This is a genomic window from Methanobacterium petrolearium, assembly GCF_017873625.1.
Classification (GTDB): domain Archaea; phylum Methanobacteriota; class Methanobacteria; order Methanobacteriales; family Methanobacteriaceae; genus Methanobacterium; species Methanobacterium petrolearium.
The window spans coordinates 1-57671 of record NZ_JAGGKL010000006.1 but is presented as its reverse complement, the minus strand read 5'-3'; the positions used below and the strand labels follow the sequence as shown (position 1 = coordinate 57671).

49 protein-coding genes and 1 pseudogene (1 of these 50 running past the window's edge) are annotated in these 57671 nt (G+C 37.4%); 35 read left to right on the top strand and 15 right to left on the bottom strand.

The genetic code is table 11. The features are described from left to right. The 5 genes from J2743_RS06775 to bchH form a co-directional block, all read left to right on the top strand. Positions 1–682: the 3' portion of a magnesium chelatase subunit D family protein gene (locus tag J2743_RS06775; protein WP_209625823.1), read on the top strand. It extends 1112 nt beyond the left edge of the window; 682 of the gene's 1794 nt are visible here — the last part of the coding sequence; its start codon lies beyond the left edge, outside the window; it ends in the stop codon at positions 680–682. Between the two features lie 113 nt (positions 683–795). Continuing rightward, positions 796–1347 (top strand): MptD family putative ECF transporter S component, encoded by a 552-nt coding sequence (locus tag J2743_RS06770; protein ID WP_209625822.1) that lies wholly within the window; start codon positions 796–798, stop codon positions 1345–1347. After that, complete coding sequence (locus J2743_RS06765) at positions 1344–2117, top strand: energy-coupling factor transporter transmembrane component T family protein (RefSeq protein ID WP_209625821.1); 774 nt, start codon at positions 1344–1346, stop codon at positions 2115–2117. Before J2743_RS06770 ends, J2743_RS06765 begins: the two co-directional genes overlap by 4 nt. A 4-nt stretch (positions 2118–2121) precedes the next feature. Further along, a complete protein-coding gene (locus tag J2743_RS06760; protein WP_209625820.1) occupies positions 2122–3651 on the top strand; it encodes an ABC transporter ATP-binding protein in 1530 nt (509 codons plus the stop codon). 83 nt (positions 3652–3734) lie between these two features. After that, positions 3735–7343 (top strand): magnesium chelatase subunit H, encoded by a 3609-nt coding sequence (gene bchH / locus J2743_RS06755; RefSeq protein WP_209625819.1) that lies wholly within the window; start codon positions 3735–3737, stop codon positions 7341–7343. Positions 7344–7346: 3 nt separating this feature from the next. On the opposite strand, the gene J2743_RS06750 is transcribed toward bchH, so the two are convergent. From J2743_RS06750 to J2743_RS06720, 7 genes are all read right to left on the bottom strand, one after another. Continuing rightward, positions 7347–8318 (bottom strand): ATP-binding cassette domain-containing protein, encoded by a 972-nt coding sequence (locus tag J2743_RS06750; protein ID WP_209625818.1) that lies wholly within the window; start codon positions 8316–8318, stop codon positions 7347–7349. A gap of 85 nt (positions 8319–8403) precedes the next feature. Further along, positions 8404–9234, bottom strand: a complete 831-nt coding sequence (gene cbiQ / locus J2743_RS06745; protein WP_209625817.1) for a cobalt ECF transporter T component CbiQ — start codon at positions 9232–9234, stop codon at positions 8404–8406. Between the two features lie 89 nt (positions 9235–9323). Then, a complete protein-coding gene (locus J2743_RS06740) occupies positions 9324–9623 on the bottom strand; it encodes a PDGLE domain-containing protein (protein WP_209625816.1) in 300 nt (99 codons plus the stop codon). Next, positions 9620–10294, bottom strand: coding sequence for a cobalt transporter CbiM (gene cbiM / locus J2743_RS06735; RefSeq protein ID WP_209625815.1), 675 nt, complete (start codon positions 10292–10294; stop codon positions 9620–9622). The genes J2743_RS06740 and cbiM overlap by 4 nt, the downstream gene beginning before the upstream one ends. 338 nt (positions 10295–10632) lie before the next feature. Further along, on the bottom strand, positions 10633–11310 hold the full coding sequence (locus J2743_RS06730; protein ID WP_209625814.1) for an energy-coupling factor ABC transporter permease: 678 nt from the start codon (positions 11308–11310) through the stop codon (positions 10633–10635). Positions 11311–11479: 169 nt separating this feature from the next. Further along, positions 11480–12178 (bottom strand): class I SAM-dependent methyltransferase, encoded by a 699-nt coding sequence (locus J2743_RS06725; RefSeq protein WP_209625813.1) that lies wholly within the window; start codon positions 12176–12178, stop codon positions 11480–11482. Next, positions 12153–12716, bottom strand: coding sequence for a GNAT family N-acetyltransferase (locus tag J2743_RS06720; RefSeq protein ID WP_209625812.1), 564 nt, complete (start codon positions 12714–12716; stop codon positions 12153–12155). The genes J2743_RS06725 and J2743_RS06720 overlap by 26 nt, the downstream gene beginning before the upstream one ends. Before the next feature lie 299 nt (positions 12717–13015). On the opposite strand from J2743_RS06720, the gene J2743_RS06715 reads away from it, so the two are divergent. The 22 genes from J2743_RS06715 to J2743_RS06610 all read left to right on the top strand — a co-directional run bounded on the left by J2743_RS06715 (position 13016) and on the right by J2743_RS06610 (position 37683). After that, positions 13016–13819 carry a nicotianamine synthase family protein gene (locus J2743_RS06715; protein WP_209625811.1) on the top strand — a complete coding sequence of 268 codons (804 nt, stop codon included), beginning with the start codon at positions 13016–13018 and terminating at the stop codon, positions 13817–13819. Positions 13820–13856: 37 nt separating this feature from the next. Then, positions 13857–14858 (top strand): radical SAM protein, encoded by a 1002-nt coding sequence (locus J2743_RS06710; protein WP_209625810.1) that lies wholly within the window; start codon positions 13857–13859, stop codon positions 14856–14858. A gap of 245 nt (positions 14859–15103) precedes the next feature. Continuing rightward, on the top strand, positions 15104–15871 hold the full coding sequence (locus tag J2743_RS06705) for an ATP-binding protein (protein WP_209625809.1): 768 nt from the start codon (positions 15104–15106) through the stop codon (positions 15869–15871). A 76-nt stretch (positions 15872–15947) separates the two neighbouring features. Then, positions 15948–16565 (top strand): class I SAM-dependent methyltransferase, encoded by a 618-nt coding sequence (locus J2743_RS06700; RefSeq protein ID WP_209625808.1) that lies wholly within the window; start codon positions 15948–15950, stop codon positions 16563–16565. Continuing rightward, positions 16552–17775 (top strand): cation diffusion facilitator family transporter, encoded by a 1224-nt coding sequence (locus J2743_RS06695; protein ID WP_342451639.1) that lies wholly within the window; start codon positions 16552–16554, stop codon positions 17773–17775. Before J2743_RS06700 ends, J2743_RS06695 begins: the two co-directional genes overlap by 14 nt. A 77-nt stretch (positions 17776–17852) precedes the next feature. Beyond that, complete coding sequence (locus J2743_RS06690; RefSeq protein ID WP_209625807.1) at positions 17853–18332, top strand: metal-dependent transcriptional regulator; 480 nt, start codon at positions 17853–17855, stop codon at positions 18330–18332. 53 nt (positions 18333–18385) lie between these two features. Next, positions 18386–18931 (top strand): PadR family transcriptional regulator, encoded by a 546-nt coding sequence (locus J2743_RS06685; RefSeq protein WP_209625806.1) that lies wholly within the window; start codon positions 18386–18388, stop codon positions 18929–18931. 373 nt (positions 18932–19304) lie between these two features. Then, positions 19305–20327, top strand: coding sequence for a radical SAM/SPASM domain-containing protein (locus tag J2743_RS06680; RefSeq protein WP_209625805.1), 1023 nt, complete (start codon positions 19305–19307; stop codon positions 20325–20327). Next, on the top strand, positions 20293–21246 hold the full coding sequence (locus J2743_RS06675; RefSeq protein ID WP_209625804.1) for a radical SAM/SPASM domain-containing protein: 954 nt from the start codon (positions 20293–20295) through the stop codon (positions 21244–21246). The genes J2743_RS06680 and J2743_RS06675 overlap by 35 nt, the downstream gene beginning before the upstream one ends. Positions 21247–21254: 8 nt before the next feature. Beyond that, complete coding sequence (locus J2743_RS06670; protein ID WP_209625803.1) at positions 21255–22100, top strand: UbiA family prenyltransferase; 846 nt, start codon at positions 21255–21257, stop codon at positions 22098–22100. Between the two features lie 24 nt (positions 22101–22124). After that, the gene (locus tag J2743_RS06665; RefSeq protein ID WP_209625802.1) at positions 22125–23870 is read left to right on the top strand and encodes an ABC transporter ATP-binding protein; all 1746 of its coding nucleotides are present in this window, start codon (positions 22125–22127) and stop codon (positions 23868–23870) included. Then, positions 23863–25626, top strand: a complete 1764-nt coding sequence (locus J2743_RS06660) for an ABC transporter ATP-binding protein (RefSeq protein WP_209625801.1) — start codon at positions 23863–23865, stop codon at positions 25624–25626. The genes J2743_RS06665 and J2743_RS06660 overlap by 8 nt, the downstream gene beginning before the upstream one ends. Positions 25627–25718: 92 nt before the next feature. Beyond that, on the top strand, positions 25719–27440 hold the full coding sequence (locus tag J2743_RS06655; protein WP_209625800.1) for a prenyltransferase/squalene oxidase repeat-containing protein: 1722 nt from the start codon (positions 25719–25721) through the stop codon (positions 27438–27440). Between the two features lie 74 nt (positions 27441–27514). Then, positions 27515–28366: a UbiA prenyltransferase family protein gene (locus J2743_RS06650; protein ID WP_209625799.1), complete on the top strand. Its 852-nt coding sequence runs from the start codon at positions 27515–27517 to the stop codon at positions 28364–28366. A gap of 163 nt (positions 28367–28529) precedes the next feature. Further along, a complete protein-coding gene (locus J2743_RS06645; RefSeq protein WP_209625798.1) occupies positions 28530–29954 on the top strand; it encodes a B12-binding domain-containing radical SAM protein in 1425 nt (474 codons plus the stop codon). Between the two features lie 21 nt (positions 29955–29975). After that, positions 29976–30497: a hypothetical protein gene (locus J2743_RS06640; protein WP_209625797.1), complete on the top strand. Its 522-nt coding sequence runs from the start codon at positions 29976–29978 to the stop codon at positions 30495–30497. A 158-nt stretch (positions 30498–30655) separates the two neighbouring features. After that, positions 30656–31183: a hypothetical protein gene (locus tag J2743_RS06635; RefSeq protein WP_209625796.1), complete on the top strand. Its 528-nt coding sequence runs from the start codon at positions 30656–30658 to the stop codon at positions 31181–31183. Positions 31184–31201: 18 nt separating this feature from the next. After that, a complete protein-coding gene (locus J2743_RS06630; protein ID WP_209625795.1) occupies positions 31202–31729 on the top strand; it encodes a hypothetical protein in 528 nt (175 codons plus the stop codon). A 77-nt stretch (positions 31730–31806) separates the two neighbouring features. Continuing rightward, a complete protein-coding gene (locus J2743_RS06625) occupies positions 31807–32586 on the top strand; it encodes an energy-coupling factor transporter transmembrane component T family protein (RefSeq protein ID WP_209625794.1) in 780 nt (259 codons plus the stop codon). Positions 32587–32588: 2 nt separating this feature from the next. Continuing rightward, the gene (locus tag J2743_RS06620; protein ID WP_209625793.1) at positions 32589–34223 is read left to right on the top strand and encodes an ABC transporter ATP-binding protein; all 1635 of its coding nucleotides are present in this window, start codon (positions 32589–32591) and stop codon (positions 34221–34223) included. Position 34224: 1 nt separating this feature from the next. Continuing rightward, entirely contained in the window at positions 34225–35958 is a 1734-nt protein-coding gene (locus J2743_RS06615; RefSeq protein WP_209625792.1) for an ABC transporter ATP-binding protein, read from the top strand. Beyond that, entirely contained in the window at positions 35959–37683 is a 1725-nt protein-coding gene (locus tag J2743_RS06610) for an ABC transporter ATP-binding protein (RefSeq protein WP_209625791.1), read from the top strand. A 173-nt stretch (positions 37684–37856) separates the two neighbouring features. On the opposite strand, the pseudogene J2743_RS06605 reads toward J2743_RS06610, so the two are convergent. From J2743_RS06605 to nikR, 6 genes and pseudogenes are all read right to left on the bottom strand, one after another. Continuing rightward, positions 37857–38182 (bottom strand): annotated as a pseudogene (locus J2743_RS06605) (CbiX/SirB N-terminal domain-containing protein). A gap of 626 nt (positions 38183–38808) precedes the next feature. Continuing rightward, entirely contained in the window at positions 38809–39294 is a 486-nt protein-coding gene (locus tag J2743_RS06600; protein WP_209625790.1) for a DUF3795 domain-containing protein, read from the bottom strand. A gap of 140 nt (positions 39295–39434) precedes the next feature. Then, entirely contained in the window at positions 39435–39569 is a 135-nt protein-coding gene (locus tag J2743_RS12155; RefSeq protein WP_280904489.1) for a hypothetical protein, read from the bottom strand. 104 nt (positions 39570–39673) lie between these two features. After that, positions 39674–40090, bottom strand: coding sequence for a MarR family winged helix-turn-helix transcriptional regulator (locus J2743_RS06595; protein WP_209625789.1), 417 nt, complete (start codon positions 40088–40090; stop codon positions 39674–39676). Between the two features lie 150 nt (positions 40091–40240). Then, positions 40241–41011, bottom strand: coding sequence for a radical SAM protein (locus J2743_RS06590; protein WP_209625788.1), 771 nt, complete (start codon positions 41009–41011; stop codon positions 40241–40243). 97 nt (positions 41012–41108) lie between these two features. After that, positions 41109–41516 carry a nickel-responsive transcriptional regulator NikR gene (nikR, locus tag J2743_RS06585; RefSeq protein WP_209625787.1) on the bottom strand — a complete coding sequence of 136 codons (408 nt, stop codon included), beginning with the start codon at positions 41514–41516 and terminating at the stop codon, positions 41109–41111. 256 nt (positions 41517–41772) lie between these two features. Here nikR and J2743_RS06580 point away from each other — a divergent pair, with 256 nt between their 5' ends. After that, complete coding sequence (locus J2743_RS06580; protein WP_209625786.1) at positions 41773–42486, top strand: radical SAM protein; 714 nt, start codon at positions 41773–41775, stop codon at positions 42484–42486. Between the two features lie 111 nt (positions 42487–42597). On the opposite strand, the gene J2743_RS06575 is transcribed toward J2743_RS06580, so the two are convergent. Continuing rightward, entirely contained in the window at positions 42598–43950 is a 1353-nt protein-coding gene (locus tag J2743_RS06575; RefSeq protein WP_209625785.1) for an MFS transporter, read from the bottom strand. A gap of 259 nt (positions 43951–44209) precedes the next feature. Beyond that, entirely contained in the window at positions 44210–44485 is a 276-nt protein-coding gene (locus J2743_RS06570) for a hypothetical protein (RefSeq protein ID WP_209625784.1), read from the bottom strand. Positions 44486–45585: 1100 nt separating this feature from the next. On the opposite strand from J2743_RS06570, the gene J2743_RS06565 reads away from it, so the two are divergent. The 7 genes from J2743_RS06565 to J2743_RS06535 form a co-directional block, all read left to right on the top strand. Then, a complete protein-coding gene (locus J2743_RS06565; RefSeq protein ID WP_209625783.1) occupies positions 45586–46089 on the top strand; it encodes a hypothetical protein in 504 nt (167 codons plus the stop codon). Positions 46090–46220: 131 nt separating this feature from the next. Next, the gene (locus J2743_RS06560) at positions 46221–46844 is read left to right on the top strand and encodes an energy-coupling factor ABC transporter permease (RefSeq protein WP_209625782.1); all 624 of its coding nucleotides are present in this window, start codon (positions 46221–46223) and stop codon (positions 46842–46844) included. A 13-nt stretch (positions 46845–46857) separates the two neighbouring features. Further along, on the top strand, positions 46858–47343 hold the full coding sequence (locus J2743_RS06555) for a hypothetical protein (protein ID WP_209625781.1): 486 nt from the start codon (positions 46858–46860) through the stop codon (positions 47341–47343). Between the two features lie 449 nt (positions 47344–47792). Further along, complete coding sequence (locus J2743_RS06550) at positions 47793–50543, top strand: FmdE family protein (RefSeq protein WP_209625780.1); 2751 nt, start codon at positions 47793–47795, stop codon at positions 50541–50543. Positions 50544–50983: 440 nt separating this feature from the next. Further along, the gene (locus J2743_RS06545; protein WP_209625779.1) at positions 50984–53878 is read left to right on the top strand and encodes an FmdE family protein; all 2895 of its coding nucleotides are present in this window, start codon (positions 50984–50986) and stop codon (positions 53876–53878) included. A gap of 353 nt (positions 53879–54231) precedes the next feature. Then, positions 54232–55083, top strand: coding sequence for a signal peptide peptidase SppA (gene sppA, locus J2743_RS06540; protein ID WP_245248115.1), 852 nt, complete (start codon positions 54232–54234; stop codon positions 55081–55083). Between the two features lie 786 nt (positions 55084–55869). Further along, positions 55870–57671, top strand: a 1802-nt coding sequence (locus J2743_RS06535; RefSeq protein WP_245248113.1) for a DUF3344 domain-containing protein, incomplete at its 3' end; no start/stop codon positions are given.

The window sequence follows — 57671 nt, the reverse complement described above, 5'->3', positions numbered from 1 at the left end:
ACAGGGAAAAAATAGTTCAAAAGTCACGGGGAGTAGGGGAATGTATCTGAAAGCCAGGGATAGTAAGAAACCTGCCAGTTTGGCAGTGGATGCCACTGTGCGCAAGGCAGCACGGGAAAATAATAATGGAAAATTGGTGGTGCTGCCTGAACATGTAATGGAAAAGGTTCGTGTTAGTAAAGGGGAATCCCTCTACATCATACTCTTGGACTCATCATCTTCCATGCGAATGGATAAGAAAATAGGGTTTGCCAAAAGCCTTTCATGGCTCCTTTTAAAGGAATCTTATGAAAAAAAGAACAAAATTGCACTCCTGGCGTTCAGGGGAGACGATGCTGAGATATTGTCTTCTCCAACCAGAGATGTGAATAAGATCGAAGAATCCCTGGAGAATTTACCCACTGGGGGTAAAACACCCCTTACTCCGGCTATATATCAGGCGCTGAAAATGGCTAAACTTGAAAAAAGAGCAACACCCACTCTGGTGGTGATTTCCGATGGTCGCGGGAATGTGTTCTTGGAAGATAATCTTGAAACAGATATAAAACTCATTTCAGAAATGATTGATGGTGTTAACATGGTTTTTGTCAACGCTGAAACTAGAAATAGAAGCATCGGTGTTTTGGAAGATATCTCCATTAGTTTTACAGCACCACACTTTTACTTGGATGAAGTGGTTTAAAGACAAAGATTTGGGCTTATAGTAGAATTAAACCAATAATAGATTGCAGAAAGACCAAAAAAAATGGTAAAAACAAAGAAAAAGGACAAAAAAATTTAGTAAGGAGATAATATATGAATTTAAAAAAATTTACCACCAGAGATTTGACATTCATTGGCATGATAATAGCTTTAATGTTCATTGTACAGGCTGTTACCATTTTGGGTGTCTCTGCATTCACACCTTTCGAACCAGCTAAATCAGTGGCTTCAGCATTTTTTGTGAGCATTGTAATTGCCATTGGACTGGCTAAAGTGGGAAAAATCGGTACATTCACCATTATTGGCGTAGTAAATGGGATAATATGTGGATTTATAATGCCAGCATTTTTACCATTACTCCCCACCACAGTACTGGGAGGTTTAGCAGCAGATGCTGTTATTAAAATTAAATATGGAGAATATGGGGTTAGAAATTCTTTAATAACAGCTTGTGGAATTAACCAACTGGTGGAAACCTTTGTAATCCTCACAGTTCCCTTTTTCTTCGGGTTCTCTCAAACCATTCTCACCCCTACCCTGATACTGGTATCAGCATTGATAACCACAACCCTCGGTGTTCTGGGAGGTTTTGTTGGTTCGAAAATAGTTCAGGAACTCAAAAAGGCAGGGGCGATTGGTGAGTGATCATAGAAAGTTTTTTTTCACCATTCACCGCCCAAAACCCGGAAGAAGACTCCATGGTCCACAGGTTGGACCCTCGCACTAAAATGGGACTTCTTTTAGGTGTTACTCTCCTTTCAGTTTACCTGGATAACATTATATTCCTCCTGACTTTGGAGATGGTGTTACTTGTCTTAACCGTCATTTCCCGTACTTTTCGAAGTATGATGCGGTTCCTTTTACTTTTTTTCACCTTTGGAATCATATCAGTGGTGGTACTAGCTTTAATAACTGATAATCTGAACTATTCACTGGTATCCTTCAGTCCATTTTTTGCCCGTTTTGGAGTGATGATTACGGCGGGATTATTGTTTGCTTTCACCACTTCACCCAACAACTTGGCCCGGGCACTGGAGAAGATGCGATTCCCAGCACCCCTAAGTTTCACCCTTACCATCACTCTCCGCTATATCCCCACCCTGGCCCGGGAAGCAGGAGCTATAATGAACGCACTCAAACTCAGAGGAATCAATCTATCTTTATGGGACATCATCCGCAAACCTTCCTATTTCTATAGGGGAATGATCATTCCTCTTTTAATCCGCACACTTAAATTATCTGATGAAATTGCCATTGCCGCTGAAAGCCGCGGTTTCAATGGGGGAAAAGGAAGATCCAGTTTGAACACTCTGAAAATAGGTGTTAATGATCTGTTTTTTGCAGTTTTCATGGTTATGTCAGGGTTTATTCTTCTTTTTATGGATAAGGCATCTTTACTGAAAATAGGGGGTTAAAAGCTTGACAGAAGTTACAGTTTCTAATTTAACCTACCGTTACCCTCATACCAAAAAACCAGTTCTCAACAGGATCAATCTACAGGTAAATAAGGGCGAATTCGTCTTTATCACTGGAAAAAGTGGCTGTGGAAAATCAACTCTGGCCCGTACACTAAACGGTACCATACCTCATATATTGGAGGGTGAAATGGACGGTACAGTTATGGTGAAGGGTAAAAACACTCTTGATCATCAGGTCTCAGAAATTGCTCCTGATCTAGGCTTTATATTTCAGAATCCCGAGTCACAGTTTTTTACCCTCAGGGTGGAAGATGAGGTGGCGTTCGGCCCAGAAAATCTTGGACTAAATCAGGATGAGATACATGAAATGGTTTTCCGATCCCTGGAATATGTAAACATGTCTGATTTCAGGAAGCGTAATGTTTTCCAGCTTTCAGAAGGTCAAAAACAACGGGTTGCTATTGCAGCTAACCTGGCCCTTAATCCGGATGTTTTGGTTCTGGATGAACCCACATCTAACTTGGACCCCCAGGGTGCTGGTGAACTATTTCAAATACTGGAAAAATTGAAAAATGAGGGCAAAACCATTATACTAATTGATCATCGCACTAGGTATGCCAGAAAACTCGCCGATCGACTGATAATTATGGATGATGGAAAAATTATCCGGGAAGGAGGCCCGGAACTATTGGATGACCCAGTTATAAGGGAAAACTATGGAATCAGAAATCCAAACCTTCAATTAGTTAATAGGTCACAGTTTACTAATAAACATTCTAATAAAGACTATAATGGTCGATTGACATTATCCAATACATCTGGGATCTCTAACCCTTCAAAAAAGGATAAACAGACTACCTGTAATCATGAAAACCATAATGCTGTTTTAGAGGTGGAAAATATAAGTTTCAGTTATGGTAATGGTTTCAGTATAAATGATATGTCATTTTCAATCTTTCAAAATGAAGTGGTAGGCATTGTGGGAGGCAATGGTTCAGGGAAAACCACATTGGCCAACATAATGGCAGGACTCCTCAAACCATCCCATGGAATAATTAAGTTCTGTAATGTTTCTTCAAAGTTGCCCACTGCCAGAAAAATTGGTATGGTTCTTCAGAACCCTGATCATCAGCTTTTCATGAGCAGTGTTTACACAGAACTATCCTTTGGATTACAGGAGTTAGGTTTCACTTCCTCTGAAATTGGCAAGATGGTTAATGATGTTATAGATTCCATGAACCTTAAAAAGTTAAAAGAAAGACATCCACATTCTTTAAGTGGTGGTGAAAAGCAAAGAACACTCATATCTGCTTTAATAGCTAGAAAACCTCAGGTTTTAATTTTAGATGAACCTACTACTGGAATGGATGATTATCACATGAACCAGTTGGTATCCGAGGTTAAAAAATTAGAAAAAACAGGTATGGCAGTTATTTTAATCTCACATGATGAAGAATTCATCAAAAAGTCAGTAAACAGAATTATTTCAATTTCCAAAGGTGAAATTGTGGAAGATAAGGTTATTTCCTGATTTAAACATTGAATATCCTGTTATTTATCAAATTTAACTTTATTCGTTTCTTAAAATAATTTAAAGTTTAGGAGAAGATTGTAATGAAGAAAATATTGGCCCTCACTACCATAAACAACACATTATCCTTGAAAGATGCCATGGAGAAGATTAAAAAGGAACATGGTGATCTGGTAAAAATAAGAAAAGTTTACATGGAAGAATATGAGGATCCCACTGTATCCTTACAAGATGTTGAAGACAGTGTAGATGAATCTGATATTATATTAATAGATATCAGGGGAGATATCCGCCTGGCCAGAGAGTTACCAGCCATACTGGAAGGTAAAGATAAAACCGTGGTGGTAACGGTGTGGGGCAGTCCACAGATCCTTTCCATGGTAAAAATGGGAAAATTTCGTGGTGAGGAAGTTATTAAAATATTCCAGGAACATGATCTGGATCTGGATCATATCATAAGTTACCAGAAAAAGAAAGATTTACCAGAAAAGATGGAACAACTCTTAGAACCAGAAGTAAGGAAAGATATGGAACTATGGCTCCAAACCCTGGAATATTATGGCCAAAACGATTCTACGAATCTGAAAAACTTTATATTATTCCTTTTACAGAACTTTGCTGGAGTTGATGGTTTAGGAAATATTCCGCCAGCATTACCACAACCGCTTTATGGTCTATACCTTCCTTATCAGGGTATTTATCAGGATCTGGAGGAATATAAAAACCGGCTGGGTTATGATGAAAATCTTCCCAGCATAGGTGTGCTTTTTTATGGAGGAATGCACTTTGATGACACCCAACCCATAGCAGATGCATTTTTTGAACACCTGCGCGAGGATGCCAATGTACTGTCTGTTTTTTCCAACGTGGAAAACAACCTCCAGGCCATCAATGAATACTTAAAAGACATTGATCTTTTCATAAACTTACAGTACTTTCAGATCAATGGAGGCCCCTATGGTGGCAGCACAGAACCCACTCTCCAGTACTTCCAGGAAGTGGATGCCCCCTATTTGCTGAGCCTGCGAGGATATGAAACAGATGTGTATGACTGGCAGGCTGGGGAAGATGACCTCAGTCCCCTGGAAATCATTCTGGGGGTGACCATGCCAGAACTGGATGGAGCCATAGAACCCCTATTTACTGCAGGACTGGAAACCATCCAGGACCCAGAACTGGGACGGGTGAAACTCATCAAAGTCTTACCAGACCGTATGGAAAAACAGGCTGAAAGAATCAGAAAATGGCTCATCCTCAGAAGAAAGAAAAATGAAGATAAAAAATTAGCCATTTTAACCTATAACTATCCCCCTGGTGAAGAAAACCTGGCGGGTTCCGGATACTTGGATGTTTTTGCCAGTATGGAAATATTCCTTCAAAAACTCCAGGAGAATGGTTACCACTTAGATATTCCTTCTGAAAAACTTAAAGACTTATTCATGAAAGAAGGAGTTCTAAACAGCCCTAAATATCATCAAAAAATAGGAATACGGGTTAAAAAAGATGATTATGTGGTATGGTTCCGGCAACTGCCTGAAAACGTTCAACAGCAGGTGATATCTCGTTGGGGTGAACCACCAGGTGAGGTTATGGTGGATGGTGATGAAATCATCCTCCCCGGGCTATTTTTGAGTAATATATTCTTGGGTGTGCAGCCCAGCAGAGGGGTGCATGAAAACCCAGAAACTGCTTATCATGATAAAAAACTACCACCACATCACCAGTACCTGGCTTATTACTACTTTTTAGAGAGTGTTTATGGTGCCGATGCAGTGATTCATTTTGGAATGCATGGAACATTGGAATTCACTCCGGGAAAACAGGTAGGTCTTTCATCATCCTGTTTCCCTGACCTTTTAATTGGAACTTTACCTCATATTTACTACTATTGGGTGGGAAACACTTCAGAATCAACTATAGCCAAGCGAAGATCCTATGCCCAGTGCATATCACACGCATCTCCTCCCATGAAAAGTTCAGGGTTATACGAGGATTATCTGAATCTTGAAGAACTTTTAGACCAATACAATGAAAATTATGATGAAAAAACCCTTAAAATCATTGAAGAGAAGGCTCAAGAACTCCACTTACCCGTATATCCTGATGAAATATCAATGGAACTCTACAGGATGAAAAAAAGACTCATCCCTCACGGTCTGCACATATTAGATAGTAAACCTGCCCCTGAACAGTTGGTAGATTATCTTCTAGGAGTTCTAAGAATTGAACGTGAATATCCTCCTATTTTAAAAATATTAGATTCACAGGAAGAAAATAAAAAAACAGGGGAAGAACAACTTGGAAAAATTAAAGATAATCAACTTGAAGAAGATGCCAAAAAACTAATTAAATCCTTAATTGAGGGAAATGTCCCAGCTTATTTTCCTGAAGGATATGGGAAATATGTTAAAGAAATCATAGGTAATATAACTGATTCCAGGGAAGCTGAAGGTTTATTAAATGCTTTAAATGGCCAATATATTATGCCCTGTCGGGGTGGAGACCCTATACGTGATCCTGAGGTTTATCCTACAGGAAGAGCCATGTATGCATTTGATCCCCGTCAGATACCCACAGTAGCAGCAGAAGCCAGGGGTCAGCAAGCTGCAGAACTCTTAGTCAAATCTTATCTGGAAAAACATGGCCAGTACCCTCAGAGGGTTGGAATAGTATTATGGGGTTTTGAAACCCTTAAAACAGGTGGAGATACCATAGCCACCATTTTGGCTCTATTGGGGATGCGTATCAAGCATCAAAAGGGGGCCTGGTTCAAAAACATTGAAGTTATACCATTAAAGGAACTGGGAAGACCCAGAATCGATGTGACCATCACCATCTGTGGCATATTCCGGGATACCCTAGCTACTCATATTGATTTTATTAACCGTGCAGTTAGAAGGGTAACTAGATTGGAAGAAGATCCTGAGGATAATTATCCCCGTAAACATTACCTGGAAGATGCGGAGGAGTTAGGTGATCTGGCCATGGCCCGTGTCTTTGGTCCAGCACCCACTGAGTATGCCACCAGCATGCGCACCCGGGTGGAAACTGGTAAATGGGAAGAGGAGGAAGAACTGGTAGAAAGCTACCAGGACAGTATGAAATATGCATATCAGGAGGGTACCATCACCGAGAGCGAGGAAGCATTCAACCGGGCACTTTCCAGGGTGGATATGGTCACGCAAGAAAGGGATAACACTGAATATGAGGTTACTGACCTGGATCATTACTATGAGTTTCTGGGTGGGCTTTCCCGTACCATTGAAAATAAACGGGGTGAAAAAGCAGATGTACTGGTGGTGGACTCCACAGAAGAAGAAGTTCGGGTGGAAGGATTATCCCAAACTATCCAGCGAGCCACAAGAACCCGTCTTTTAAACCCGGCATGGATCGATGGAATGTTAAACCATGAATTCCATGGTGCTCAGAAACTTCAGGACAATTTGGAATACCTACTGGGATTTGCAGCCACCACTGGGCAGGTTGAAAACTGGTTATTTGACGAAGCAGCTGACAAACTCCTCTTTGATGAAGAAATGAGGAAAAAAATACTGGAAAATAATCCATACGCTGCTGTTAAAATGGGAGAAACACTGCTTGAAACTGAACGAAGAGGATACTGGGAAGTTGATGAGGAAAAAATAAGAGAGTTAAGGGATTTGGTGGTGAATATGGATGCGGAAGTAGAATAACATTTAATTTCTAAGGTTATGATTTTCGTGCTCTTCTTCCAGCACATGCAACATTTTATGATAGTTTTCCTCACCTAATTCATGCAGAAGCCGGTGATGTAACTGGCTTTTAACCAAGTGCAACACTTTGTGAAAAGATTCTGCTCCAATAGCATGTAATATCTCATGATATGCTTCTTCAACTGTTAACTTAACTTCACATTCCACTCCATTATTTTTAAGTAAATGCAGGAGTTCAGCTGATTTAGGTGGTCGGAGATGGGCTTTTTTAAGGGTTTCATAATTGTTGAAGATCTCCTCAGGAGTGCCTTGGCCAATGATCTCGCCATCGTGGAGTACGAATATTTTATCCGCAAACTGGGTGACCATCTCCACATCGTGGGAGGCGATGATAATGCTCATATCTTCTTGGTTTAGTTTATAAAGAATTTCCATGACTTGGTCTACACCTTTGGGATCGAGGCCCGTGGTGGGTTCATCTAATACCATGATTTCCGGGCGCATGGCTAGAATGCCGGCAATGGCAACCCGTTTTTTCTGACCACCACTCAAATGGTGTGGGGCTCTTTTTTCCAGCCCAGTCATTCCTACCATTTTTAGGGCCTCTTCTACTCTTTCATCAACTTCATCTTCAGATAGTCCCAGGTTCATGGGCCCGAAGGCCACATCTTCCACTACAGTGGGTGCAAATAGCTGATCATCAGGGTTCTGGAATACAATGCCCACTTTTTGTCGGATTTGGAGAAGTTCCTTTTTTTCATAAACTGCAGATTGACCATCAATTTTTATCAAGCCTGAAGTGGGTTGATTTATCCCGTTGAAATGTGCAAAAAGGGTTGATTTACCAGCACCATTGGAACCAACAATGGCCACCCTTTCACCCTCTTTTATTTCAATATTAATATTATGAAGGGCGGAAGTGCCGTCAGGATAAGTGAAACTCATGTTTTCGGTTTGTATTATTGTTCTGACCATTTAAATTTCCCTCATAGATTTCATTTAACATCCTCTTGTTTATTTTTTATCCAAATTATTGGAGAATAATTTTAATTCAAATTATTTAAGCAATGTTTATCCCCACGAATCCCCATTGATAAAAGAAGAACATGGCTAAAATTTGCAGACAGACTACCACTCCCAGGGTGGAGGCAATAAATACATACTCATGAGTTCCGATTTTTTTCTTTCGATCATGGTAGAGTTTGGATTTTTCTGAAAATCCCCGACTAGCCATACTTAGATAAATGGTTTCCCCCTGTTCATAGGCTCGTAAGAACATCATAGCTACAGTGTAACCCAACTGTTTCATCCTCCATTTGTAGGGGAGTTTGTTGTTAAAAGCATCAAAACATCTGGCTTTCTGAGCATGGGATATGCGGTGCAGTTCATCATAGAACATGAAGAGAAATCTGATCATGAGGCTGAGTATCATGGCAAACTCCCTGGGCATACCAAGTTTTCGGAAGGACTCCACCACTTCCTGCATGGGACTTATTGATGATAAAAGTACAATGGATGTAAGGGCCACTATGAGCCTGGACATTAAAAGAGCTGCCCACATCAAACCACCATCAGTGACTTGAATACCGAAAGCACCAGACCAGATCACATTACCGGGATGAATAAATGGTTGAAATGCTATTATGAAACCACCAAAAGGTAGAAGTAACAGAACTCGGGTTACAGTGGTTTTAAATGAAACAGTGGATATGTAAATCAACAGTAAAAGGTAACTTTCCAGGAATATCATAACTGCTATTTGAGTGGAAAATACGGCATAAACAATAATGAATATTAATAAAATTAGTTTGACTCTTCCATCCATGGAATGAAGGGGGCTTTCTTTGTCAGTTTCTTTCTCAAGCTCTCTTACTGAGCCTACTCCGTTCATAAATAGTATCTCCTTTTTGCAAAAAACATTTTGTTATATTCTCTTTTAACCTTAAAAAAAGGATTCAATAAAAAAAATAAAGAGGGAGATTATGGTGATGTTTCTGGGGGGTTTCTCCTTCTAAGTAGCATGGCAACAACATAGGCTACTATTAATGTTATAATAATGCCTATAGCTAGAGCTGCTATTTCACCAATTTTTTCTAACCCTTCTATGGAGTAATCTGGCATTGGTGATTGGAGAGCGGCTTCAGTTTCGCCCACGCCAACATTTTCGGCGGATTTCTCCAAACCATCTGGATCTGGTGAAGCTATAAAAGGTGACATAACTGCTATCACCAGACAGATAATTAAACCTCCGATAACGAAGTATTTGTCATTGGTGCTCATTTGGCAGTCACCTCACTTTCTTCAGTTTTCTGTTCACCTAATGTTTTGTTTTTATTCCAGGCAAGCAGGTCGGGTCTGAGTTTTTCCAGAGCATAAATTACTACTACGGTTAACACTGCTTCAATAATTCCTATGAAGAAGTGGTATATTCCCATAGATGCTAATCCTGCGACAAGTGGGAAAGTTCCGGCCAACCACATCTCAACAGCAGCTAATTCAGCTGCCAGGAATATGGATAACCATGCGGCGATAGCTATGGCAGGATATTTACCTATTGGTTTTCTTAGACCTTTAAAGGTGAAAAGTCCTACACAACCCCCGACAATACCCATGTTAAGTACATTGGCACCCAAAGCAGTTATTCCTCCATCTCCGAAGAACAGCGCCTGTACTAATAGTACCAGGGTGAACACAATTACTGCTGCCTCAGGAGCGCAGAATACAATGGCTACTAATGCACCACCGACCATATGGCCGCTGGTTCCAAAGGGTATGGGCATATTCATCGACATTATGGCAAAAATACCTGCAGCTAAAACTGCCATCAAGGGAACTGCTTTCTCATCGAGATTCTTCCTGGCCCATTGCAGGGAGAAGTACAGTGCCACTATGAGAATAACATAGTATATAGCGCACTGCCACAGTGGAATAAAACCATCTGGTATATGCATGTTTTTTTACCTCCATTTTTTTTAGAAATGAAAGCTTTTAAAAAGTATTACATATTGTAGTGTTTACGGGGTAATATACTCTTTAAAAGCCTTATTCCCATTAAGTTTATTGCATTGGTCCATATTATAAGCTTTTCCGTTAGTATTACTATCTGCTGATTTAAATGCTTTAAAGTAATAATCTTATTAAATTATACAAATTGAAATCAATACTACGGAGGTAGATTATGGATTTAATTTGTATATATGGCTAAAATATCAAAATAATTTTTTTATGTTCTCTTTTTAGTCATCAAATCTTAATCCAATGATTTTTTTGAAGGGATTTCTCCATTTTTTCATGAATTTTGTTTATTAACTTTTTTATTCTTAGATCTTAAAACCAGGAGGATAATACAGCCTACCATGGTTATGATACCTTCGAAAATTCCAACCACTGCGGAGTACATGCCCATGGAAATAACTCCTTCTAATAATGGAAATGTACCAGCCAGCCACATCTCCACAGAAACTGCTAAAGATGCAAAAATTAAGGATAAAAGTCCAGCAAACCACCCACCCACTATGGCTTGTGGTATTTTTCCCAGTGGTTTAGCAAACTTATAAACGTAAAACCCTGTAAAACCGGCTATAACTCCAATATTAATTATGTTGACACCGATGGTAGTTATACCACCGTCTCCAAATAGTAACCACTGTAACATGATTAGGGGAGACATAACCAGGACTGCACCCCATGGACTTCGAAGTATTATGGTTACCAGTGCAGCCCCCATCAAACTTATACCCACTCCGAAGGGTACGGGAATGCAAAATGCCTGTATAATGAACAGGAATACCCATAGAAAAATCAATAAAAATACATATGAAATTATTTTATCATTGTCAGATTTTTCTTTTTTAAGTTTATCTAAGCTTTTAATCAGCCATTTAAGTGTGAAAATCCATGCTATGAACATTAAAATTATATACAGGCCACATTGCCACAATGGAATAAAACCGTCGGGTATGTTCATTGTATCTCCTCAATCCATAAATTATAATGTCATATCTGTTCTTACAACCTTTCATTTCAAATGGTAAATTTCCAAAATTCTAAAAAGGAATAATCAAGTCACGGCAATGATTATTTATTTTAGTGAAAGATAAATCTTATTAGACTGTATCAAATAACTTAGGAATATATTAATTTGTTTTTTTAATTTTCATCATTTCATTCCCACCTTTACGGAACCTGTAATCAACTTTCACTATTTCCATCTCTGCGTCACTGGCCAGATCTTCAGTTATCCTGCCAACGAAGTGTGATTTGTTCCCATTTCCCTGGAGATTGACCAGAGGGTAGATGCGCACTTCTTCAGAAGTCACCCGTAACATTTCCCTGATGGAATTAAGGTGGAACTGGTAATCCAGACGGTCGTCGTAGAGAAATAGAAGATGGGAACATAATGTGAGTGAAAACTGGTTGTTGTTAAAGGGAAGTTCTGGTAGTTTTCCTTTTATGTATCTTATGCCTTTGAAAACTTTGTAATCGTTAATGAATTTTTTGCAGGCTTTCATTCTTTCTTCAATCATATTTTTGGAGTTTTGGAAAAATCCCCAGTCCACTTTATCCTCCATTCCAGTATGGGCTTTGATTAGGGTGTAAAAATCATCAATGGATCTTTCCTGTACTGTTTCATAGTCCATTCCGTAGAGTGGGTCTATAGCAGTAACCAGATATCCCTGGTTTCCCAGTACCGGCACAAAGGAACTTGCCCCTGCTGCACAGTCTAGTGTTCTTTGATTTTTAAGGAATCCTGGACTCAGTTTGAACATGGACATGTATTCCTGACACCCTCTTCCCAGAAACCATATTTTATCCTTGGAAAATGAGTAGACCATGGTTATCACTGATGGAAGTTATATTGCGTAGATTTTTTTCCATATGAACAGTTTTTAGATGGTTCCCGGTGTCATTTACTATCTGGTAATTGTTGGAGATCCAGAAATCAAGAGAACCATGCACTGTCTTCTGGGTATGGAGGTATATTTTATCATAACCTTTTTTTCTGCAGAAATCCTCTGCCATGTGGACTAAAGCGGAAGCTACCCCATTCCTACGCCATGGTTTGTCAACAAAAACCCTCCATAAACTGGCTGTTGTTTGAGGATTGTATAAATCTTTAAAAATAGGATAATCCCTATCATAAGCTCTAATTCCAATGGTACCAATGATTTTTTCAGTATCATGGTCAATTGCCAGGAAGAAGTTGTTTCTTTCAGGATCAAGATAATAATCTTCCATTTTTTTGATGTCTTGATGGTATTCTGGGATGAATCCAAAACCAAACTCATCCTGGATCATCTTAAAAAGGAATTTTTTAACATTGTATGGGGAAATATGTTCTTTTTGAAGCTTTTTTATTTTAAAATAGCTCATGATGAATTCTTCCGTTAAATCGTTTCCCCATTTTATTACTTTCTAGGGGATTTTAATTTGTTTAGTAATACTAACTTATCTGTTTATATTAATAAGAATGCCATTAATCTATATATAATTTCCGAATAAGTTTAAAATGGATCAAGATCAATAGGATAATGGAATACAATATTTGGTTTTTTTTTACAGTGCAGGAAGGGGAAAGGCATCAGAACCGTTTAAACCTTTTTATCACTGGAAAAATTTTTTCTCTGTTCAACAAAGGAAAAATAATTATTTAAATTTATGGAGAATTTAATATGAGTTGTTATATGTACTGGGATAGAATAAAATCCATTGCCGATTCTTTCAAAAGTTTTGATGAAGACGATCCAGATGAAGTACCCTTAGAGAAGATTATACCTCTCTTAGATTCAGTGGAAGAAATAGCCCATGATAATGTGATTGATTTTGATTCAGCCAAACACATTTTAGATGATAAAACCATGAATGAGGCTCTTAAAGTTATTAGAAAGTTTTATGTCTATTTAGGGGCCCGTCTGGAGACAGAAAATGCTCAAGAAATATTAAACTCCTCTGATCCCTGGGTTACTCTGGAATCATTCCATTTCTACCATCGTTACATTGGTCTCATAGAAAATGAGAGTAAACTGGTTAAATTTTCCCCTGAACAAAAGTTGGTGTTTGTTGGAGGAGGACCCCTTCCTTTGACTTTAATTCTACTTAACAAGCTTTATCAGGTTCCTTGTGTCAGTATAGAGATAAAACCTGAGGTGGCTGAATTGTCTCGCCAGGTATTAAAGAAGCTGGGAATGGATTCCCAGATTGAAGTTAGGGTAGGGGATGAAACAACCCTGAATGATATAGATTATTCAGTGGTGATGGTAGCGGCTCTGGCAGAACCCAAAGAGAGGGTGTTTGCCAATGTTTGGGAAACAGTGGATACTCGCACCCCAGTCCTTTACAGAACCTATACTGGTATGAGGGCTATTTTATATTCTCCAGTCACTGAAAAGGCCACCCGTGGCTTTCACAAAGAGGTGATGATCCTCCCCACAGGTAAGGTTAACAACACCTCAGTCTTAATTCGAAAAGTTGTTTAAGACAAGTTGTCTGGATTTATACGTCCAAATCATAATCATGGATAATCATGGATACTTAAAGGACTTAAAAAATTGCCAGCTTTGCCCATGGAAATGTGGTGTAAACCGTCTTGCGGGTGAAAGTGGAGTATGTCGCGTTGGTCTACCAGAAGTGGCTTACACAGGACTTACGCAGGTTTTAAAGACTTTTGCAGTCACATTATTAGGTTGTTCCTTTCGATGTATTTATTGTAATGCTTATCGCTTGTCTCAGTACCCTGATTCTGGATGGATGTATAGAGGTTATGTCCAACCAGATTCTCTTGTTCATGAAGTTTTGGATGCATTTAAAACTAATTTTGCCCAGAATATGGGTGTGGAAAAGCTCAGCTTCACAGGTGGAGAACCATCTATCCATACACCCTACTTGGAGGAAGTGACTGCCCAGATGCGAGAGCAGATCCCTGAATTGGAGGTGGGACTGGCCACCAATGGATTCTGCACTCCCCAGACCATGAAAAGACTGGTAGATATTTCTTCGTATATAAATTTTGAAATCAAAGCATTTGATCCAGAGTTACATCATGCAGTGACCGGTGCTCCAGTTGAACCCGTACTGGAAAATGCCGAATTCATTGCCTGTGAAAACCCTGAAAAAATCAGAGTATTTCGCACGGTTGTCATCCCGGGTATAAATGATTCAGAGGTTCCTAAAATAGCTAGTTTTCTCCGGGATATTGATCCTGGTTTACCGTACCGTTTAGTGGGATTTAGACCCCACTTTTTACTTTACTATCATCCCGGTCCATCTAAAAATCTTATGCAAAATCTGGTGGAAGAATGTAATGATTTGGGTCTTAAAAATGTGGATTACTCTGGTTACAGTCCGGGTGGAGTTTTAAGTTATGGATCTTCTTTTAACACCAGGTTGAAAAATATATATAATATCCTTAATCATGCTGGATGTTACAACCACCCCCGCAACTGCGGTTCATGTCCAGAAAACCAGTACTGTCCAGCCATTGTAATGGAACCCTGGACTAACTTGCCTCTAAAATAAATGACAGATTATTGTGATGTATTAATTATTTTAAATCTTCATATTGCTTTTTTTACCAATGACATGTTGTGTTAGGGTCTGATGATATTCCTAATTGGGAATTGAACTACATGGTATTATATATCATAAATGAACGGTTCGAAATCGAAATATTTATATGGGTATTATGATTAATGATGACCTGGATATGAACATTGTGAAGATTCATGTCTGAGTAAACAGTGCAACCTGGAGGTAATGATGTTATGAAACTGATGATATGTGGAAAAGGAGGAAGTGGTAAAAGCACCATTGCAGCTTTACTTGCAAGAACTTCTGTTAAAACTGGAAATTCTGTATTGGTAGTTGATACCGATGAATCCAATTTTGGCCTGCACCGGCAACTGGGATTGGAACTTCCTCCAGATTTTATAAATTATTTTGGAGGAAAAACTGTTGTACTTGAGAAAATCATGGCAGCAGCACCAGATTACGAGTCTGTATCCTTTTTTGATAAGGAGTGGCAGATTGCAGACATCCCCTCTGAATATTATTCTGAGAAAAATGGAATCAAACTCATTGCCATTGGAAAAATTCATGATGTGGGTGAAGGATGCGCATGTACCATGGGTGTCTTGGCCAAAGAATTCATTGGTAAATTAAAGTTAAACTCCAATGAATTGGTTTTGGTTGATACAGAAGCTGGTATCGAGCATTTTGGAAGAGCTGTTGAACAAGATGTGGATGCTATTCTCATGGTGGTAGATCCCTCATATGAATCCATGAAACTCAGTGAAAAAGTATTAGAATTAAGTAAAAGCATAGAAAAGCCAGTATATTATATTTTAAACAAAGTTGATAAGACTAATGAACAATTCATGCGAGAATCCATCAGTAATCCGGATATGATCATTGCAACTATCCCTACCAATGCATCTCTTTCTGTGGCAGGTCTCAAAGGGGATGAAATAACAGCGGACGGTCCAGAAATAGAAAATATGAACAATTTACTAATGGAAATCTCAGAAAATTAATTAAATTCCTAAATTCGTTATTTTTTTTTATCAATTAAAGTTTGGGCAGCCTTATGCTGTGAATAAGAGGTGAATCATGAGTAAAAGGGATCATTTAAGCAGAAATGAGTTTCACCAGTCTGAAAAGGAGGGTGTACATAAACTTCGCGGACCGAGCAGTTTCTGGATACAGGATCCAGAACTGGTTTTTGGTGAGCTGAACCTTCAAGAAGGAGATCATTTTCTAGACATAGGTTGCGGTACCGGAGATTACTCTCTGTACGCTTCTAAAATCATTGGAAATTCAGGACAAGTATGTGCCCTGGATATACAGGATAAACTGATCACTAATTTAAAAGAAAAAGCCCATCAAGAAGGATTAAAAAATATTGTGGCCTTAATCTCCGACATTGCTCATCCTTTACCAGTTGAAGATAAGAGTGTTGATGTCTGTTTTATTTCCACAGTTCTCCATTCAGTTGATCTTGCAAAATATGGGCCAATGTTATTTCGTGAAGTTCGGCGCGTTTTAAAACCGGATGGGAGGCTGGTGATCATTGAATGCAAAAAAGAGGACCTTTCCCGAGGCCCGCCACTAAATATGCGCATATCACCCGAAGAACTTGAAAATCTAGTAGAAAAACACGGTTTTTGGAAGATAAATCAGGTTGACCTGGGATTCAACTACCTGATCCAGTTTGGTGTTAAAAATTAATGAAAGAACTAAAACTGAATTGAAGATGGGGGAAACAGCAGCTAAATATTCCTGTGTGGTAAACCTCCTCCTGGCAATAATTAAGGGAGTGGTTGGATATTCATCGGGAAGTATAGCTTTAATAGCAGATTCCATCCATTCATTTTCTGACATAGCTGCATCCTTTGCTGTTTACATCGGACTAAAACTTTCCAGACGCGAACCTGATAAGAACTTCCCTTATGGATATTACAGGATGGAAACCCTGGCATCTTTAATAGTATCAGCTATGATTATCATAGTTGGTTATGAAATAGTCTTAGAGTCTTATGATGCTTTTTTAAATCCGACTATAATCGACATGCCCTTAATCAGTCTTTTTGTTGCGGTTATTTCAGTAGTAGTTTCTTTTGCACTGGCAAAATATAAAGAAAAGATAGGGAAAAAAATCGGATCACAGGCACTCATAAATGATGGAAAACACAGTTTCATTGATATATTTTCATCCATAATAGTCTTCATAGGCATATTCTGCTCATATTTGGGATTTTTAAGAGTACAAGGTATTTCAGGAATGTTAATTGCTTTTTTAATCATATATTTAGGACTAAAGTTGGCAAAAGATGATGTTCTGGTTCTTTTAGATGCCAGTATGGATCCTGAGAAGATCACAAAAATCAGAGATCTTGCTGAAGGTATTGAAGGTGTTAAAGGGGTGCATGATGTTAAAATTAGAAGGTCTGGCCCTTTTATATTAGCAGAGTTACATCTTGAAATCCAAAGGGGGTTTCCAGTTAAAAAAGCCAATGAAATTTCTATCAAGGTGGAAACTGCTATTAAGAATGAAATCAAAAATTTGGACAGTTTAACTGTGCAGATAGAGCCTTTTAAGAAGGAAACATTAAAAATTGCAGTTCCAATAGAAAATAAAAAGGGAATGAAATCTCAAATTTCCAAACATTTCGATCAAGCACCATACCTTCTCATTTCCAATGTGTCCGGTGATGGAAAAATTGATTTCACAATTATAGATAACCCCTGGGTTAAACACAAGGATAAAGGAAAAATGCTAACTTCCAAGTTTTTAAGAAGGGAAAAGGTGGATATTTTGGTAAGACCTGAAGTGGTGGAAGATCATATGCATATCCTGTCCAGCGGATTACTAGATATTATACCACCTAAGGGTGTAAATCTGGATGAAGTGATAAAAAACGCAGCTAAAAGAGGATAAAAAGCTATTAAAATGGAATAACTACTCGTATCCAAATTTAAGTCTTTAATGCATGTTAAAAAGAGTAAGGTGTTAGTATGGGTGATTTTCAGAAGCTTAGTAAGAATATGGAAGATTACATTGAGGTCATGTACAATCTGCAAACAGATAAAGGAGTTATTAGGGGAATTGATATTGCTGAAGAACTTAATGTTAAACATCCCAGTGTTGTTGAGGCCGTAAACAAGCTTTCAAAAAAGAACCTGGCTTATCATGAAAAATATGGGAAAATAAAGTTAAGTGAAAAGGGAATAAAGATTGCAAAAGACATCATATACAAGCATGTTACATTAAAAAACTTTTTAAACATTTTAGATGTGGATAATGTGACTGCTGAGAAAGAAGCATGTGCAATGGAACATGTTTTAAGTAATTCTACAGTAAATAAACTTGAAAAGTTCACAAAGTTCGTTGGAATGCATAGAGATAATGGTCACTTTACAAAATCCTTCAATTATTACCAAAAGCATAATAAACTACCTGATAAAATCAAATGTAAACATTCATACTCAAATTGAATCAGGATAAAACAAGAAAAAATAGATTTCTGTTTTTTAAAGCATGAGTTAGTATGCGAACTGACAGTTTAAACAGCATAATATTATATCATAAGTCGATTTATATAAACAATAATATGACGGGAATATGGAAATTCGTATCAATTGAGGGAAAAGAGGTCCGTTTATTAACCCTGTTTGTTCTTCACTCCCTGAATGAAAAACCCAGATCAGGTTACGATCTGTTAAAGTTAATATCTGAAAGAACTGGTGGTGGTTGGACTCCCAGCAAAGGGACATTATATCCTCTTTTGAAGCAATTAGATGAAGAAGGGTTGATAGAGGTCTCATCCATTGGGAAACGGTCCAAAATCATTTATGACGTCACACCTCAGGGAAAAAAATTGTTGTTTACCCTCAGAAAGGTGAATAAAGAGTCTGAACAGAAATTTTCCAAGTTCAGAGAACTGTTCATGGAAATGTTTGGTGAAGAAAAAACAGTCCTCCAAGATCTAACTTTTAAAATACAGGAAACAGTGGGGAAAATTCCTCCACAAAAAGAGGAAGAAACTGTCAGGATCTTAGAAGAATGCATTTCGAACTTGAAGAAGATTGAATAAAAGATTTGTACTTTTTTTATTTAAGGGAATGGAAAATTTGTTAATGTGTGTTTAATGGGAAGCACACGATTTTTTTCTTTGTTATAATTTATACATAAAATTATTAGTTTATTTAATTTAATTATTACTTTAATTTTAATTGGCATATTTTTTAATACTTTTTTATAAAAAAGTATTTATAGTAGTTAAATCATAACTATTTTTATAAAAGTAGGAGGGGATTTATATGGACTATGAAGAGTTTAAAGAAATAGGTTGCTTCCACAACCACTAGATTTCCATAAAATTTTATTTTATTTTTTTATTTTTTTCAAATGAGGATTTTAAAGAGGAATTGACAATTTAACATCAACAGTATAAAGAGGGATAGTATATGTCATATACTCCATTTCTTTTAGTACTTCATATCACTGGTAACTGTAATTTGAATTGTGTATATTGTTATGCTGATTCGTATGAAAATGAAAATATGAAGTTGGAAGATGCTAAAGATGTTTTAAATCAGGCGAAAAATTTAGGCTCAAAACATGTGATTTTTACTGGAGGAGAATCTTTTATTTATCCGAATTTTCAGGAGATAATGAAATATGCTCATGAATTGGCCTTTGATATTCATATAACCTCAAATGGCTCTTTGATTAACAAAAAATGGGCTGATAAACTGAAATCCATGGATGTAAAAGTCACTATAAGTCTTGATGGTTCTTCTTCTGGAATAAATGATCCCTTAAGAGGAGATGGAACGTTTGATATGGCTTTGAACGCGATTGAAACTCTTGTAGATTATGATATTTATACTTCTATGCGGATGACTCTAGTGAAAGATAATGTAAGTGATGTATCTAATTATTTGGAATTTGCTATAGATAATGGTGTTAATCGTTGTATTATTGAACGGATGACCTTAATGGAGAATATGCCAGAATCAAAAATATTAGAACCTTCAATTGAAGATGTTGTTGCGGTTTTTAGAGTAATGTCTGAGTATCAAAACATTGATGGTTTATTAGTTGGGTCAAATGATCCTTTATGGCTTGTTTTCAGAGAGAAAGAGATCACCGAACATTTAAATAAAAATTATTTGTGTGGGGGGTGTACTGCGGGTGTGGCTGCTATTTCTGTTAATCCCGATCTAACTGTAACTCCTTGTCCCCGTTTACCTATTAATGCAGGAAATCTAAAGAAAGATTCTATGGAAGATATATGGAATGAATCCGAAGTTTTCAATAATCTGCGCAATAGGGATCTTTTTGAAGGATGTGTATCCTGTCGTTTCAAATATGTTTGTGGAGGATGTAGAGGATCTGCCTATGCACATGGATCTTATTTGGGTAAAGACCCACACTGTTGGAGGTTAATAGATGAATTGCGTAATGATGGCCACCGAATCATGTAATATAAGTTGTAAATACTGTTATATGGATGCAAATGGAAAAAATCATGATATAGAACCAATTGGTCCACTTTTAGACATAATAGAACATTTAGAATGCATAAAAATTGATAAATTAATAATAGGGGGTGGAGAACCTTTTTTAAGAGGAGATATATTCAAAATACTGAAAAAGAGTGTAGAAAGGATGCCAACATCTATACTAACTAATGGAACTTTAATAAATCAAAAATTAGTGGAAAAACTAAAACAAATTGGGATTCAAGGTTTAGGCATTAGCTTAGATTCACCATACCCTGAAGTTCACAATCAGTATAGGGATGGTTCATTTGACCTCGCAAATGAAGCCTTGAAACTTTGTGTTAAAGAAGAAATAGATGTTGATATGGGCGTATGTGTAACCAAAAAAAATTTTAAAGACTCTATAAAGCTTATTGAAATGGCGGAAAACATGGGTTTAAAATCTATTACATTTGAAGGACTTAATCCTGTTGGAAGGGCTAAAGAATTACATTCATTGGAATTAACGGCATATGAAACAGATTTTATTTTAAACACTATTAATGGTTATCTGAAGGATGAAAAACCGGATGTTGATGTTATAATTTTTTATCCTCAGTGGGTCCGATGGAAATCGAGTGCATCTGGTTGTGAAGCTTGTAAAGATCTTTTTAGTCTTTTACCAAATGGTGATATGTTAGCCTGTAGTAATTTACCAGTTATTTTGGGTAACATTCTAGAAGACGACTTTAATGATATATGGAATAGTAAATTGGCGGACTATATTCGGAATAAAAGGTTTGGTGGATGTAATGTTTGTGAATTTAAGGAGAAATGTGGGGGATGCCGAAGTCGAGCATATGGGACAGGAAATATTTTTGGAAGTGATCCTTCCTGTACATTAGCATATAAAAATAGGTGATCAAATTGATGGGGTTTTGGCATAAGTTGAGAGAGTTGTTAATTTTACCCCGTCCCCAATTATTTGCCATTCCTGCTGCAGCGGGAGTATGTGGTTTTATGATTACTTCGGCAAGTAATGATTTTTCTGGAGTTCTATTTACAACTTTGATTACAATTTTTGGATGGTCAGGAGGGCAAGTATTTAACGATTATTTTGATGCAGAATTTGACAGCATACATCATCCAGAGTGGCCTATTCCATCTGGAATTATATCTAAAAAGCTAGCTTTCATATATGGGGCTTTATTTTATATAATTAGTCTTTCAATAGCTTTTTATGTGAATATTTATTGTTTTGGGGCAACCATCCTAGCGATGATTTTTGCTACATTATATTCTAATGACTTGAAGCGAAAAGGAATTTATGGAAATCTTTTTTTTGGTTTCTCAGTAGCATCATGTGTTCTTATAGGGGCCGCTGTAAATGAAAATTTCTCTTACCTTGTTTTAGCAGTTATGGCAATATCTACGCTTATACACACCAGTGATAATATTATAGGAACATTTGCAGATTGGGAAGCTGATGCAAAAATGGGTTTTAATACTCTGCCTATTCAACTAAACCCTAAATTATCTACAATCATAGTCTTTGGCTTGATTTCATCTGCAAGCATAATAATTATGTTTCTCTGGAAATTGGGTTTGCCAGTCTCTTACCTTCCCTTAGCAGTTATTGCCATTATATCTTTAATAGGATCATCTACAATTGTTTTAAGGAATCCCGAGAAATTTTGTAGCTTAAGTGGCTTTTGGATAGTTTATTCATTCTTTATGGGGGAAATTTTGGTTTATATGTCTTTAATTACATTTTAGCAATCAAAAATATAAGTGATGAAAATGTTTAAGAATCTAATCCAACTTGCAGGTAAACGTAAGACAAAATTAATTGCATCATGTCTTATTTTAATGTTGAGTTCTATTCTATCTATAATACCCTTTCTCTTGATATACTGGCTCCTCCTTGAGTTCTTCAGCTCGACCCTTAATCAGGAACACATGTGGCAAATAGTTCTTATTCTACCGTTCATTTATGTTATTACATCAATTCTTCTTATTTATGCCTATGATTTATCTCACAGAGCTGCCTATGAAATTCTTTTTGATGTTAGAATTGAACTTGGAGAAAGGATGGTCCAATTACCTTTGGGGTACTTCAATGATAGGAATACAGGAGAACTGGAAACTATCATGAATGAAAATGTGGAACGCTTGGAGTTCTTCCTAGCACATCATCTTCCAGAAATAGTATCTACGGTTTTTATCACTATTTTTTTAGGAGTTCTTTTATTTATATTGGACTGGAGGATGGCATTGGCTTCTATTTCTCCTGTTCTTGTGGCTGTGGGGGTTATAGGTATTAGCAGTCGTAAATGGCCAGATATGGTGGAGAGTTTTTTGACTGCACAGTCGCAGGTTAACAGTACCATAGTGGAATATACACAGGGAATCAAGTTAATCAAGGCATTTAATCAGACAGCTAGATCTTTTCATAAATATCAGGAAAATATGGTAAAGTGGCGTGATAAGATGATTAGTTGGTCTACAGACACAGCCATTTCGTTTACTATATTTTATGCCCTTATCACATCCACTTTAGTGGTAATAGTTCCAGTTGGTTTATGGCTTTACCAGGAGAATGCAATCTCCCTGGAAATGTTTTTACTTTTCTTATTCATAGGTCCATTGTTCGGTGCATTTTTCACACGCATATATCAGTTCCTGCGATACTGGCTTGAAGAAACAGAGTGTATGAATAGAGTGAATGAATTACGCTACGCACCGGTTATCAGTGAAGGTGAAAAAGACAACATTCCTTCTAATTTTGACATTAATTTTAAAGATGTGAGTTTTTCTTATCAAGCGGATGAAGAAACTGTTTTGGATAAAATCAGTTTTCAAGTACAGAAGGGCACAACATGTGCGCTGGTGGGACCTTCAGGATCCGGTAAAACCACTATTGCTAGATTAATTCCTCGATTCTGGGATGTAAATGAAGGTGAAATTAAAATAGGGGAGTGGAATGTTAAAGATTTGCCATCGGAGAAGCTTTTATCCTATATTTCCCTTGTTTTTCAGGAGGTCTTTTTGTTCAATGATACTATCCTGGAAAATATTAAAATGGGAAATCCAAATGCAACGAAAGATGAATTAAAGGCTGCTGCAACCGCTGCTAGATGCGATGAGTTTGTGGATCAGTTGCCTGAAGGATATAATACAGTGATTGGTGAAAAAGGAGCTAGATTGAGCGGTGGAGAAAAACAACGCATATCCATTGCCCGCGCAATATTAAAAGACGCACCTATTATTATTCTTGATGAGGCTACTGCTTTTGTTGATCCTGAAAACGAAAACATCATCCAGGAAGCCATTAACCATTTAACCAGAAGTAAAACCGTCTTAGTGATTGCGCACCGCCTTTCCACCATCACCCATGTAGATCAAACCATTGTAATAGAAAACGGGAAGATTACGGAACAAGGAACCCATGAAGAACTGATGAAAAAAGAAGGACTCTATAAGAGAATGTGGAAAGCACACAACACAGCCCTAGGATGGGGAATCAGAAGGATGGAACATGTTTAGGGAAGCATTCTTCCTGGCAAAGGATAATGAAAAAAGATTGAAGTTAATCTTCTCTTTGATGACTTTAAGGGGTATAATCAAGATTATTCCTTATTTGATTCTTTACCTAATCATTCTCGAGATTCTTAGTCCCGGCATTGATATAGGTAAAGCTTTGGGCAGCATATCTAATATGAGTATAAATAGTATCCTAATATTGACAGCTTGCCTTGCCATAGTTTTCATTCTAATCAACGTCTGGGATCATTATTTAGGTCTTTTCGCCATGAAATCTGGCCATAAAATATGTTACGATATTAGAATGGATCTGGGTGATAAATTAAGAAAGTTGTCCCTGGGGTTTTTCACTGCCAAGTCTACTGGTGAACTCAACACAATATTAAGTGAATATGTATCAAGGATTGAGATGTTCATCTCCATTTCAGCACCGTATATCCTCTCAGCCATAGCATCTGCTTTCACAATGATGATCTTTTTTCTCTTTTTAGATTGGAGAATGGCTTTTGCCGCTGGATTTGCGATTCCTTTGGCTATAATAGCCTTTACCTACGCAGATAGGGTTGCTGTGAGGGTAACCAAAAAAAGAGAAGAATCTCTCCGTAAGACTAATTCTGTAATTGTGGAGTTTATTGAAGGAATGCCAGTTATCAAAATATTTAACCAAGTAGCACACAGATTTCGCAAATTTGAGGATACAATGAATGATTTCAGAGATAAAAATGTCCGGGCGGTTGTATCTATAACTGTTCCCAGCATAATTCTCCTTACATTCACTAGTCTTAGTATAGCTATTATTTTACCTGTTGGGTCATATTTCTACTTTGAGGGCACTTTGCCTTTAAGTACTCTGATATTTATCATAATAACTGCTCCAGCTTTTTCTGATTCGCTTGCACAATCTTTATTTGGGTATTTACACTCTAAAAGTCCTGAAGGCCAAGCTATAAAAAAAATCACGGAATTAATGGAGGAAAAACCTCTTTATGAGCCAGTAGAAGATGTAGGAATAAAAAATTTTGATATTGAGTTTAGAGGAGTGTCTTTCAGTTATGATACAGAATCAGTTCTCCATAATATAAACTTCAGGGTCCCTGAAAAAAGTGTAATGGCGTTTGTTGGGCCGTCTGGAGGTGGTAAAACTACAATAACTAGTCTGATTGCACGTTTTTGGGATGTGGATTTTGGTGAGGTAAGAATTGGAGGAAAAAACATTCAGGAGATAAAACTTGATACGTTACTCTCCTATATATCCATGGTCTTTCAGGAAGTCATTTTATTTAACGATACTGTTATGGAAAATATCCGGCTGGGACGTAAAGATGCTACTGATGAAGAAGTTGTCGCAGCCACTAAAGCAGCAAGGTGTCATGAGTTTATAAATCAGTTGCCTGAAGGATATAATACAGTGATTGGTGAGAAGGGAGCTAGATTGAGTGGTGGGGAGAAACAGAGAATTTCCATTGCCAGGGCTATTTTAAAGGATGCACCCATCATTATTCTTGATGAAGCTACTGCTTTTGTTGATCCTGAAAACGAGAACATCATCCAGGAAGCTATTAATCGTTTAACCAGAGGTAAAACCGTTTTAGTGATTGCACACCGCCTTTCCACCATCACCCATGTAGATCAGATCATTGTAATAGAAAACGGGAAGATTGTGGAACATGGGACCCACGAAGATCTGATAAGAAAAGAAGGACTCTATAAGAGAATGTGGAAAGCACACAACACCGCCCTAGGATGGAGGGTTTCATGAATGGTTTTCATAGTTCATATCAAATCTGTAATGATTTGGTATCCAACCAAATTAGAATCTCTGTAAAATAAATCGATGAAAGGTGTTATTTGATGAGTTTAGAAAAGATGATCAATAAGTCGATAAGTTATTTGATCAATAAACAGCGTCCTGATGGCTCAATCTATGATGAAACTGATTTTGATAATCTGTGGTCTACTGCGGCATATGTGATACTATTAAATCATCTAGGAATTGACAAAAAAAAGGATAAACTAAATGAGTGGATAATTAAAAATCAAAATCATGATGGTAGTTGGGGTTTAGATGAGACAAATTATTTTTCTTTGAATTTTCAAGATACTTTGATGGCTCTGGCAGCTGTGGATAGAAATATAGATAATAACAATTTGGATGCAGCAAAAAAATGGATTGAAACTTATACTGGTGAAAAACAACTCTCGCCATATGGAGAGATGTTTTTATCAATAAATGATGGTGATTGGGATGATATTTTCCATCAAAATTCTTCGCTGATCCTGGCTTCTTTTATGTTGTTCAATATGCCGGAAAAATTCGGCAAGATATTAGGCAAACTGCAGATGAAGTTCCCCAGATTATTTTCATGGAGTGTATATTTTTATCCTCTGCCTTGGGTAAGCAGCGCGATAACTCCTCTCCAACTCATATTCCTCTTGAAATCTCAAAAATTTGGTTTCATTCGTAAAAATTTGATCAAACGGATGGAACGTAAACTATTGAAAGATCAGTTGGAAAATGGGTCTTGGTTTGGCATTTCAGAATTTACACTTGCTTCAATTTATGCTCTTTATGAGTTGGGTTACGGTATAGATGGTTCCCAGATAAGTAAGGGGTTAAACTTCCTTGATAGTCTGATTGGAGTTGAAGGTGATCTAAACACAGTACAACTACCGGTATGGGAGACTTCTCTGGCTGTAATATCATTACTCGAGGCAGGAATTTCACCAACAGATCAGGTAATAGAAAATGCTGTCGAATTTTTGAAAAAAACTCAGATGGATCATGGTGGATGGCCATTTAGTTACTCTTGCCATCCTGACAATGATGATACGGCCTATGCAATTTTAGCCTTAAATAAGATTTCTTCGGGCAATAATAATGTAAAAAGTGTGATTACCAAGGGTATTGAGTTTCTTAGTCAAATGCAGAATGATGATGGAAGCTGGTCATTATATTGCAAAAATCAATGTCATGTTAAATATAAAATGGGAGATGAAATGTGGGTAGATGCCGGTTCCACTGACATCACGGGACATGTTCTTCAAGTTTTAGGTGAAACTGGTAATGAATCATCAAAATCTGTTAAAAAAGCAATAAAATGGTTAAAAGATAATCAGACAGACTATGGTTCATGGTGGGGTAGGTGGGGCCTTTGCTACACATACGGAACTAGTTGTGTTTTACAGGGATTAAAAAGTGTGGGAGTTGATCCTCAATCAGATTATGTTTTGAAAGCTATTGACTGGTTAAATGAAACCCAAAACTCTGATGGTGGTTGGGGAGAACATCATAGTAGTTATTATTCTGAAACACCAGTACTTGGGCCTAGTACAGTGGAACAAACTAGTTGGGCATTATCTTCATTGATAGATGTTAATGTTCCATCTGATCCTGAAATAACTGAAACCATAAAAAAGGGAATCTCTTTTTTAGGCAAGATTCAAAGGGAAGATGGAGGATTTCCAAGTTCATATTCAGCTGTTTCGGTTAGTTTCTGTAAATATAAATTATATTCTGCCGTATTTCCACTTTTAGCATTATCTAAGTTCAAAAAACAATTAAAAGAGGTTTAGGAAGGTGAACTAGATAGTGAATTGAAAACTATGATTAGATGTTTATTTTATTTAGTTATAAACAGAGGTTAAAAATGGAGAAGTTAATTAAATTAATAGAACTCATACGTCTCCCATTATTAGTGGTTCCTGCTGCTTTAGGTACTTGTGGAGTATACTTATCAGTTAATAATCCTGATCTTACATCATTGATTTTAGGGGCAATAATACCTAGTTTAGCCTGGGCTGGAGGATTGGTTTTCAATGACTATTTTGATATAGAGTCCGACAAATTAGCACACCCCCATAGACCAATCGCTTCAGGCATAATATCTACACAAGAAAGTTTGATTTATGGATCAGCTTTTTACATTCTCTGTTTATATCTTTCTTCTCTCGTCAGTATTTACTGCTTAGCAGTAAGTTTAGTAGTGATAATATTTAAAACAATTTATCCCTATTTAAGTTACATAAAGCGTGAGGGCATCCTTAGGAATTTATGTTTTGGAATAGCTGTTGGTTTTTGCATATTGGTCGGTTCTACTATTGGTAATAACATCTCAACATTGGCAATAGTTGTGACGATAATAGGAATTCTCATATATACGAGTGACAATATTATCGGGAGATTTCCTGACATAGAAGTTGACAAAAAAATGGGAGTACGAACATTGCCCATGCAGATCGGCTTGAAAGCAGCTTCGGTAATTGCATTTCTTTTGACAGTATTTGCAGCCTTTGGCACGATGTCGTTATGGTTATGGGGACTCCATCTTTCATATTTACCCACAGCTTTCATTGCTGTTATGTCATTGATATTGTTATCACTGGCACTTTTAGCAGATCCTGAAAGATTCCGCACAGACTCCTCGATTGTCTTTTTACGATATATGGGTCAACTATTACTTTGTATGTCTTTGATTATAGGAGTAACAGGAGGTGTTTAAACTTTAGAGTCTCAATTTCAGTTGGTTAGATAGGGGGTTGTTTTTTTGCAAATTCTCTGAGTGAGATTTGAGTTACAAAAATATAAGAAATAGACCCTGTATCCTAACATATTCGAAAAAAGTGCTTGTCATAATGGAAGTTTCTTGAAAAATAAGATCAATTATGAAGATTCTTTTTATACATCCTCCCGGTGAATGGACAATTGGCGAACAAATTGTTCCTCATAGTCCGTATGCTCCTCCTTTAGGCATCTTATATCTTTCAAAAATACTTGAACAAAATGGGCATGATGTACAGGTCATAGATTTTTGTGCTGAGCCATTGAATGAAAACAAATTAAAAAGAGAAATTCTTTCTTCTGATGCGGTAAGTTTGACTGTCCTTACTTCTGCACTTGAAAATTCTATAAAATTGTCTAAAATGGTACAAAAATTTGATAAAGATATTCCTTTGATTGTTGGAGGGCCACATTGTTCTCTTTATCCTAAACAATCGCTTTTGGACCTAAATGCAAAAGTAAGTGTTGAAGGAGAAGGTGAAGAAGTTATTCTGGATATTTTAGATGCTATAAATGGAAAAAAAGAATTTTGTGAAATTCCTGCTATTCACTATTTTAAAGAAGGGAAAATTAAGGATGGAAAACCTCCCAGAATTATAAAAAATCTTGATCTGATCCCATTTCCAGCTCGATATCATGTGAAAGATTACGAGTATGGTTACGTCCTTGGATCCAAGTTTGCAAAGGGAAATTTCACGGCGATAATCACAAGTCGAGGATGTCAGCATAACTGTAGATTCTGCGCGCGAAATTTTATAGGAATGAGTCAATATAGGGAGAGGTCTGTTGAAAATGTGATAAAGGAGATTAAGGAGGTTATTGAGGAAGGTTACGACTCTATCATGATATTAGATGATAATTTTTTGGGAAATCAGAAAAGAGTTCATAAAATAATGGATATGTTAAAAAGAGAAGATTTGAAGATAGAACTCTTACTTCAGGGTAGGTGTGATTCAGCAGAAAGGAGTATGTATAAAAAGATGAGGGATTCCGGTGTTAAAGGAATATATTTTGGAATAGAATCTGGCAATCAAGATATCCTTGATTTTTATAATAAAGGAACACAATTAGATGATATTCGTAGAGCGGTGAAATTAAGTAGGGAAATGGGTTTTTTTACAGTTGGTAGTTTTATATTAGGTGCACCATCCGAAACAAAACAGCATTTTGAAAATACAGTCCAGTTTTCAAAATCGTTACCTTTGGATGTAGTGGCCTTTTTCACATTAGAATATGCTGCCGGGTCTCGATTATGGGATAAGGCAGTTGCAGACGGTAAAATCGAGCCGAATGAGTATATGGTGCTTAGTGATTCACATAGGGGCTTGAGTGAATTCACTAAAGAAGAGATCGAAGCTTACTGTAAAACTGCACATAGGAGTTTCTATTTAAGACCTAAATACTGGGTAGACCAGATTATCCAATCCACAGCAACGAAAAATTTTCGTTTATTCAAAGCGATGATAAAGGTAGCAAAAGAAACTATGCGAAAAAAATTTGTGTCATTAAAGCCGATTAGCGAAGATTAATCTTTAATGGGAAGAAATTTAATGAAAATGAACTTTACCACTTATGATATTACCCGAATAGCCGTTTTTATAGCTATGCTTTTGATGGTGGATATGGTATGGCTAAACCCCTTTGTTGCTGTCATTATTTATGGGGTAGTGTATGGGATGATTTTAATCACCGCTGCTAGGGTAATTGGCAAAAAGGGTACAATTCTCATTATTGGAATCATCAACACAATTATTAATTTAGCTTTTGCTCAGATGTACGGGGGAACTTTGGCAGCATTTGCTTATTTGGCAGGTGCTATGGTTCTTGAAGGAATGTTGCAACTTTCAAGACCATATTGTGAAAACAGGAATATCGCAGTGATAGGGACTTTAGCCTATGGTCTTGTATCCAGATCATTTTATGTACTCATAATAATCTTTGTGTATAATTTGGTTTTACCAACCTGGTTAACTATGGGCGCAATTGCTTCCTTTGCCGTCACATTTCCGATAGGTGGTTTATTAGGTTATAAATTAGGAAAAAGATTAAAAAACGTTTCAGAATCTATGTAATGTTGTTTTTTTATTACCTTTTTGAAGCAAATAGGAGTAAAATTAATAATAAAAATTAAATAGAAAATATTATATTGAATAATTTTATACTAATTGTTGATAAGATTTTAATACTTTAAAATTATTAATAACAAAATTTTAGAGGATGTTGTAAAAAAATGGCTAAATTTCCATTCACCACACGAGATGTCACGCTTATGGCTGCATTTCTAGCGCTGCTGATGGTGACAGAGGTAGTATGGGTTCTTGGGACAGTTGTTGGTAATTTTGTTTATGGAATACTCTTCGGCGCAGTCCTTATAATCGCAGCAATAGTTGTAGGGAAGAAATATACTATCTTAACTCTGGGAATTGTAAAAACCATAATTGAACTATTTTTCGCCCCCATGTATGGTGGCACTCTCATGGCATTAAGTTATCTGGCTGGTGCCATAGTCCTGGAGGCAATTTTGCAGCTCTCAGAACCATATGCAGCCAGTAATAAAATGAATATAATTGGTGCAACCCTATATGCTTTTTCCAATAGGCTGGCTTCCATGTTGATATTGATATTCATCTATGGGATGACCTTACCAGGATACATCATTGTAGCTTATATAGTTATAAACATGGTAACTTTCGCTATTGGAGGATTTTTAGGGAATAAAATTGGAATTAAAGTTAAAGGTACATTGGAATCAGTCTGAAGGTGTTTGGGTGATAGGATGGTTATGTTTGATTTCACTAAACGTGACATTGTGATGATGGCGGCTTTTTTGGCTTTGATGTTCTTAGTAGGGATGATATGGCTGGCCGGGACTGTTGTGGGTACATTATTCCACGGAATATTATTTGGGATGGTACTCATTGCTGCTGCAGTGGTGATTGGAAAAAGGTACACCATACTGGCTCTGGGACTTGTCTACACACTCATCGACTTTTCATCTGCCCATATGTATGGAGGGACCTTAACCGCACTAAACACTCTTGCAGGGGCTGTTGTATTAGAATTAGTTTTAAGATCCACACCTGAATATGCTATGAACCTTAAACTGGATGTAATTGGATCCACACTCTACGGCTTTGTCTCTCGTGTGGTTTACGTGGCTATCATGGTACTAATTTATGGATTATACCTTCCTTTATGGACTATAGCTGCTTTAATAGTTCCTCACATAATTACATTTGCAATTGGAGGATATTTAGGTTATAAACTCGGGGAGAAGGCTAAAAACGTTTTAGAATCTGTATAACCTATTTTGAAGTCCAAAAAAACAAGTTAAAACGAGTGAACTGTCTGTCTGCATATTTGCCTTTATTTGGTGCTTCTATGATTGAATATATTAACTCCAATTCCCCATTACACAGGCTTGATCCTCGCTCTAAAATACTTTTTGCCCTTTGTATAATGGCAGCGGCTCTTTTAACTTCATCTTACATCATGTTAGCCTTCCTGATCATTATTTCTGCAATAATCTGGGTAATGGCAGATATTCCCATCCGGAAGTTTAAACCAGTCTTCCTAGTACTTTTATTATTGGTTGTAATGGGTATGTTGACCCAGGCCGTGTTTTATACTGATCGTCCAGACTACACAGGCACCAAAACAGTTCTATTCAACATACTACCCTACAACGTGCCGGTGATAGGTTCCCTTCCTGTTACTGTAGAAGGCCTTAAGTATGGAGTGGTTTTTTCCATGCGTATGATAGCCGTGGTCCTGGCGCCCCTGATCATTCCATTCACCACCCATCCCAGTGATATGATACTGGTTTTAAGAGACATGAGATTTCCAGAATGGATGATCCTCATGGTGACCATGTCCATACGATTCATACCCCTTACCTTCCAGAACTTCCATACCATAAGAAACGCCCAGAAACTCCGGAAAATTAAAACCAGTTACCAAGACATGGTTCTCCTAATGGAAACACTGCTCATCACTTCCCTTAAAACATCCAAACAGATGGCCCTGAGTTTAGAAACTAAAGCATTTGGATACTCCAGCATGAGAACTTCCCTTAAAACCATAAAATTTAGGAGGAATGATGTGATATTTTCAGCATTCTCTCTAACTGTTTTAGGAATTGTGGTGATTAATACGGTGTAAATATGGATAAGACAATCTCGATAACTAATTTATCATTCAAGTACCTTCGATCTGAGGAATACGCCTTAAAAAACATTAATCTGGAAGTTGAAAAGGGTGAATTCATAGGTCTGGCTGGAAAATCTGGCTGTGGAAAATCAACTTTACTATACCATCTTAATGGAATCATCCCCCATGCTGTAAATGGAGTTATGGAGGGAAAAGTAGAAGTATGCGGCCTAGACACAGCCAAACACGAAATCCCAGAACTGGCCACCCAGGTGGGAATGGTCTTCCAGAACCCAGAAGTCCAACTTTTCAGTGTCACTGTAGAAGATGAAGTGGCATTTATTGCCGAGAATCTGAACTATCCTGTGGAAAAAATAAAAGAATGCCTTGATTTTTCATTAGATGCGGTGGGGATAAATGATCTAAGGGAAAGATACCCCTTTGAACTTTCAGGTGGGGAGAAACAGAGGGTAGTCATTGCTTCAGCCATCTCTGTTAAACCGGAAGTCCTGGTATTGGATGAACCCACCTCAGAACTTGATTCACAGGGAAGAGAAATGGTACTAGATGTGATTCACCAGTTGAACCAGGCAGGCATGACCATTATCATGGCTGAACATCATTTGGATGATGTGGCTACTTACCTGGACCGGCTGATCCTCATGGATAAGGGCAGAATAATAGCCGATGATACTCCTCAAAAAATATTCAAAAACGGATTGTTTGAGAATATTGGGCTGAGACCTCCTCAAACTGTTGAAATAGGATTGAAACTAGGTGTCCCGACACTTCCTCTTTCAGTGGATGATGCCCTGGATACTTTCAGGAAGTTTCCCATCAAAGCATTTCCCCAGGAAATATTTAACTACGGGCTTCAAATTGAAAAAATGGTGGAAATTAAGGATCTATCCTTCCACTATGGTGATAAAAAAGCTTTGCATGATATCAATTTATCCATAAATCAGGGAGAAATAGTGGGCCTTCTGGGGGCTAATGGTTCTGGTAAAACCACCCTGGCCCTGCTCCTCATGGGATTATTGAAGCCCAGCCCGGGATCAGTAAGTGTAAGGGGCTTTAATCCAGAAAAACAGAGAAAAGAACTGGTTAATGTAGCAGGATTTCTATTTCAGAACCCTGAACACCAGTTATTCTGTGATTCAGTTCATTCAGAGCTAGCTTATGGTTTTGAAGGGAGTGAAACTGTTGTTGATGAAATTATCAGTATAATGGGCTTGGAACAATTCAGAAATGAACATCCTCTGACTTTGAGTAGGGGTGAAAGGCAAAGGGTGGCCACAGCCACAGCCCTGGTTAAAAAACCAGAGATTTTGATTATAGATGAGCCCACCACAGGTCAAGACTGGTACCATGTAAGTTCCTTCATGAATCTGGTGAAAAGGCTCAATCAGGAGGGTGTGACCATCATCCTTATCACTCATGACATGCGGGTGGCTGCAGAATACTGCCAGAGACTGGTGGTCATGAAAGACGGTTCTATACTCCTGGATAGAGATACCAGGAATGTATTTGCTGAACTGGATCTCCTCAAGGAAGCTGGATTGAAACCTGCACCCATAACTGAGATAACCCTTAAAACAGGAATAAAACCCCCTCTCCTTGGATTAAAAGAGATAGATACTGGTGAATAAAATGTTTAAGGATCTGATTAAACTGGCAGGTAGGAGAAAATTAAAGCTTACCTCTGCCTGCATGCTGCATGTGATTTCCTGTGCCCTTGCCATAATCCCCTTTTACTTGATATATCTTCTTTTTTTACAGATATTCAGTTTTAATCCTGATGAAACGCGTATATGGTGGATTTTGACTTTGATTCCAGTGGTATACGTAGTCATGTCTGTTGTCCTTATCTATGCCTATAATATATCCCATGTTGCAGCTTACCAGATCCTCTACAGCGTGAGAATTGAACTAGGGAAAAAATTATCAAAACTACCACTTGGTTTTTTCAATGAAAAGAATACAGGGGAACTTAAGACGATTATGAATGAAAATGTGGAAATGTTGGAGTTTTTCCTGGCCCATCATCTTCCAGAAATGATAAGCACCATTTTCGTTCCTTTGTTTTTAGGAATCTTTCTTTTCATCATGGACTGGAGAATGGCCCTGGCTTCTGTGTTACCGGTAGCCCTGGCAATAACCGTGATCCTCCTTAAAAGCAGTGGGTGGAGCGAGATGATAGATGCATATCTTTCAGCCCAGTCAGAGGTTAACTCCACAGTAGTGGAGTATGTTCAGGGAATAAAAGTGATAAAAGCCTTCAACCACACTGCAGAATCTTTTAAAAAGTATGAAGGAAGTATGGCTTTCTGGAGGGACAGTGTCATCAAATGGTCCCGACAAAGAGCAGCCCCCTTTACCATTTACCAGGGTCTGATAACCTCTACTCTTGCATTTATTATCCCTGTAGGATTATTGCTTTATAGTAGAGGGATGTTGGCAATGGAAACCTTTCTACTATTCTTAATAGTCGGCCCCATATTTGGTGGTCTTTTCATGCGGATTTATGAATTTTTAAGGTACGGGATGGAAGAAAAAGAATGCATGGATAGGATAAATAAAATATTTGCCACAAAAAATATAGATGATAAAGGAAAAAAGGAAGCAGAACATTTTGATATAACTTTCAAAAACGTATTTTTTTCCTATGATGATAGAAACCCTGTACTGAATGACATAAATTTCTATGTGCCGCAAGGCACCAGATGTGCACTTGTGGGGCCATCTGGGGCGGGTAAAACCACCATAGCAAGATTGATCGCCAGATTCTGGGATGTGAATTATGGGGGGATCATGATAGGCGGTTGCGATATCAGAGATCTGACCCTGAAAAATCTCTTATCTTATGTATCTATTGTTTTACAGGATCCCTATCTTTTTAATGACACCATCCTCCAAAATATTAAAATAGGAAACCCCGAAGCTTCTATGGATGAAATAGTTAAGGTTTCAAAGGCTGCCAGATGCCATGAGTTTATAGAAAAGCTTCCTGATGGTTATTCCACTATCGTAGGTGAAAAAGGAGAAAGATTAAGTGGTGGTGAAAAGCAGAGGATTTCCATTGCCCGGGCGCTCTTGAAAGATGCTCCTATTATTATTTTGGATGAAGCCACAGTCTTTATTGACCCTGAAAATGAGTCTCTTATCCAGGATGCCATCAGCAATCTAACCAGAAATAAAACAGTCCTGGCCATAGCCCATAAACTGTACACCATCACTAATGCCGACCAAATACTGGTCCTGAAGGAAGGTAAAATTGTTGAAAGAGGCTCTTATGAGGATTTGATGGATTATAATGGTTCTTTCAGGGAAATGTGGGATACGCATGTTTCAATATTAGATTGGGAAATAAAAAGGTGTGATTAGATGTATAAAGAATTGCTTACCCTGGCAGGTGAAAAAAAATCCCAGTTAAAATCCATTTTAATTTTAATGTCAATTTATGGAATGATTAAAACCATACCTTTAGTATTTCTTTATTTTGTTATACTGGAATTTCTAGAACCATCACTAGATATTGTCAAAATTTTAGGACTGGCTGGATTAATAGCCATCAGCTATGTGATACTTAACATCATTGATTATCATCTTTTCCTGCGTTCCATGGAGCTGGGATTAACCATTTCCTATGATGTGCGAATGAGATTAGGTGACAAGTTAACTAAACTTTCACTAGGTTTTTTCACCAAAACTGCCACAGGAGAACTAAACACCACCATAGGAGAATATGTATCCCGAGTTGAGTATTTCGTAACCTATATGGCCCCCTATCTTCTCAGCTCTCAGATATCTACTATAATAGTCTTAGTACTGTTTTTTATTTTGGATTGGAGATTGGCATTGGCTGCCCTTTCAATCACACCTTTAATATGGTTGGCTTTCAGATATTCAGATAAAGTAGCTGGGAGAGTTAAAAAAGAAAGGGAAAAATCCCTATTTGAGGTAAATTCCAGGATTGTGGAGTTTATACAAGGCATCCCTGTAATAAAAATTTTCAACCAGGATATCGTTAGATTTCAAAGATTCCAGGAAGCAGTTGAAGACTTCAAAGACAAAAATATTCAGAGCACATCAGCAACCATCATCCCCAGTATAATCCTCCTGGTATTTTCCAGTTTATTTATCTTTGTTATCCTTCCTTTTGGGTTATATTTCTATTTCACTGGCACCTTAAGTCTGGAAGTCCTGATATTTTTCATAATTGCCACCCCCGCATTTTCAGAGTCCTTGGCTCATTATCTCTACGGATATCTGCATGTTAAACACTCCATTGGCCATGCTATACACCATATATTCAGTGTTTTAAATGAAAAAAGCCTTCCAGAGCCTCAACAAATGATTGAAATTGATAAGTTTGACATTGAATTTGAAAATGTCAACTTCAGCTATGCTGATGAGCCTTTACTTGAAAATATAAGTTTTAAAATAGAGGATGAAAGTGTTACAGCTTTAATAGGTCCTTCTGGTGCTGGTAAAACCACCATTACCAACTTGATAGCCAGATTTTGGGATGTTGATTCTGGAAAGATAAAGATGGGTGGCCAGGATGTGAGGGATATCCCGGTAGAAAAACTGCTTTCTTTTATCTCCATAGTTTTCCAGGATGTTATATTATTTGATAACACTGTTAAAGAGAACATAAGAATAGGTAAAAAGGATGCAACGGATGAAGAGGTTATGGTGGCGGCAAAAGCTGCCAGATGCCATGAATTTATAGGAAATCTGCCTGAAGGATATGATACTATTATTGGTGAGGGTGGATCCAAATTAAGTGAAGGGCAGAAACAGAGGATTTCCATTGCCCGGGCCATACTAAAGGAGGCTCCCATTCTTATTATGGATGAGGCAACTGTCTATCTCGATCCACAAAATGAAAAACTGATACAGGAAGCAATAAACGAGTTAATAAAAGAAAAAACAGTCATAGTCATTGCCCATCGCCTTTCCACCATTAAATCTGTGGATAAGATAGTGGTACTGGAAAATGGGGGGATTGTTGAAGAAGGGAATCACGGAAAACTCATGGAGGAAAAAGGAGTCTACTATAATTTCTGGGAGGCACAAACTGCCGCCAGGGCATGGCGATTGTAATTATAAATTCATGTTATAAAATTTATGTTATAACTATGAAAGAAGAATTCATGATTTTTTGGTGGGATGAACAATTCATTGTCAAATTGTTGATTTGATGGTAACCGTCTCAAACTTAAAATTCTTATTTTCATATGGATTGATCTTTACTAAATTAATTCTAGCAGGTTCTCTCATTTAAGGGCGTCTTCTACCTTTTTTTCAATTATCTCTACAATCCTTGCATCAACTCCAATGGGATCAAGATAGACAATTTCACCATCAAATTCTATTTGCTCTTGTTTCTCATGGTAGTAACCTGCATCTTTGCGTCCTTCACCTAAGCCAAGCATGTAGGGAATATCTTGTTTGGTGTGAAGACCATGAGCTAAAAAAATAGGCATAGCAATAATTTTTGTAATGCCCTTTTTTGCCAAGGTATTGAGTGCAGTGGGTATGTAGGTTTCTCAACATTCATAAACCCTACTTCAACAGGGTAATCTGATGTTTTTTTATACATTTCAACCAGTTTACATATCACACTATTCCCTTCAGATAAACTGCTTCCATGTCCTATCAGTAATATGCCAATATTTTCCTTTGATTGTGAATCTGTTTCCATAATATCATTCCTCCACATATTTTTTTTAAATTTTATAAGAATCCCTGTATTAAAACCAACTAGTTTATATTATTCCTTTTTGGTCGTTAAAAAGCGGTTATTAAACTTTTTTTTAGCCCCCATTCTTAAAGGGAAGTACCAATTTATAATAATTATTGTAATCATTTTAATACACTTTCTGATTCTGTATATAATCATATGCATCATCCTATTTAAAGATGTCAAAAAAGTTATTTAAAGTAGCATAAAAGTTATTTGAGTATTGCAAAGATATTGAATTGTCCCTAAATGGATAATGTTTTTATATTGCTGGTTAGGGTCTGTGATGATTGGAATATGCCTTTATTATACCAGTTCGCTTAATGATTTTATGTTGTTTGGCTCATTCATTCCTAAACTATCTTATATACTCATGTAGTTATTTTATTGGTATTTTCATTGATGTTAAAATGTTTCATCCATTTAAACTCAAAAAATAAGTGAAAATATTATCTAAATTATGGTGACACTTGTTATTTTGTCATTTAAATATTCCACTTTCCATTGAAATAAGTATCCTTTACTTGTTTTGCCTTTTCTTGAGCCCATTTTTCCACACCCATTTTCCTTATCAATGCCAGATTAAATACTTTCGTGTTGTGCGGAACTTCCGATGCCCTGTCTGCATATGGATGTAGATGATCACAAGGGAAATCATCGCAGTCAGCACAGGACTCAATGCCTTTCAAGCTGACACATTTAAATACTTTGCATGGTTCGGTCATTAAACCTCCAAGGGGACAAATACCATTCTCCTTCCGACATCCTTGACATGTAACTTTATCTGTTGGTAAACCACGCTCTCTAAGCCCTAATGTTAATTGTTTTCTGATCTCCTCATTAAAATTTGCAAGATAAACAGGGCAATTAAAGCAATCCAGACCGCACGGTGCAGTTAGTTCTCGGAAATCTAAATCTTCGCATTCTTCATTAATTTCAACTTTTTTTGTATTGTTATTTGATTCTTTCATTTCTAATCTCTCCTACATTTTCAACATATCTGCATCTAAAACCTTCTGAGAAAGCCGAAAGCCATTTGAAGTCATCATCCTGCACACTGGTTGGTGTAAGCACACTTCTTACAGGCCAGGCAGGGACCTACTTTTATGTCTTAAAGTTTAAAAAACTCCTGTTCTGCTCCAGTAGCATTCATTATGGTTTTGACCAGCAGGTCTGTATTGCTATATTCCACTGGGCTTCCGATAATTCCCAGAATAGATGTAGTATTTTTTCTATTTTTATTCATAACTTATACCACCATACAAATTATTTGTATACAAACATATTTTTTAGATAATATAAATAATTTATGGTGTATTACAGGAGGTTTGATATGAATAAAAAGACGTATTACAACTGTTCCAGAACTTTAAGGAGTATTTTCAATTCTTCAGGTGATATTTTATTTTTAAACTTTTGATCAAGTCCCCAGGCAATGGTATATAATTCTGGTCCGATTTTCTTTGATTTATCAGTTAGAAAAATTAGAATAGACCTTCGATCATCGGGATCAGCTCTCCTTTCTATGAATCCTCCTTTTTCCATCCTATCCAGAATTCCTGTGAGGCTGGAACGATCTAAATTTAACCTGAGTGCCATGTCTTTAAATTTTATTCCATCATTATTGAATAAAACACTTAAAGCATAGAATTGAGCGGGGGTGATGTTAAAAGGAGCCAGTTCACTCTCACAATGCCTATATATTTTTCGGTTAACTTTACCAAGCTTAAAACAGAGATGTCTTTCAGGTCCTTCATTTTTATTCACGTTTTCAACCTCGTTAAATAATATATATGAAATTATATTGTCTAATTCTTTTACAACATGATTATTACCTTTTGTTGGGATTTTATTTTGTGTTTAAATTTTGCAATTTATACTATGGCAGAATTATAAATCTATTTGATAGGGGTATCATCAATTTTTCAATGATCTCCTTTTCATGGTTCCATCTGGAAATACAGTTATCCAACTTTTCTTTTTTGGTGTTGTTTTTTCTCTTCTACAACTTCTACTGATTATAACATTTTTTAAATGCTTTTTAGCAGCTGAATAAGCATTTTCCATTTCCAGATCAGTTGGAGTTCTGGATAAGCCTTTTAGAGGTTTAAAATCATTTATTCTGTATTCTATTTCTGGATGGATATCAGAGATAAATCTGGCAATCTTTTCTATTTCAACTTCATCTATGATCCCTGGTGTGTAAACTGTTTTGATAATTAAATTGATTTTTTCGTGAATTGTTCTTGCATTTTCAAGTATGGTCTTATTTGGAAAACCAGTATACCATCTATGCAATCCTTCATCATAGGCCTTTAAATCAAGCATGATTTCACTTAATCCAACTTTAATTAGTTCCTCAATATATTCCTCATCTAAAAAATAGCCATTGGTTTCTATGATTATGACCGCACTTGAATTTAGTTTAGAAACTAGATCAAGCAAGTAACTCCTGTTCAGGGTTGGTTCGCCACCGGTTATTATGATTTCCCCTGGCAGTTTTTGATAGTAGTCAAGGGAAGCTTTTTTTACCAGACTTACCAATTCATCGACATCCATTTTTTGACCTGCAATGCCTTTTGCCGGACTAAAACAACCTTTACATTTGAAATTACATCCAGAAAGGGTTATCCAAACTCTGGGTTTAATTTCTGATAAAGTAATAAATGGGACGTGCCGATATTCCATTTAAAAAGCCTCAATAAACCTTTTGTTGTTTTAAATTAGTAAATTACTGATGATTACGTTTAAATTTAGGTAAATGGATTATTATCTTAAGTTATAGTTAAACTGATGATTTGGTGGTGACCAGTTCGCCATGTTTCACGCCTCTAATGGCTCTTATATGGTCTGCCAACTTCCTGATACTTTTTGCTTTTCCCCGGACCATGAGAACTTCCAGGCAGTTGTGTTTTTCCACATGCACATGGCTGGTGGCAATGATCTCGCTTAGATGGAAGTGTTGAAAATGTTGTAGTTCGTTGGTCACATCTCCCACATCATGATCATATATTATAGTCAAAGTTCCGATGACATCTTCATCTTCACTTTCGATGTGTGCTTCAATAATTGATTTGCGAACCAGATCACGAATAGCTTCTGATCGGTTGGTGTAACCCTTTGATTTAATGAGATCATCAAATTTTTCCAGGAGTTCTGGTTCAAAAGATACTCCCACTCTTTCCACCGTCATATTAAACCTCAATTTTTATTTTAAATTAATGTTAATTATTATATTAAATTTTAACTTAATTTTAATATACATATTCATATTTAAACTTCTTTTTAATCGTTATATTCACATAGTGCTGCCATCATTAAAAAGTTTGCCATCGGAAAATTTTTATATCATAACAAGTAAAGGTAGCACGATCCTGGAATAGGTGCTACCAAACTTTAAAAATATTTTCCAGGATCACCTTCTCATAATTCAATAGAACGGTGTTTTGATGGCAATTTACAAAATCAGTTATTCAAAAGAATTTAAAAGAGCGAATATCCATAACTATGGCTGTAATTTTAATTGCACCTGGTGTTCATATAAGCTGGGAAACCATCCAAAACCAGATAGATTCTTGGATTTAGGAGAGATCAAAGAGGTTCTAAGCAGAATGGATATTGAATGGGTACACTTTGTAGGTGGAGAAGTAAGCACCTATCCTCTCCTAGAGGAAGTGGCTGATTTTTCCAAAAACGTGTTGGGTGTTCGTACCAAGATAGGGCATTCTAATGGCTACAATTTACCTCCCGAATCTATTGACGCCATTTCCATTAGTATTAAGAGTTTATCTGAAGATTTTTACATTAAATATACGGGTAAATCCAATAAATCTGTGCTGGAGAATTTCCAGGCCGTGTATGAACGGGGTATTGAAGTTGATGCCAGTAGTGTTTACATTCCAGAATTGATTGATCATGATGAAATTGAAGAAATTGTCACTTTTATAGCGGATATTGATCCAAAAATTCCCTACCATATTACTGGTTACATTCCAGTACCTGGGACACCTTGGAGGACTCCAACTTGGGATGAAATAACAAAAGCCCAAAAAATTGCCGAAAATTACTTAGAACAAGTGGAAGTTTCCTGGTTCTCTTCATTTGAGGATTATCTTAAGATGATCAGCAAAAACCCCCTGTATCAGAAGGTTACGGTGGTTTAAATACAGTATTTCATAGTAGAAATGGATAATGGAATAAAAAGTAGAATATTTAAAAAAAATAATGGAATAAAGGGAGAATAAAAAAAATCCCCAACATCTTTTTTTAACTACTTATCCTGCAGCTGGCTTTTTGCTTCCTGAAAGTCTACCTCTGAGTCCTATGGATAGTATGGTCAGTATAACATACACCACTGCCAAGTAAAGGTACACGTGACGGAATGAAGCAGCGCCAGAGGCAGAAAAACTTAAAGCAGAACCTAAAATGGCCCCTCCTAAAAGTGAACCCGTGTTCAGGAGTATGTTTAAGAGTGCCTGACCAGATGCTCTTTCTGATTTACCAGTTTCATCAAGGAAGATGTAGTAAAGGGCATTGCCAACAATGGATGCATTACCAATACCAACCAGCACCAAGGAAAATGCGAACAGGTACAGGTTGGATGAGTAACTCAGAATCAACATGCCTATGGCAGTGAGAACTCCACCCACCACCATAATGGGTTTTGCACCAACTTTATCAAGGAGTTTACCCACCACGGGTGTGGTTATAAGGGAGGCAATGGTCATGGGAAGTATCATGTAAGCTGCTGTGGAATAACTGAGGTTAAAGGCCATGGAGGCGTATGTTGAAAAGTAATAGGTTCCAGCCATAGCTAAGTAACCCACCAGGGTCACCACACTGGCTATGAGGGTGTCTCTTTTTTTCAAAAGGCCAATGGGTATGATAGGTTCTATTGCCTTTCTTTCCACCCACCAGAAGATGATCAGTGCCAGGATGAAAATTCCCAGTAAGAAATATTGTAGGGTGGTTGAGGCTTGTTCACTGAGATTGAATATGAAGTAGGCTATGGTGGCAATAGCTATACCCAGGAAAACCATACCTTTCCAGTCAAAACCGGAATATTTTTCACTGGTTTTACTTTCAGGTAAAAGATAGTATCCCAGGATAACCACTATGGCAGCTACTGGAATATTTATCACAAAAACCCAGTGCCAGCCAAAGTTAACCAGAAAACCAGATATTGCAGGACCTAAAGCATACACCAGGGCGATTATAACTCCAAATGCACCCAGTATGGTACCACGGCTTTCATCAAAGTAATCACCAATGATGGTAATGGCCAGTACAGATAATACGGCACCTATACCCTGCAAAGCCCTTCCAATAAGCAACATTTCAAAAGACTGTGAAAACGATACAACTAATGTTCCAATTAAGAATAAAGCTGCGTTTATAACGTAAATATTTTTCCGACCATACTTGTCAGATAATTTAGCCATTATAGGTGTTGAAAGTAATAAAAACAGGATTTCCATGTTGAAAATCCAGGTTATAACACTTTCACTAACTCCAAAAGATTTTTGTATGGATTCCAAAATAGGGCTGATGGTTGAACCATCTATTGCAATCAAAATAGCCCCTGCAAAAATAACTGCCAGTATTCTAGTTCTAAGATTATCAAACATTTTTTACCTCCCCTACTCTTACTTTATTGATTATTTTTATATTTACATAAATATTTTTACAAGAGTATTACTTTCACCTGTTTATATTCAAAATAGTAATAAATTAGCTGCGAGCTTTAGAAATGTAATTTATGAAAATAGATGTATTATTATGGTTCAAAATGTTACTGTTTCAAAGGAATAAAAAAGAAATTTAGAAAATCATGGTTCAAATGGATAAAAAAAGGTTCAGATTAAAAAAAATGACCGGGATTTCAAGTTAATAAAGATTTCCTGAATTTTCTTTTATTCTCATTGATTCTTCAGTTGGGATAAAGAAGTTGTCTTTTTCAACGAAAATATCGTTTTCATCAAAGCTTATACGGAGGTTTTCATTGCACCATCCAAACTGCTTTAGTATGCTTCGGATGATAGCCAGGTTAGCCTCACTGTAGGGAAAGTTCACCCATACAATATCAGATCCTTCGTTGAGTTTTCTTTCCATTTTTTTTAATTCTTTTTTGACGGTTATCTCTTCAATGGATTTATTTCTCATTTTAACACCTATTGAAAACTTTAACACTTATTAAAAAATTTTTTGATATTTTCTGGAAATAAATCTGTCAGTGATTATAGGGGGGCATCAGAGGGGGTAGACCTATACATTTGAGCGGATTACTTTTTATAAAGAAGGAGGTTTGATGCCCCATCTACTTTATACTGCCAGGAGGGATCTGGATGTTCGATCCCAACTGAAGACGTCTTGCAGGAGGAAATGGCAAGTTCATCAATTTAATACAAAAACACCTTATTCAACCCCCCTAGTAATAACTTATTTGGTGTTATTCGTACAATCACTGCATTGATTATTCTTATATTTAACACTTTCTATTTATTTATTATTATTACTGTTTGGTTTGAATCGGGCTGTAATGTAATAAATGATTTTTTGGCCTAGTTAAAAAAATCATTAGGGCAGGTTAAGAAAATTAACTGGTTAAATCATTAAAAGCGATTGTTCTATTATTTTTGAGTTGCATTGCATGTAAATCAGGGATCTGATTTCATCATTGCAGTGAGTAATATGGTATCAGATCCCTGATCCTCCAATTGTGGTAAAACAAGGGAGGGTAAAATGGTTGTAGGCATATGATTCATTAAATTACCTTGTATAAATATTTAATCATTATGATCAATATAGTAATATAAAAAGAATTTGATTTAGCAGTTAATTATTATTATTTTACAGTTTAAAATAGGTTTTAATTAATTTAAAATGTTTTAAAGTGGTTTTAAAAAATCAGTATATATAATACTTTTTCAAGATTAATAAATAAATCATGTGGATTTGTAATCTTTGAATTATTACAGGCCTTTCTTCAAATGATTTGAGGGCTCTTGATAAAAACCAGAATCCGATAAACGCCTAAATTGTTGAGATTTGGAGTTTATAACGTTTCATCTCAGTGTATACTTTTTAACTTTAGGTTTTTCTAATTTTATGAGGAGATCTGTTTAAAATAATCATAAAGATGTTGGTTTTGCAACGAATATTACTTTTTTTAAAGATTTCAACTAAATTGTAATAACACAAATCTTATATAGCATATTACTTAATTTACATCCAAAAAATTGAATGGATGGTGTTACCAACACATGAAAAGAAATGTTATCTTTCTGATATTTGTAATGGTATTGTCTTTATGTTTTTGTGGCGTTGTTGCTGCACATCCCGGACATGGAACTCCAATAGAAGAACCTTCAGACCCTGGAACAGGTGATACTAGCACTACAGACACAGGTTCAACTGGATCTACATCAACTGGTACTGGTTCTGGTGGATCGTCTGGAAGTTCTCAAGCTTCAACTTACTCGGGTTACTCTTCAACTGGTAGTGGTTCAGACTATTCTGGTAGCGGAGTGACACAATCTGATCAAACAGGTACAAGTGACAGTGACACAGGGAATGCTGATAACAATGGAACGACAACTGTGAATAATCCTGAAGAGGTTACTGGAAGTTCTGGATCGAGTAGCTCACCAGGTGGGCCAGTTGCTATGATTGGTTTAATGATGGTTATTGGTTTAATTGCCATGTCTTTCCCTTACAAAGAAGGCGGTACTCTAAGAAATTTACAAATGAGTCTTTTTGGCAGATGAGAGAAATATTCTCATTTTTCTTGATTTTTCCTTTGAGATAAAAATCGATTAATAAATTTTTTTAAGTTTTGTTTAACTTTGGTTATGTTTCATGAGATTATTAAAAAAATAGATTATAGGAGGTTTTAAATTTGCATTTATCTGATGGACTTATACCTTTATGGCAGGCTGCAATCTACTGGATTTTAACCCTTGTTGTAATTGGAATATATTTTTATAAACTTTCCAAAACTGAGGAAAAAGAGAAAATAATTGTTAATACAGCAATTCTGGCAGCGGTAACTATTGTTGCATCTTCGATATCCATACCTTCGCCCTTTGGGGTACCTATCCACCTGTTTGTAATACCATTGGTGGTAATTTTACTTGGCCCTTTCACTGGGGTAACTGTGGAATTTTTGTGTCTTATAGTACAGTTTTTGTTCCTGGGAATGGGGGGCGTAACCTCTTTAGGGGCTAATACTATAACTATGGGGATAGTTCTGAGTTTTTCGACTTATTTATTCTATAAATTCACAGCAGAACTGGATGATAGGTTGAGTATTTTTGCAGGCACCTTCATGGGGATTATCATGGCCACCATAACCCAGGTTGTAATTCTGTTAATTGCGGGTGTAGCTACCTTTGAAGTATTACTGGCTACTTTAATACCATTTTATCTATTCGTGGCTGTTTTAGAGGGTATTATTAACATATTCATCATTTTGACCCTCTTTAAGTTGAAACCAGAATTGGCACAGTTGGAACAAATTTAGTGAGGTCATAAAAATGCACAACTTAAAATTTATTGGACTTTTCATCATAGTCGTGGCTGGTTTCATGGTTTCAGTCAGTGCACATGGAGTACATGTAACCACCAATGAATCAGCTATTATCATAGCTGATAATGCCACTGGAAAACTTGCCAGATCAGTGGTAGATGACATGGGAGTCAATATCACTGTGTATAAGTTTGCATCAGCTGCTGATGTGGAACATGAACTGGAACACGCTCTTAACAATTCAGATAAAAAGATTTTGGCAGTGGCTTACACAGACACGGTTCAAAACTTTATAGACAAGCATCCTGAGGTATCAAGCCGGATTTTAGTGGCTGATGCCAATGAAAATTCCATAAGGGAGGGCATAAGCAAGTTGAACTTAGTGGGGTATAACAGTTCAGGTTTTTTAACCCCGTTGTTGTCTGGTCTTCTCATTGGACTGGTGTTTGGTTTGGGTGTTGGTGCAGTGTGGATGAAACGAAAGTTAAGTTGATAAGATTTTAGGGTTATTCCTTTTTTTTACTCTATTTTTTATTTTTCTTTTTTTTAGGAGATTAAGTTAATAACTCATTTTCAAAAGTATGATTTTTATTAACTTTTCATGGTTTAAAATATGAGCAAAAATAATTATGGATATATATTCGTTTACTGGGTTGAAAAGCCATTTTGGGGCTGTTATGAAGTATGATGTTAGCAGATAATAATTATTAAAAAAAGCAGTGAAATATGTTTTTTTGTATTAATTTAGATTTTTTTATTACTATTTTTGGGGATTTTCAGCCATTTGTAATAACATAAATCATTTATATGGTATTAAAACAGAGGATATTTGGCATTTATTGTCTGATTATTTGGCTTGTTAGTCCTAACTATTGACTAATGGCTATAAGTCATATTTTCAGCAGTTATTTGTCAATAGTAAATGTAAAAGGAGGTGAAAAGATGAGAAAACAAGGAGTAATAATGGTAATAACAGTTTTGATGGCTGTGATTCTTTGTGGAGCGGGTTCTGCTGCTGATTCATCTATTAATGGGGGTGAGGGCAATGTTTCTGATGTTAATGTTTCAGAAGATATTGATCCTATCCTTTTGGTGACTGTTAACTACGAGTACGATGATGATGAGATAAATCCAGAGATTGCAATCACTGATTCGGACAATAACAGTGTAGTTTTTGACAAAGAAAAACTATCGGACACCCTGTACAAACTGAACTTCACATATCCGGGTCTTACTAATGGGACTCTATTTAACGTGATGGTCAGAGCTCCTGGTTACGTTGACCAGACTAAGCAAGTGGAAGTTAATCAGGGAGGTTCTGATCCGGAGTTTTACGGGTCTGCTCCATTTGATATGGAAGCTACCTCCAACTACAAGTTAGGAAGAGAAGTCACTGCAGCTGCAGATACATTATTAGATTTTGCAAGCGCAGATGATGTTCTATGCATAACTTCGGCGGGTTTGGCTTACCGAGATGGTACTACTACTGAAGACTGTTTGGAGGGTATTTTAAACTGTGCCAATGGTGAAATCAGTTATGGTCAAGGAAACCTGTTAACATTCCAATCAACTCGAACTGATCCTGTGGATTTCTGTTTTGTTGTCAGAAATGGCAATGAACTTACTGCAGCTTACTTCAAAGATGGTGAATTGACAACATCTTACCTAGGTACTTTCTCTAACATTGACCAGACGTTATGGGATAACACCATATCAACTACATTTACCAACGCATTTGGATATGTGAGTCTGGCTCACGCTTGGCAGGAAGGACTTTCCACTGATATCTTAAGACAGGCTGCCTACCACGGTCACGTATGTTTGGGAACCATCAGTGGACAAGCCATGATCAGTCTACTACTGAAATACTACCCACCCGGAGTCTATGGAGATGAAGGAGAAGTGGAAGCAACAACTTACAGGGCAGTTAGTGTGCCTGGTAATTCAGATGATGATGCGTTCATTTATTCTCTGGATTTAACTCCTGGAAAACGTTCTTGGGAAGGATATGCCACTGGTGCTGATAATTTGGTTGGATTTATCCGATGGTGTTCAGAAACAGAGCTTGGAACCCTAATAATAATGGCTTTCGATGAAGACAAAGTATTACAGAATTACAAAGACCAAACAGGATTCACAGCTTACTCAGGTATAGCATCTGAGCTACAATTCAATGCTTGGTTAATAAACAAACTACAAAATGACCCAGACTCGTTAGTGGATATACTGTACGTTTTCGACAACATAACCGCAGAGGTTCACAATAACCTGACTGGAGGAGTAAACTCTAAACAGGTAGTATGTGATGCTCTCGGACTGGATATGGACTACATAATGGGTTTAGGTCTGACCAATATAGCAGACCAGAGAGTTGCCACAGAATATGAAACTGGTAGCTTAACTCATGAAGAGATCAAACAGATTGGGATTGATGCTGCTAATATGGCCATTGCACTCTTCGCAGCAGAAGGTATTGCTCTCGAAAAAGACGACCCTAACCTCACAGTACTCACATCTGCAGGTTACGTACGTGTCAATGAACAGGTAATGGACATGGTCTTTGATGGACTCTTTGATATTTTAGGTTCCAGACTCAGCCGAGCAACCGTACTACCAATACACACTGCCAGATTTAACGACTTGTACTTCCAGTTCAGTTACAAAATCAATGGTACTATGGTCAGTAAAGTTATTTACTACGATTCAGAAACCGGGAACCTAACTGCAGAAGATGGGAATATTCGTGGTAGAAATGACATATCTAATGTAGTATTGTATGATCCACCATACGATGCCTTAATGGCTTGGTTATGGCATAACCACGTTTGTGGTGGTAGTTCACCAGGATACTTAATCACGGACTACATCTACGATACATTCCCTCTGGGAGAAGATGATCAGTATTCTTACATATCCACAAGCGATAATTGTAAGGATGATATTCTATCTTATCTCTTAGGAATTTCTGCAGGAAGTGGAACTTACTTCAACCAGAGACTGCAGTCTGCAGGTAGTGAAGTTGGAATTCTCAGTTTCTATGATGGTGAAACCAAAACCAGAAGAGTAGTCATCTTAGATTGGACCAGTCCAAGGTTCTCGAGTGGTGACTCTTATGAAAACTACATAACACTTTACAAGATATTCCAAAAATACGATGATTGGACATCAGAAGAGTGTCAAGCGGAGTTAGCGAGTTTACCAAACTTGACTCGTGCACCATCAATAACCCGGGCTGCAGATACTTGGGTAACTGACGAAGAGTGGGCTACTATCATAGCTGGAGGCGATGGAACATCCAATGCCTTAGACTATATCAAGGGTTTACCTGTCCGTACCCAATCAGATCTTATAAAAATCCAAGGCGGTTCAGAAACACCAAATGGTGGTTCAACTCCTCAGGGAACTGGATCTTCCAGCATAGGTTCTGTAATTGGTTCATCCAATGGATCAGGTGATAACCAGTTCTCCAGCGGTTCTGTGGGCACTACCGGTACTGCAGTGAATGCTGCAACCCAGATTACTACCACTGCAGATGCTGGTGATCAGTCTACTGGTGATTCTGGAAAATCCTACGAAGTAACCAAAGCTGGAACAGACAACTCTGATGACACACCATGGGGTACCTACGCTGTGGTTGGAATACTATCTGTCCTGGCACTAGCAGGTGTGGGATTCTTCTTCAAAGGAAGCTAGTTCGATGATAAACCGATAAAAAAAAATTTTCCCATTTTTCTTTTTTTCTTTTATTCAGGAAAAAGTTAATAACTCAATTTTCAAGGTATGTTTTTTAATAACTTTAATTGTTTCAAAAATATCTGCAAAAATAACGCATGTTTATATGTTTGCTTTATGTTCTGAAAAGCCATTTTTGGGGTGTTAGGGAGTATGATGTTAGCGAGTAATAATTATTAAAAAAAGTGGCAAATATATCTGTTTTATATTAATTAAAATTTTTTTATTACTATTTTTTCAATTTTCATTTATTATTAATAACATAAATAATTTATATAGTATTAAAACAGAGGAAATTCGGCATCTATATTGGCTGATTATTTGACTCGTAAATCGTATTATGGGAGTCATATTCTCAGGCAGTTATTTGTCAATAGTAAATTGTAACAGGAGGTGAAAAGATGAGAAAACAAGGAGCAATAGTGGTAATAACAGTTTTGATGGCTGTGATTCTTTGTGGGGCAGTTTCTGCTGCTGATTCATCTATTGATGGGGGTGAGGGTAATGTTTCTGATGTTAATTCTTCAGAAAATATTGATCCTATCCTTTTGGTGACTGTTAACTACGAGTACGACGACGATGAGATAAATCCAGATATTACAATCACTGATTCGGACAATAACAGTGTAGTTTTTGACAAAGAAAAACTATCGGACACTATGTACAAACTGAACTTCACATATCCTGGTCTTACTAATGGGACTCTGTTTAATGTGATTGTGAGAGCTCCGGGCTATGTTGACCAGACTCAGCAAGTGGAAGTTAATCAGGGAGATTCTGATCCGGAGTTTTACGGGTCTGCTCCCTTTGATATGGAAGCTACTTCCAACTACAAGTTAGGAAGAGAAGTCACTGCAGCCGCAGATGAATTATTAGACTTTTCAACAGCCGATGATGTATTAGCCATAACTACTGCTGGTGTACCTCAACTTAACGGTGATACCAGTGAAGACTGTATTGAAGGTATTTTAAACGGTTCAAATGGTAAAATAAGCTATGGACAAGGGAATCTCTTGATGCTCAGACAAACAGCAGTCGATCCCGTAGACTTTGCCTTCATAGTTAAAAGAGGCATGGCCCTGTATGCAGTCTGTTTCAGGAATGGTTCTTCAGTTCCAGTATATCATGGTACTATATCTGAAGAAATGCAGGCAGCAGAATGGAACAATCTCATTGCCAGTGTAGGTGGAGAAAATGCTTACTCTTTTGCCAGTTTGGCTAATGCTTGGAATGCAGGAGCACCTGCAGACTTACTGAGAGAAGCAGCTTTCCATGGGCATGTTTGTCAGGGTACGATCAGTGGATATGCAATTACTCTGGCATTACTCAAATATTATCCTCCAATCCAGGAAACATCTGGAGGACCAGGATCACCTGGAGACATAACTTCTTATAAAGTTCTAGGAGTTCCAGGAGATTCGGATGATGATGCAGTAATGTATTTCCTTGATGCCACTGCTGGTAAAAGCGGTTATGCTGGATTCGATACCAGTACAACTGGAGCTAACAGTAGCATGGTAGGTTTCATCAGATGGAATAGCCAAACTACGTCTGGAGATCTCATAGTTATGAGGTTCAAACGTGAGGAAAACCGACAACAATTCGAACAGGAAACAGGAATAACTTTAGGTAATGACCTGGCAGAGTTGAAGTTCAACACATGGATACTGGGTAAGATCAGTACCAACCCTGAACAATTGGTTGAATTTATCACAGAAAAAACAGGACTCACTGAAGAACAGTACTACTATCTTTTAGGAACAGCATCTGATATCACAGATTCTAATGGAACAGTCATTATACCTGCACAAGAAACACATGGGCTTGACATGGACTATATCAATAGTTTGAACTTGCCAAATGCAACCAGAGCAACCAGTACATCTAGTAATGGTCAGTTAAGCTATGATCAAATAAAACAAATTGGTGTTAAGGCTGCTAATCTGGCAAAACAGATATTCAAAGATGAATTAGGAATAGACCTTGAAAAAGATGATTGTGATTTAGCAGTTCTAACTTCTGCAGGATACGTCTACTTAGATGGTCAGTCCACCGAAGCAACCTGGGATGGAATATTTGATGTTCTGGGTTCACGACTGAGTAGATCCACTCTACTGCCTATTCACATGGGACTGTGGAAACCATTATGGTATGCCTTTGTACTGCGTGGTGCAGATGGAACAACTCTGAACACACTTTACATGCGCTATGACCAAGTAACTGAGCAATGGTTAGTCACCAATGGCAGTGATGGTAAAAAGGTAAATGATGTGGGACCTGCAGCTTTGAACAACCAAACCCAGGTGAACAATTTAGAGACAGTTTTCCCGGATGGTAATTTCTTTAACATACAGAGTATTGCCAACGCCTGGAGGAATGACCCTGAATTTGATCAACTAGTGACATTCCTGTTCCACGACCATGCCTGTCCAGGAGTCCAGCCAGGATTCTTCATAACGGACTATATATTCGAAAACATTCCACTGGAAGAAAACCAGAGTTACACCTACATTGCTGACAGTATTTACTGTAAGGATGATAGTCTGATTTACTTACTCGGTATTTCCCCAGGTATGGGAACCTACTTAAACCAGAGATTACCCAATGATGAAGTTGAATCTGAACTTCTAAATGGAGGAACTGAAGAAGGAGTTCTGGTAGTATGGGACAGCGAACTCAACGTTGGTTATGCATATGTTATAAGCTTCAAATGGGCCACACTTGATATGAGTGGTCTTAAAACCAGTGCAGCATCACGAGAAGCTATGATAGCAGCATATATCGACATGTACAATGGTGAACCTAATGCTCGAGTCAAGGCTCTACCAGTGACTACAGCTACTGACCAGAGGATCATAACTGAAAGTGAGTTCAATGCTCTTAAACAAGGTGGAACAACATCTACTACGTCATTAGAGTATTTAAGATCACTACCTGTGCGAAATCTATCAGATCTTGTACCTGTACAGGGTGGTTCTGAAAATGGTGGTTCAACTCCTCAGGGAACTGGATCTTCCAGCACAGGTTCTGTAATTGGTTCATCCAATGGATCCGGTGATAACCAGTTCTCCAGCGGTTCTGTGGGTACTACTGGTACTGCAGTGAGTGCTGCAACCCAGACTACTACCACTGCAGATGCTGGTGATCAGTCTACTGGTGATTCTGGAAAATCTTACGAAGTAACCAAAGCTGGAACAGACAATTCTGATGACACACCATGGGGTACCTACGCTGTGGTTGGAATATTAGCTGTCCTGGCATTAGCCGGAGTAGGATTCTTCTTCAAAGGAAGCTAATCTGACACAAAAAACAATTTTCCCCTATTTTTTTCTTTTTTTATAAATAACCATGTGCTTATTTTATTATGTTATTGCATTAAGGAGGAGTTTTTCACTGTAGTTATGGAGTTTTTTTTAGTGTTACTATTACTAGAAATCATAGAATTTATCATATTAATAATATGAATTAAATAGAAATTATTATAAAGGAGTCCAGATTATAATATATTTTGCCAAAAAATCAAAAAAATAAGAATAAGATTAAGGTATCAGAAGCTCTGATAAACCTATTTTAAATATTATTGATAGAGGTGGTTAATATAAATAAAAATGCTAAATTACTGTTGCTAGGTATAGGTGGTCTTTTTGTTATGGCCATATTTGCAGTGGGGATGCTGGCCATGATATCCTCTTCTTTTGGGGGAACTGTGGCGGTTATACCTATTCAAGGCGAAATAGGATATGGATCATCCAATGTACTGAGTGGAGGTGTTGTCAATCCTGATGAAATTAAAGAAGAAATTAAAAATGCTGAAGATGACAGTTCAGTCAGTGCCATTCTACTGGATATCAACAGTCCGGGTGGAACACCAGTTGCCAGTGAAGAGATAATGACTGCGGTCAAAAATTGTAAAAAACCAGTAGTATCATGGATAAGTGATTCAGGAGCTTCAGGGGCTTATCTTGCTGCAACTGGGTCTGATAAAATCGTGGCCAGTAACTCTTCATGGGTGGGAAGTATTGGTGTGATAATGGATCTAACCAATTTATCCGATCTTTATGAGAAACTGGGAATAAACAGATCTTCAATTAAAGCAGGAGAATATAAGGATATAGGGGCTGATTACCGAGATATGACTCCTGAAGAGCAGAGCATGCTTCAAGAAATGGTGAATGAGAGTTATGATAATTTCATCACCATAGTTGCAGAAAACAGAAACTTAAGCAAAGATTACGTGGCAAGCATAGCAGAAGGGAAGATATACACTGGAAAACAGGCCAAGGAACTAAAACTTATTGATGAGATTGGAGGTAAAGATCAGGCACTGGATATGGCTGCAAACATGGGCGGAATCCACGGATCCTATGAAGTGGTTACCATGACTTCTTCCCAGTCATTTGACGATGTTCTAAACAGTTTATCCTCAAAAATTGGATACTCCATAGGAAAAGGAATAGGAAGTATTTTGGAGGAGAATGGTATTGAAACTGCCCACTATTGAATAGTACATTTTTTATTTCTTTATTTTTTCCAACCGATCACTCTACTTTGGTTTCATCGCAGAACACTCGTTTTATAACTAATAGGTAGTTTATAGGTTTTTTTTAGATGATATTTTATTAAACTGAGCATAAATTCCATGGTTAATCTATATTTGCATTTTATTCATTTTTTCAACAATATTTACTGTTTGCGTTTAATTATCCACGTACAACTTTGTGTATCTTTTACTGCTAAATACTGTCTAAACTAAGATCATAGGGGTTATATTTCTTTTTTTTGAGTATAATGTTAATCCTTCTTCACAAATAATGTATAAATCCATGTGATACTCTTTTAATAAGAATTATCTGTTTTTTGGTGTAAGTTTTCGTCTTCTTTGAATCACATCCTTTATTGATGGATAGGGAATATAGAAGAGTTGATTTATTATTTTATGATAATTTGTTTTTTTAATTGGGTAGTTTAGTAGGCGAGTTCAATTAATAAGTATTATTTTTACTGGTGGTGTACTGGTTTATGTATTAACTCTATGTGGGTATTACAATATGTCTTTTAAATGGATTTAAAGTAATAATAATTAAAAGATCGAAAGTATTATAATTGATAAGTAATAAAAAACGTAACACTTAAGAACTTTCTGAACGGCAAGGGATGGTTTGATTAGGGATAAGTAAGTGTTAGGAATGAAAGAAAAATTTGGAGGACTGGTAAAATTAGGTATATTGAAAAACGAATGATTATGAAAGTTCTATTGGTTTTTTTAGTGTTGGGTGGATCTTTGATCTTGAGTGATACGGTGTCTGCCGATGATTGGGTTGGTGGGCAGGAGTTGACTACGGATAATGGGATGAATGGGTCTGTTTCGGGAGGATTGTACGTGGATGCCTCCCCTGCTCCTGTGGCTAACTTCACATCCAATGTTACCAGTGGAATTTCTCCACTAACTGTTCAATTCAACGACACATCCACCAATGATCCCACATCGTGGTACTGGGAGTTTGGAGATGGTGAAACATCCACTGATCAGAACCCCAAACACACTTATTATACCGCAGGTTACTACACTGTGAAGCTCAACGCTACCAATGCCGGTGGAAGTGACGTGGAGGAAAAAAATGGGTGCATCGCCGTGAACCCCGAGAACCCAAACATCAACTTGCAGATCTCTGGGGTTGTGAACTGCTACCCTGCCAACGCAGTCATGGCCATGGAACCCAATTACGTTACCGTCACAAACATCAAGAACACAGGGACAGATGCAGCGTATAACGTAGTTGTCAGGATTTTTGCAAGTGACGTGGATGGCGGGGCAACATATGTAACAGAAACAACGATCCCAACCATTGCAGCCGGTGGATCATTCAGTATCACCGCAGCATATGGTCTGATGGATCCGACTCTCCGTACCACTCAGGGATATACGATGAGGTACACAGCAGTGTTGGATCCGGAAAACCTGATCCCAGAGACCAATGAGGGAGATAACAGTAAGTTAGGTCTGCTTAAAACTGTTAAGTACAATGGTTACAAGGGTGTTCAGTACTGGCCGGGTAAAACCGCACCAGAAACAGCCCTGACCTATGACATCCGTGGTAATGTTATAAATTCCTTCGGAGACAGTCATTACGTGTCAGGTAAAGGTGGTAACTGGCAGACGCTTACTTGGACGTATAATGCAACGGATCTTGTGATACCCGATGGTTCAACCGTGCAGACGGTCCGACTATACATTCCTTACTGCTGGGATTACGAGGAAGAAGTCACCAGTGGTCTTACCAACACCACCTTCAACGGTGTTCTTATCAACCCTGTCAACTTGATAATTGACAAGGCCAACATCAATGCCTACGCAGATTACACCTACGGTCTGCTGGTTTATAATGTGACTGACCTGTTCCTGGAGAATGCTGATAATGTTGTCACGTTCACCCGAACTTACTGGCAAAACGACTCACCCCTAAATCCCGGGCAGTGCAGTAGTATCTCACCAGCTGGATTCACAGTTGCAGTAGTGTACGAGAACCCGTTGGAGACACGCAAACAGATCTTCATCAACGAAGGATGGGATCTTTTAGGAGCCAGTCTAAGTGACTACGGAACAAGTGAGGCTGAGGCAACCTCCTATCAAACGTTCACAGGCATGACCATTGATATGGAAAATGCTGACAGTGCCATGCTCACCAGTTTCGTTCCCTGGGGCGCAGCACAAAACCCCGAAAATACTGGTGAAGGAAACCTCATAGTTAACGGTGCTCAGATCGGACACAATGTTTGGGAAGGAGAACGAGTTGTCGGACAAAGTGACGCTCCACAAGTGGCAATTGACACTCGAAACATTCTTAGTTATCTCAACTCCAGTGGATTGGATAATGTTATAGGAATACAGAGCACTGCTGGTGCTAGTCCATGTATGGTAGCCGAACGAACATTTTTAGTAGTTGAATACGATGATGAAGTTCCTGGAGCTGATTTCAGCGCAACACCATTAACTGGTGATGCACCACTGGAAGTGCAATTTACTGACGAATCAACAGGATATGTGGGTAGTTATGCTTGGGACTTTGGTGACGGAACAAACAGTGATGA

Bases quoted from the DNA above. Each gene is read 5' to 3' on its own strand.
- J2743_RS06555 (WP_209625781.1), top strand. From the start codon at position 46,858: ATGCACAACTTAAAATTTATTGGACTTTTCATCATAGTCGTGGCTGGT.
- J2743_RS06545 (WP_209625779.1), top strand. From the start codon at position 50,984: ATGAGAAAACAAGGAGCAATAGTGGTAATAACAGTTTTGATGGCTGTG.
- J2743_RS06570 (WP_209625784.1), bottom strand. From the start codon at position 44,485: ATGAGAAATAAATCCATTGAAGAGATAACCGTCAAAAAAGAATTAAAA.
- J2743_RS06665 (WP_209625802.1), top strand. From the start codon at position 22,125: ATGTTTAAGAATCTAATCCAACTTGCAGGTAAACGTAAGACAAAATTA.
- J2743_RS06705 (WP_209625809.1), top strand. From the start codon at position 15,104: ATGAAACTGATGATATGTGGAAAAGGAGGAAGTGGTAAAAGCACCATT.
- cbiQ (WP_209625817.1), bottom strand. From the start codon at position 9,234: ATGAACGGAGTAGGCTCAGTAAGAGAGCTTGAGAAAGAAACTGACAAA.
- J2743_RS06575 (WP_209625785.1), bottom strand. From the start codon at position 43,950: ATGTTTGATAATCTTAGAACTAGAATACTGGCAGTTATTTTTGCAGGG.
- J2743_RS06550 (WP_209625780.1), top strand. From the start codon at position 47,793: ATGAGAAAACAAGGAGTAATAATGGTAATAACAGTTTTGATGGCTGTG.
- J2743_RS06625 (WP_209625794.1), top strand. From the start codon at position 31,807: ATGATTGAATATATTAACTCCAATTCCCCATTACACAGGCTTGATCCT.
- sppA (WP_245248115.1), top strand. From the start codon at position 54,232: ATGGCCATATTTGCAGTGGGGATGCTGGCCATGATATCCTCTTCTTTT.
- J2743_RS06725 (WP_209625813.1), bottom strand. From the start codon at position 12,178: ATGGTCTACTCATTTTCCAAGGATAAAATATGGTTTCTGGGAAGAGGG.
- J2743_RS06680 (WP_209625805.1), top strand. From the start codon at position 19,305: ATGTCATATACTCCATTTCTTTTAGTACTTCATATCACTGGTAACTGT.
- bchH (WP_209625819.1), top strand. From the start codon at position 3,735: ATGAAGAAAATATTGGCCCTCACTACCATAAACAACACATTATCCTTG.
- J2743_RS06720 (WP_209625812.1), bottom strand. From the start codon at position 12,716: ATGAGCTATTTTAAAATAAAAAAGCTTCAAAAAGAACATATTTCCCCA.
- J2743_RS06590 (WP_209625788.1), bottom strand. From the start codon at position 41,011: ATGGAATATCGGCACGTCCCATTTATTACTTTATCAGAAATTAAACCC.
- J2743_RS06600 (WP_209625790.1), bottom strand. From the start codon at position 39,294: ATGAAAGAATCAAATAACAATACAAAAAAAGTTGAAATTAATGAAGAA.
- J2743_RS06580 (WP_209625786.1), top strand. From the start codon at position 41,773: ATGGCAATTTACAAAATCAGTTATTCAAAAGAATTTAAAAGAGCGAAT.
- J2743_RS06630 (WP_209625795.1), top strand. From the start codon at position 31,202: ATGGTTATGTTTGATTTCACTAAACGTGACATTGTGATGATGGCGGCT.
- J2743_RS06650 (WP_209625799.1), top strand. From the start codon at position 27,515: ATGGAGAAGTTAATTAAATTAATAGAACTCATACGTCTCCCATTATTA.
- J2743_RS06770 (WP_209625822.1), top strand. From the start codon at position 796: ATGAATTTAAAAAAATTTACCACCAGAGATTTGACATTCATTGGCATG.
- nikR (WP_209625787.1), bottom strand. From the start codon at position 41,516: ATGACGGTGGAAAGAGTGGGAGTATCTTTTGAACCAGAACTCCTGGAA.
- J2743_RS06670 (WP_209625803.1), top strand. From the start codon at position 21,255: ATGGGGTTTTGGCATAAGTTGAGAGAGTTGTTAATTTTACCCCGTCCC.
- J2743_RS06710 (WP_209625810.1), top strand. From the start codon at position 13,857: ATGGATAATCATGGATACTTAAAGGACTTAAAAAATTGCCAGCTTTGC.
- J2743_RS06750 (WP_209625818.1), bottom strand. From the start codon at position 8,318: ATGGTCAGAACAATAATACAAACCGAAAACATGAGTTTCACTTATCCT.
- J2743_RS06690 (WP_209625807.1), top strand. From the start codon at position 17,853: ATGGGTGATTTTCAGAAGCTTAGTAAGAATATGGAAGATTACATTGAG.
- J2743_RS06655 (WP_209625800.1), top strand. From the start codon at position 25,719: ATGAGTTTAGAAAAGATGATCAATAAGTCGATAAGTTATTTGATCAAT.
- J2743_RS06685 (WP_209625806.1), top strand. From the start codon at position 18,386: ATGCGAACTGACAGTTTAAACAGCATAATATTATATCATAAGTCGATT.
- J2743_RS06730 (WP_209625814.1), bottom strand. From the start codon at position 11,310: ATGAACATACCCGACGGTTTTATTCCATTGTGGCAATGTGGCCTGTAT.
- J2743_RS06615 (WP_209625792.1), top strand. From the start codon at position 34,225: ATGTTTAAGGATCTGATTAAACTGGCAGGTAGGAGAAAATTAAAGCTT.
- J2743_RS06620 (WP_209625793.1), top strand. From the start codon at position 32,589: ATGGATAAGACAATCTCGATAACTAATTTATCATTCAAGTACCTTCGA.
- J2743_RS06565 (WP_209625783.1), top strand. From the start codon at position 45,586: ATGAAAAGAAATGTTATCTTTCTGATATTTGTAATGGTATTGTCTTTA.
- J2743_RS06715 (WP_209625811.1), top strand. From the start codon at position 13,016: ATGAGTTGTTATATGTACTGGGATAGAATAAAATCCATTGCCGATTCT.
- J2743_RS12155 (WP_280904489.1), bottom strand. From the start codon at position 39,569: ATGAATAAAAATAGAAAAAATACTACATCTATTCTGGGAATTATCGGA.
- J2743_RS06660 (WP_209625801.1), top strand. From the start codon at position 23,863: ATGTTTAGGGAAGCATTCTTCCTGGCAAAGGATAATGAAAAAAGATTG.
- J2743_RS06645 (WP_209625798.1), top strand. From the start codon at position 28,530: ATGAAGATTCTTTTTATACATCCTCCCGGTGAATGGACAATTGGCGAA.
- J2743_RS06635 (WP_209625796.1), top strand. From the start codon at position 30,656: ATGGCTAAATTTCCATTCACCACACGAGATGTCACGCTTATGGCTGCA.
- J2743_RS06700 (WP_209625808.1), top strand. From the start codon at position 15,948: ATGAGTAAAAGGGATCATTTAAGCAGAAATGAGTTTCACCAGTCTGAA.
- J2743_RS06675 (WP_209625804.1), top strand. From the start codon at position 20,293: ATGAATTGCGTAATGATGGCCACCGAATCATGTAATATAAGTTGTAAA.
- cbiM (WP_209625815.1), bottom strand. From the start codon at position 10,294: ATGCATATACCAGATGGTTTTATTCCACTGTGGCAGTGCGCTATATAC.
- J2743_RS06610 (WP_209625791.1), top strand. From the start codon at position 35,959: ATGTATAAAGAATTGCTTACCCTGGCAGGTGAAAAAAAATCCCAGTTA.
- J2743_RS06640 (WP_209625797.1), top strand. From the start codon at position 29,976: ATGAAAATGAACTTTACCACTTATGATATTACCCGAATAGCCGTTTTT.
- J2743_RS06740 (WP_209625816.1), bottom strand. From the start codon at position 9,623: ATGAGCACCAATGACAAATACTTCGTTATCGGAGGTTTAATTATCTGT.